This window comes from Nocardiopsis sp. JB363, from assembly GCF_900143625.1.
Classification (GTDB): Bacteria; Actinomycetota; Actinomycetes; order Streptosporangiales; family Streptosporangiaceae; genus Nocardiopsis.
Genome location: NZ_FRFF01000108.1, coordinates 1 through 40,646 on the forward strand (window position 1 = coordinate 1; position 40,646 = coordinate 40,646).

General features: G+C 66.4%; 40 protein-coding genes. 17 read left to right on the forward strand and 23 right to left on the reverse strand.

What is annotated here, in order from left to right:
- Window positions 1-91: 91 nt before the first annotated feature.
- From BQ8420_RS16615 to BQ8420_RS16625, 3 genes are all read right to left on the reverse strand, one after another.
- A complete protein-coding gene (locus tag BQ8420_RS16615; protein WP_087100042.1) occupies window positions 92-688 on the reverse strand; it encodes a hypothetical protein in 597 nt (198 codons plus the stop codon).
- Between the two features lie 19 nt (window positions 689-707).
- Entirely contained in the window at window positions 708-1,961 is a 1,254-nt protein-coding gene (locus BQ8420_RS16620) for a 4-hydroxybenzoate 3-monooxygenase (RefSeq protein ID WP_087100043.1), read from the reverse strand.
- Window positions 1,962-2,180: 219 nt separating this feature from the next.
- Window positions 2,181-2,672, reverse strand: coding sequence for a YkvA family protein (locus BQ8420_RS16625; protein WP_087100044.1), 492 nt, complete (start codon window positions 2,670-2,672; stop codon window positions 2,181-2,183).
- A 628-nt stretch (window positions 2,673-3,300) separates the two neighbouring features.
- On the opposite strand from BQ8420_RS16625, the gene BQ8420_RS16630 reads away from it, so the two are divergent.
- From BQ8420_RS16630 to BQ8420_RS16665, 8 genes are all read left to right on the forward strand, one after another.
- Entirely contained in the window at window positions 3,301-4,428 is a 1,128-nt protein-coding gene (locus tag BQ8420_RS16630) for a hypothetical protein (RefSeq protein ID WP_369825509.1), read from the forward strand.
- Window positions 4,429-4,507: 79 nt separating this feature from the next.
- Window positions 4,508-5,254, forward strand: coding sequence for a Flp pilus assembly protein CpaB (gene cpaB, locus BQ8420_RS16635; protein WP_087100045.1), 747 nt, complete (start codon window positions 4,508-4,510; stop codon window positions 5,252-5,254).
- A 6-nt stretch (window positions 5,255-5,260) separates the two neighbouring features.
- Window positions 5,261-6,655 (forward strand): AAA family ATPase, encoded by a 1,395-nt coding sequence (locus tag BQ8420_RS16640; RefSeq protein ID WP_087100046.1) that lies wholly within the window; start codon window positions 5,261-5,263, stop codon window positions 6,653-6,655.
- A gap of 130 nt (window positions 6,656-6,785) precedes the next feature.
- Complete coding sequence (locus tag BQ8420_RS16645; RefSeq protein WP_087100074.1) at window positions 6,786-7,190, forward strand: pilus assembly protein TadE; 405 nt, start codon at window positions 6,786-6,788, stop codon at window positions 7,188-7,190.
- Window positions 7,187-7,561, forward strand: coding sequence for a TadE/TadG family type IV pilus assembly protein (locus BQ8420_RS16650; RefSeq protein ID WP_087100047.1), 375 nt, complete (start codon window positions 7,187-7,189; stop codon window positions 7,559-7,561). Before BQ8420_RS16645 ends, BQ8420_RS16650 begins: the two co-directional genes overlap by 4 nt.
- Window positions 7,562-7,597: 36 nt before the next feature.
- Complete coding sequence (locus BQ8420_RS16655) at window positions 7,598-8,923, forward strand: CpaF family protein (RefSeq protein WP_087100048.1); 1,326 nt, start codon at window positions 7,598-7,600, stop codon at window positions 8,921-8,923.
- A gap of 64 nt (window positions 8,924-8,987) precedes the next feature.
- A complete protein-coding gene (locus BQ8420_RS16660) occupies window positions 8,988-9,920 on the forward strand; it encodes a type II secretion system F family protein (RefSeq protein ID WP_087100075.1) in 933 nt (310 codons plus the stop codon).
- 22 nt (window positions 9,921-9,942) lie between these two features.
- On the forward strand, window positions 9,943-10,839 hold the full coding sequence (locus tag BQ8420_RS16665; protein ID WP_087100049.1) for a type II secretion system F family protein: 897 nt from the start codon (window positions 9,943-9,945) through the stop codon (window positions 10,837-10,839).
- Between the two features lie 28 nt (window positions 10,840-10,867).
- Here BQ8420_RS16665 and BQ8420_RS16670 read toward each other — a convergent pair whose 3' ends face one another.
- Entirely contained in the window at window positions 10,868-11,809 is a 942-nt protein-coding gene (locus tag BQ8420_RS16670; RefSeq protein ID WP_087100050.1) for a nitroreductase/quinone reductase family protein, read from the reverse strand.
- Window positions 11,810-12,334: 525 nt separating this feature from the next.
- Between BQ8420_RS16670 and BQ8420_RS16675 the strand changes: the two genes are divergently transcribed.
- Window positions 12,335-13,525 (forward strand): DUF418 domain-containing protein, encoded by a 1,191-nt coding sequence (locus BQ8420_RS16675; protein ID WP_200815963.1) that lies wholly within the window; start codon window positions 12,335-12,337, stop codon window positions 13,523-13,525.
- A gap of 27 nt (window positions 13,526-13,552) precedes the next feature.
- On the opposite strand, the gene BQ8420_RS16680 is transcribed toward BQ8420_RS16675, so the two are convergent.
- The 3 genes from BQ8420_RS16680 to BQ8420_RS16690 form a co-directional block, all read right to left on the reverse strand.
- Window positions 13,553-15,853, reverse strand: a complete 2,301-nt coding sequence (locus BQ8420_RS16680) for a protein kinase (protein WP_200815960.1) — start codon at window positions 15,851-15,853, stop codon at window positions 13,553-13,555.
- 365 nt (window positions 15,854-16,218) lie between these two features.
- On the reverse strand, window positions 16,219-18,522 hold the full coding sequence (locus tag BQ8420_RS16685; protein ID WP_087100051.1) for a serine/threonine-protein kinase: 2,304 nt from the start codon (window positions 18,520-18,522) through the stop codon (window positions 16,219-16,221).
- A gap of 1,336 nt (window positions 18,523-19,858) precedes the next feature.
- Entirely contained in the window at window positions 19,859-20,134 is a 276-nt protein-coding gene (locus tag BQ8420_RS16690; protein ID WP_369825510.1) for an ArsR/SmtB family transcription factor, read from the reverse strand.
- 169 nt (window positions 20,135-20,303) lie between these two features.
- On the opposite strand from BQ8420_RS16690, the gene BQ8420_RS16695 reads away from it, so the two are divergent.
- On the forward strand, window positions 20,304-21,368 hold the full coding sequence (locus tag BQ8420_RS16695; RefSeq protein WP_087100053.1) for an LLM class flavin-dependent oxidoreductase: 1,065 nt from the start codon (window positions 20,304-20,306) through the stop codon (window positions 21,366-21,368).
- Between the two features lie 173 nt (window positions 21,369-21,541).
- Here the strand turns inward: BQ8420_RS16695 and BQ8420_RS16700 are convergent, their stop codons facing one another.
- The 8 genes from BQ8420_RS16700 to BQ8420_RS16735 form a co-directional block, all read right to left on the reverse strand.
- Complete coding sequence (locus tag BQ8420_RS16700) at window positions 21,542-22,306, reverse strand: immunity 49 family protein (protein WP_087100077.1); 765 nt, start codon at window positions 22,304-22,306, stop codon at window positions 21,542-21,544.
- 122 nt (window positions 22,307-22,428) lie between these two features.
- Window positions 22,429-26,265, reverse strand: coding sequence for a hypothetical protein (locus tag BQ8420_RS16705; protein ID WP_235006305.1), 3,837 nt, complete (start codon window positions 26,263-26,265; stop codon window positions 22,429-22,431).
- Window positions 26,266-26,388: 123 nt separating this feature from the next.
- A complete protein-coding gene (locus tag BQ8420_RS16710) occupies window positions 26,389-26,772 on the reverse strand; it encodes a DUF6507 family protein (RefSeq protein WP_087100055.1) in 384 nt (127 codons plus the stop codon).
- Window positions 26,769-26,993, reverse strand: a complete 225-nt coding sequence (locus BQ8420_RS16715; protein WP_087100056.1) for a hypothetical protein — start codon at window positions 26,991-26,993, stop codon at window positions 26,769-26,771. Before BQ8420_RS16715 ends, BQ8420_RS16710 begins: the two co-directional genes overlap by 4 nt.
- Before the next feature lie 562 nt (window positions 26,994-27,555).
- Window positions 27,556-27,798: a GntR family transcriptional regulator gene (locus BQ8420_RS16720; protein ID WP_087100057.1), complete on the reverse strand. Its 243-nt coding sequence runs from the start codon at window positions 27,796-27,798 to the stop codon at window positions 27,556-27,558.
- A complete protein-coding gene (locus tag BQ8420_RS33225) occupies window positions 27,788-28,024 on the reverse strand; it encodes a winged helix-turn-helix domain-containing protein (RefSeq protein ID WP_087100058.1) in 237 nt (78 codons plus the stop codon). The genes BQ8420_RS16720 and BQ8420_RS33225 overlap by 11 nt, the downstream gene beginning before the upstream one ends.
- 244 nt (window positions 28,025-28,268) lie before the next feature.
- Window positions 28,269-28,520, reverse strand: a complete 252-nt coding sequence (locus BQ8420_RS16730) for a GntR family transcriptional regulator (protein WP_087100059.1) — start codon at window positions 28,518-28,520, stop codon at window positions 28,269-28,271.
- Between the two features lie 312 nt (window positions 28,521-28,832).
- Window positions 28,833-29,084: a GntR family transcriptional regulator gene (locus BQ8420_RS16735; protein ID WP_087100078.1), complete on the reverse strand. Its 252-nt coding sequence runs from the start codon at window positions 29,082-29,084 to the stop codon at window positions 28,833-28,835.
- Window positions 29,085-29,248: 164 nt separating this feature from the next.
- On the opposite strand from BQ8420_RS16735, the gene BQ8420_RS16740 reads away from it, so the two are divergent.
- Complete coding sequence (locus tag BQ8420_RS16740) at window positions 29,249-29,587, forward strand: hypothetical protein (protein WP_087100060.1); 339 nt, start codon at window positions 29,249-29,251, stop codon at window positions 29,585-29,587.
- Window positions 29,584-29,940, forward strand: a complete 357-nt coding sequence (locus BQ8420_RS16745; protein WP_087100061.1) for a hypothetical protein — start codon at window positions 29,584-29,586, stop codon at window positions 29,938-29,940. Before BQ8420_RS16740 ends, BQ8420_RS16745 begins: the two co-directional genes overlap by 4 nt.
- Window positions 29,941-29,998: 58 nt before the next feature.
- Here BQ8420_RS16745 and BQ8420_RS16750 read toward each other — a convergent pair whose 3' ends face one another.
- The 8 genes from BQ8420_RS16750 to BQ8420_RS16785 form a co-directional block, all read right to left on the reverse strand.
- The gene (locus BQ8420_RS16750; RefSeq protein WP_235006310.1) at window positions 29,999-30,352 is read right to left on the reverse strand and encodes a hypothetical protein; all 354 of its coding nucleotides are present in this window, start codon (window positions 30,350-30,352) and stop codon (window positions 29,999-30,001) included.
- A 33-nt stretch (window positions 30,353-30,385) separates the two neighbouring features.
- Window positions 30,386-30,748, reverse strand: coding sequence for a hypothetical protein (locus tag BQ8420_RS16755; protein WP_143847351.1), 363 nt, complete (start codon window positions 30,746-30,748; stop codon window positions 30,386-30,388).
- A gap of 110 nt (window positions 30,749-30,858) precedes the next feature.
- On the reverse strand, window positions 30,859-31,269 hold the full coding sequence (locus BQ8420_RS16760) for a hypothetical protein (RefSeq protein WP_087100064.1): 411 nt from the start codon (window positions 31,267-31,269) through the stop codon (window positions 30,859-30,861).
- Window positions 31,262-31,705, reverse strand: coding sequence for a hypothetical protein (locus BQ8420_RS16765; protein ID WP_087100065.1), 444 nt, complete (start codon window positions 31,703-31,705; stop codon window positions 31,262-31,264). Before BQ8420_RS16765 ends, BQ8420_RS16760 begins: the two co-directional genes overlap by 8 nt.
- A 33-nt stretch (window positions 31,706-31,738) precedes the next feature.
- Window positions 31,739-32,128, reverse strand: a complete 390-nt coding sequence (locus BQ8420_RS16770; protein WP_087100066.1) for a hypothetical protein — start codon at window positions 32,126-32,128, stop codon at window positions 31,739-31,741.
- A 48-nt stretch (window positions 32,129-32,176) separates the two neighbouring features.
- Window positions 32,177-32,431, reverse strand: coding sequence for a hypothetical protein (locus tag BQ8420_RS16775; RefSeq protein WP_087100067.1), 255 nt, complete (start codon window positions 32,429-32,431; stop codon window positions 32,177-32,179).
- A gap of 4 nt (window positions 32,432-32,435) precedes the next feature.
- Window positions 32,436-34,484, reverse strand: a complete 2,049-nt coding sequence (locus tag BQ8420_RS16780) for a polymorphic toxin-type HINT domain-containing protein (protein WP_143847353.1) — start codon at window positions 34,482-34,484, stop codon at window positions 32,436-32,438.
- A gap of 320 nt (window positions 34,485-34,804) precedes the next feature.
- Window positions 34,805-35,953 (reverse strand): TIGR04222 domain-containing membrane protein, encoded by a 1,149-nt coding sequence (locus BQ8420_RS16785; RefSeq protein WP_143847355.1) that lies wholly within the window; start codon window positions 35,951-35,953, stop codon window positions 34,805-34,807.
- 659 nt (window positions 35,954-36,612) lie between these two features.
- Between BQ8420_RS16785 and BQ8420_RS16790 the strand changes: the two genes are divergently transcribed.
- The 5 genes from BQ8420_RS16790 (at window position 36,613) to BQ8420_RS16805 (ending at window position 40,209) form a co-directional block, all read left to right on the forward strand.
- A complete protein-coding gene (locus tag BQ8420_RS16790) occupies window positions 36,613-36,831 on the forward strand; it encodes a hypothetical protein (RefSeq protein WP_087100070.1) in 219 nt (72 codons plus the stop codon).
- Between the two features lie 101 nt (window positions 36,832-36,932).
- Entirely contained in the window at window positions 36,933-37,976 is a 1,044-nt protein-coding gene (locus tag BQ8420_RS16795; protein ID WP_235006312.1) for an OmpA family protein, read from the forward strand.
- Window positions 37,977-38,076: 100 nt separating this feature from the next.
- A complete protein-coding gene (locus tag BQ8420_RS31465; RefSeq protein WP_160049338.1) occupies window positions 38,077-38,511 on the forward strand; it encodes a hypothetical protein in 435 nt (144 codons plus the stop codon).
- A 68-nt stretch (window positions 38,512-38,579) separates the two neighbouring features.
- Window positions 38,580-39,227: a hypothetical protein gene (locus BQ8420_RS16800; RefSeq protein WP_235006314.1), complete on the forward strand. Its 648-nt coding sequence runs from the start codon at window positions 38,580-38,582 to the stop codon at window positions 39,225-39,227.
- Window positions 39,228-39,777: 550 nt separating this feature from the next.
- Window positions 39,778-40,209, forward strand: coding sequence for a hypothetical protein (locus tag BQ8420_RS16805; RefSeq protein WP_087100073.1), 432 nt, complete (start codon window positions 39,778-39,780; stop codon window positions 40,207-40,209).
- The last annotated feature ends 437 nt before the right edge of the window (window positions 40,210-40,646 follow it).

The following is a 40,646-nucleotide window of genomic DNA, read 5'->3' on the forward strand; positions in this document are numbered from 1 at the left end:
GATCTTGCTACCAGAAGCGAAAAAGGCGCCTTTTTCGCTTCTGGTAGCAAGATCACCGCAGTTCAGAGGCGGAAAGGTGGTGGGGGCCCGCTCACCGACGTGGGGTGTTGACGATACGAGCGCCCTCGCCGTCCTTGGGGTTGGACTGGCCCCACAGCACGAACCCCAGGCTCACCACGAGCAGCGCCACCACTCCGAGGCCGTACCCGGTGCCGATGAGCCCCTGGCCGATGATCAGCCCGGTGTAGCCGACGGTGACCAGCAGGCCCAGCACGCCGAGGAGGATTCCGATCCAGGCGCGGTCGGTGAACCGGCGCTGATGGCCGCGGACCACCTCCACCATCGCGGCGACCGCTTCCCGGGAGGCGTCGTCGGGTTCGGTCACCCGCACGCGGGAGTCGTGGCCGAGGATCACGGTGACGCGGGTTCGCCCTCGCCGCCCGGAGAGGAAGAGTGCGCGCGGCTTGGATTCCTCGGACCGCTCCCGGAGTTCGGCGAAGGCCTCGGCGACCTGCACGACCTCGCGCCCGACCTCGTTTCCGCCGTCGGTGAGGCCGATCGTCAGGTCGCCCGCGCAGGCGTCGCGGACGAGTTCGGCGAGCACCACGAGTTCGTCCCGGCGCAGGGCCGGATGCCCGAGGTCGGTGGACTCGACCCGCTCGGCCCGGGGCTGTCGTTCAAGGGACATTCCCCCATTATCCGTCGGGTCAGGGGGTGCGTTGAGCGGTGCGGGTCAGGGCTTCGGCGACGACGGAGTCGGGGTTGGTCAGGGCGATGGGCCTGCCGGTGTAGGTGTCGGCGAGGTACGCGCCGCCGATCGGGGAACCGGTGATCTGGTCGATCTCGCCGAGCTGTCGACGGTGGTCGAAGGCGTCGCCCTTGTGGTCCAGGTGCAGCATGGACGTCATCCACCAGGAGAAGTGCTGGGCCTGCCACACGCGGTCGGCGACGGTGCGGCCGTAGACGTCCAGCAGCTCCGTCGAACCCTGGTGGAAGTAGCGTTCGAGGGCCTGGCAGAGGACGGCGACGTCGGCGACGGCGAGGTTCATGCCCTTCGCCCCGGTCGGGGGGACCGTGTGCGCGGCGTCGCCGGCGAGGAACAGGCGCCCGTGGCTCATGGGGTCGATGACGTAGCTGCGCATGGGGATGACCCCGCGCTGGGTGATGGGCCCTTCCTTGAGTTCGAAGCCGTTGCCGTTGACCCGGGTGCGCAGCTCGTCCCAGATGCGTTCGTCGCTCCAGGTGGAGGCGTCCTCGCCGGGGTCGCACTGGAAGTACATGCGCTGCAGGGTGGGCGTGCGCGAGCTGATGAGCGCGAACCCGTGCTCGGAGTGGGAGTAGATCAGTTCGTCGGAGCTGGGCGGGGCTTCGGTGAGGATGCCGAACCAGCCGTGCGGGTAGGCGTGGAAGTAGTCGGTGCGCACGTCCTTCGGGATGGCGCGCCTGCACACCCCCTGGGATCCGTCACAGCCGGCGATGACGGCGCTGGAGAGCTCGACGCGGGTGCCGTCGGGTTCGGTGAAGCGCACCTTGGGGTCGTCGGTGGTGATGCCCTGGACTTCGACGTCGTGGACGCCGAACCGCAGGTCTCCCCCGGCGGCGATCCGTGCCCCGATGAGGTCCTTGAGGACCTCGTGCTGGGGGTAGAGGTAGACGGATCGTCCGGTGAGCGCGGCGAAGTCGATGCGCCGGGACTCCTTGCGGCTGCGCAGGTAGGTGCCCTCGTGGCGTTGTCCCTCGTCGAGGAGGCGATCACCCACGCCCGTGGAGGTCATGAGGTCGGCGGTCCCCTGTTCCAGGATCCCCGCCCGGATGGTCGCCTCGATGGTCTCGCGGTCGCGCACGTCGATGACGACGGAGTCGATGCCGGAGAGGGAGAGCAGGTGGGACAGCATCAGCCCGGCGGGTCCCGCACCGATGATGGCGACCTGGGTCCGTTGGCTCTGGTTCGTCGCGTTCATGGGTGGGCTCGGCTCTCCGTGGCGTAGGGGGCGTGCTCCGGAGCAGGGACGGATCCACTTGTTCGCATTCAGCACGCGTGTGCGTTATGCGTACGATACGGGCGAGGCGGCTTCTTGTCCATGGTCCCCCGATCGGGACGTTCCCCCCGCACCTGGAACGCGAAGCGCCCGGGGGTTCGACCCCCGGGCGCGTGACGAAGTGGTCAGTCGACGAAGTGATCAGCGTCGCTGCCTCCGGCCGCCGTCGACGTGGTCCTCCACGCGCGGCCCGCCCTGCGGCGGCGCCTGGGTTCCGGCGTGCTCGGACTCGGCGCCGGACCGCCCGGACGTGGCTCCCGCCTGCCCGGGACCGTCGGGGTTGGCCCGATAGAAGGCCTCCTGGGCCTCCTGCTCGCGTTCCCACACCACGAAGCGTTCGCTCTCGCCCAGGGCCATCGTGGTCAGCCACACCGCGACGGCGACGTCATCGACCAGACCCAGCACGGAGAACAGCAGTTCGGGGATGAAATCGATCGGCGAGACCACGTACACGACGAGCGCCAGCATGGTGAACAGCTTGCCGCCGCCGAGCTCGGGGTAGCGGCCGCGCAGCTTGGCCCCGATCATGCGCGGGACCGCGCGAACGCGCTGCCACACGGAGACCTTGCCGTCGGTGTTCTGGATGACCTGCCAGGCGGCCGCTCCGGCCGCGGCCCGGTTGACGTTGCGCATCGTTCGCTCTCCTCAGGGGGCAAGTGACTTCTCAAGATATGACGCGAGATCACCCTCAATCGTTCCCGAGGAGCGCCCGCGCAACCGAGAAGAGACGTAGATGACATCGCCGCACGGTGACGGATGGGGGCGGTGGGGCCACTGTGACTGCTTTTGCGCAGCTGAGAGGACTTTCGTTCGGAGTTGTCCACAGCATTGACGGGGACACTGGTGGTCCTGAACCGGAAAAGGCATCCTTGTGGAGGCGGCACACCCTTTGTCGCTCCGCCCGACAGATCGAGAACAGGAAAACCAGAAAACCGGACTAATCACCGCAAACCACTCAGCGCGGAGTAGTCGCATACGGCCAACGGCTCCCGCCCCCGTCCTGGAGAGGCCACAGCATGCCTTCGCAGCAGGTCGTCCCCACCGACCGGCGTCGCAGCCCCACGATCCGCACCGCCGCCGGTACCCGCAAGGCACCCGAAAAGCGCCTACCGGTGCGCACCCCGCCGCACGGTAACGAATACCGGCCCTCCCACCCCGAGCCACCCATTCGTTACGATGCGTCCGAGTGGCACCCGCTCACGTGGGCCGCCGCCGCACCTTTCGAATTCGTCGAACGCGCAGAACCGATGGAGCTTTCCCAGTGTCCAATGCCCAGCCCAGGTCGGCGACGACCGTAGCCCTGTTGGCGGATATCCCCAGCACGGGACACGTGGGTGAGGCCGGGGCCCACCGGTTCCCGCTCAGAGGCGACACCGTCGGCGCGCGCAGCTCCGCCTTCGTCGCCTTCGCCATCGAACAGGTCCGGTCCGGCCGCAAGGTCGTCGCCCTCTACCCCGCCTGGCAGGCAACGGACGCCGAACGGGCGGTGAACTTCGCCCGCGGTGCCCTGCGCACCGACCGGATCGCCGGTATCGGCGTCGACCTGTCCCCACTCGCCCTGTCCCTGGTGGCCGACCAGCTCGCCTACCTGGCCCCCTACCTTCCACCGGGCATGGTCGCCGCTCTCAGCGGCGAGCTGCCCAAGCACGTGCTCGCCGGCGCCTGGCTGCGCACCGTCTCCGGCCTGTCCACCCTGCCGACCAGCATGCGCCAGCACGTGGGATCCTATGCGCCGTCGGTGTCCTTCCTGGCGTTCTGCGCGCCCACCGCGCAGGTGGGTCGGCTGCGTCCCGCCGAACTCGCCTCCGGGTTGCCGTTCCGGCCCGTCCAACCCGTGCAGCTGCTGAGCTCCACCCCGGATCCCGCCATCACCAGGGTGTTCGACGACAACCTTCCGCGGGCCATCCAACCGGTGGCCACCCGCAGCCTGCCCGCGCAACCCCTGGGCAGCGCCTACTGGGGCACTGGCAAGTACGTCGAGTTCGTGGCGCTGAGCGCTCATCCACAGGCCCTGGCCTACGCGGCCGGGTCCATCCGGACCTCCGCCTGCGCCTGGTGCGGCGAGCCCATGGCCGCACGCCCCTGCCCGTTCTGCTCGGCCAACTCCGCCGGGCACCCCTCCTACACGCCTCCTCCCTCACCGGTGCGTCCCCCGACCCCGGGACCACCCCGCAACACCCCGATGAGTCCACCACCGACTCCATCGGCGGGCCCGCCACCGGGCCCGCACCCGCCACGGACCGGCGCTCCGGTGCCGGGTCCACCACCCAACGGAGAGGCCCACCAGCGCTCCCCCGAGCCCTCTCGGTCCCCGACCCCTCAGCCCTCGACCGCCCCCGCGGAGGACCCGCCGCACCGCCGATTGGACCCGAGATCCTACTCACGGTGACGCTCCCTCCCGGCCGGGTCCCCTCGTCGCTCTCGACGGCGGGGCCCACGACGACACTGGAAACGGATAGCACCCCTCTATGAACCCCCGTCAGCGACGTGGCGTCCTGCTCATGGTCGTGGCCGCGGTCGGCGCAGTGGCCGTGTTCGCGTCAGTCTTCACCTACCTCAACAACCAGCAGGAACGCCTGGGCCAGTTCGCCACGGTCCTGCGCCTGGTCGACGACGTGGAGGCCTACCAGCCGATCACCCAGGACCAGGTCGAGTCGGTCGAGGTCCCCAGCATGTACTTCGACCCGGAGGTGTTCATCGCCGACCTGTCGGAGGTGGAGACCCCCGCCGACCAGCAATTGGTCGCCTCCTCCCACCTGGAGAGCGGTGTTCTCCTCCAGCAGGGCATGGTGCAGCCACAGCCGACCCTGACCGAGGGCGAACGTGAGATCGCCATCATGGTCAACGCCGAGACCGGTGTGGCCGGCAAGGTGCGGCGCGGCTCCGTCGTGGACATCTACGGCACCTTCCAGGCACGCGACCACGGTGAGGCCTGCGCCACCCGTGTCATCACCGAGGTCGAGGTCCTCGACATCGGTGAGCTGCGCAGTCAGGAGACCGATTCGGGGGTGACCGGTGTGGTTCCGGTGACCTTCCGGTTGGACCCGGACAGCGCCCTACAGCTCGCCTACGCCGAAGAGTTCTCCACCAAGCTGCGGTTGGCCCTGGTCAGCGCGGACGGTGGCGGCTCCACCGGCGACGAACAGTTCTGTAGCGGGGACTTCGACGACCTGATCGACCAGACCGACGAGCGGCGCATGCCGCATGGGGGGTAGACAGCGGTGAACTTCCGCGTTCTGGCGGGGATGCCCACATCCGAGACCGAGATGGTGCTCGCCGCGCGCTTCGAGGAACTGGGCACGTGCGACCTGGTGGCGATCCGCAACACCGGCACGACGCTGCTCGACGGGGCCGGTGAGTTCCCCGAGCTCGACGTCGTCCTCATCCACGAGGACATGGGGCCCGCGCCGGTTCTGGAGACCGTGCGGGACCTGTCCCACCGCCATCCCCAGCTGGCGATCCTGTTGGTGTCCTCGGCCATGGATCCGAGCACCTTCACCGGGGCCATGGAGGCGGGCGCCCGCGGGGTGCTGTCCGCGGACGCCGGGTTGGGCGAGTTGGAGACCCGGATCGCCAAGGCCGCCGAGTGGTCGCGCACGCTGCGCCGGCACCTGGAGTCCGCCTCCCACGAACTACCGGCTTCGGGGGTTCGCGGCCGGATAGTGACGGTCAGCGGCGCCAAGGGCGGGGTGGGCACCACCACCTGCGCGGTGCACCTGGCGATGGCGGCCGCCAGGCGCGACCGGGTCGTGTGCCTGGTCGACCTCGACCTGCAGGCCGGTGACCTGCCCGCCTTCCTCAACCTCCAGCACCGTCGGTCCATCACCGACCTGGTGGAGAGCGCCGACGACATCAGCCCCGGCATGCTCGCCGAGACCCTGTACGTGGACCCGCGCGGCCCGCACGTGCTGCTCGCCCCCGAGCACGGTGAACGCGGCGAGGACGTCAACGCCCGCGCCACCCGTCGAATCCTCGCCGCTCTGCGCTCACGCTACGAACTGGTGATCGTGGACTGCGGGTCCACCATGAACGAGGCCACCGCGATGGCGGTGGAACTGGCCGACAGCGCCGTGGTGACGGTGACCCCGGACGTGCCGGCGATGCGCGGGGCCCAGCGGCTGATGGCGATGTGGGAGCGGCTACAGATCCGCACCCTCGACAACGTGTATTCCCTGGTCACCCGGCACAGTCGCAAGAACGAGATCCAACCGGACTTCCTCCAGCAACTGCTGGGCACCAAGGTGCTGCGCACCCCGGTCCCGGCCGCCTACCGAGCGTTGGAGCCGGGCGAGAACAACGGCGACCCCACCAAAGTGACCGACGAGGGGCTGCGCAAGGCCTTCGCTCGGCTCGCCGCGGAACTGGACCTGTTCACCCCGCCCACGGGGCCGGGCGGCAGCAGCAAGGGCGGTTTCACCCCCTCCGGCGGGGCGACCCCGGCGCCGGGCTCCCTGTTGGACGGAGGGCCCTCCACCCGGGACGTGTCCGGGTTCCTCAACGCCAGCGATCACCACGTGTTCAACGGGCACGTGGTGTCCGGGGCGAGGGGGCCGGGCAGGCCCGGTGGGTCCGGCGGTTGGGATCCGGGGTCGGCGGGGCGGGGGTTCGGTGGCTGAGCGACGAAGCGGCGCCCGCCGGCGCCGCGACGGCCGGGGAGTCCGGGGCGTCCGCGACGATCGGGGCCACCGGACCGAACAGGGTCACCAGGCTGACCGGGGCGTCCGCGACGATCGGGGCGCGATCATCGTGGAGTTCGCCGCCATGGTGCCCTTCATGATGCTGGCGCTGGCCCTGGTGTGGCAGGTGCTGCTCATCGGCCTCACCTCCATGTACGCCTCGCATGGCGCGGCCGAGGCCGCCCGGCAGGCCGCAGTCACCCCCGACGACATGGAGCGCATCGACGAGGAGGCCCGCAAGCGCGTGCTCGCGCCGTGGGACGCCCCCGACGTGCTCAGCACCTCCGTCGTCGACCGCGACGGGGAACGCTACGCCCGAGTGACCGTGGCGATGCCGGTGTTCCTGCCCGGCACGTCCGGGCCCTGGGACATCACGGGCGAGGCGAAGATCGTCACCGAGGTCGCCCCACTCGACGGTGTCGACGAGCCACCACCCGGCGCGGAGCCGTCCGACGCGGAGGGGGGCGACGCGTGAGACGCACCTTCTCCCCCACCCGGCTCCTGACCGGCGGCCGACCACGGCGGGACGCCGACCGTGGCGGCCCCATCCTGGAGTTCGCCGCGGTCCTACCGATCCTGCTGCTCACCGTGGTGGTCGCCTTCGAGGCCTTCATCGCGTTCGTGGCCATCGAACGGCTGGAGTCCGCGGCCCGCGCCGGGGCCCGGGAGGGCACCGAGGAGGCCGCCCAGCAGGCCCTGCCCGACTGGTTGGACGAGGCGACCGTCACCAGCGGCACCAATGACAGTGACGGGTTCTACGTCGAGGTCTCGCACTCGCTGCCGATCGTGTTCTCGGTGGACCTGAACGTGACACTGACCCGTCGGGTGGACATGCCGAACCTGTGAGGCGCGGCGCGTCCACCAAGGGAGGAAACGAGGAACATGGGGCTGAAGGACCGCCTGGAAGAGGACCGATCCACCGAGGATCGGGCCGACCGGAGCAGCGTGACGCACTGGCGGCGGCGACTCCTGGCCGAGATCAACCTGGAGGACCTGTCCCGGCTGACCCTGGCCCAGCGCCGGGTCCGTCTGGAGAAGGTCGTCGGGCACATCCTGTCCCGCGAGGGACCGGTGCTGTCGGACCGGGAACGTTCGATCCTCACCCGACGGGTCGTGGACGAGGCGCTCGGTCTCGGTGTGCTCGAACCCCTGCTCGCCGACGAGACCATCACCGAGATCATGGTGAACGGCCCCGACAACGTGTTCGTGGAACGCGCGGGCCGGATGGAGCGCATCGACGCGACCTTCAACAGCGAGGAACAGCTCTACCAGACCATCGACCGCATCGTGTCGCTGGTGAACCGGCGCGTGGACGAGTCCTCTCCGATGGTCGACGCCCGCCTGCCCAGCGGCGAACGCGTCAACGTCATCATCCCGCCACTGTCGCTGTCGGGCCCGGTGCTGACCATTCGGCGCTTCCCCAAGCCCTACCCCATCGAGGAACTGGTGCGCATGGGCAGCCTGGACCAGGCCACGGGGGTGCTGCTGTCGGCGATGGTGCGAGCCCGGTTCAACATCGTGGTCTCCGGCGGTACCGGCACCGGTAAGACCACCTTCCTCAACGCCCTGTCGGCGTTCGTGCCCAGCAGCGAACGCATCGTCACCATCGAGGACTCCGCCGAACTCCAGCTGATGCAGGAGCACGTGGTGCGGTTGGAGTCACGGCCCGCCAACATCGAGGGGCGCGGCGAGATCGCCATCCGCGACCTGGTGCGCAACGCGCTGCGCATGCGCCCGGACCGCATCATCGTCGGTGAGGTCCGCGGGCCCGAGACCATCGACATGCTCCAGGCCATGAACACCGGCCACGACGGCTCGCTGGTGACGGTGCACTCCAACTCGGCGGAGGACGCCATCCACCGGATCCAGACCCTGGCCACCCTGGGCGACGGCCGGGTCCCCTACAACGCGTTGCGCGACCAGATCAACAACGCGGTGGACGCGATCGTGCACCTGGGCCGGTGGCCCGACGGGTCGCGTCGGGTCGCCGAGGTGGCCGTGGTGTCCTCGCGCCGCAGTGAGGAGTTCCGCTTGGTCCCGCTATTGGAGTTCGCGTCGAGACCCACCGGGGCGGACCGCGACGTGAACGGCGAGTTCCGCCACCACCCCCTGCCACGCCACGTCGCCGGTCGGATCTACCACGTCGGCGAGAGCATCCCCTCGGTGTTCGGCGTGGTCTCCGACGACACCGGCGGAGGGCGCCGGTGACCACTGCCCCCTGCACCCCCCGATCCCCGGCGTCGAAGCCGGGACCGACCCGATGGGAGCCAGCGTGACCTGGCAGTTCGCAGCGATCCTCGGCGGGGTCGCTCTGGTTCTGGCCGTGTTGCTGTGGGCCGTCTGGGAGTTCGTGGCCAGCTCCGAACAGCGCCGCCTCATCGCGGCCCGCAGCGCCTTGGCCCAGGCCGATTACGACGCCTCCACCCCATTGGCGCGGCTGGACGTCGCCCTGCACCGCACCCAGTGGGGTGCCCGGCTCAGCCGCCGCCTGGCCCGTTCGGGCACGGAGATACGGCTGTCCACCTTCCTGGTCTCGTTGGTGTGCGGGGCGTTGCTCGCCGTGGTGGTGGTCTGGCAGATCCTCGCGCCCATGTTCGGGCTGCTGGCCGCCGTCGGGGTGGCGTTCCTGTTCTTCTCCTACCTGAGCCGGGCCGAGGCCAAGCGCCGCGAGGAGTTCACCGGTCAACTGCCCGACCTGGCCCGGGTCCTGGGCAACGCCACATCGGCCGGACTGGCGTTGCCCACCGCGGTGGCCATCGCCGCCGACGAACTCGACGGTCCCGCCGGCGAGGAGCTCGGACGCATGGCCGAGTCGATGAAGCTGGGCGCGAGCTTCGAGGAGTCCGTCGCCGAACTGCGCGAACGCATGCCCTCCCGCGAGCTCGGCGTGCTGCTGTCCACCCTGATCGTGGCGTCCAGATCGGGTGGTTCGCTGGTCAGCGCGCTGCGCAACATCTCGACCACCCTGGAGAACCGCAAGGAGACCCGGCGCGAGGTGCGCACCATCCTGTCCGAGACCACCAGCACCGTGTGGGCCTTGGGGGCCATGTCGGTGGGCGCCCTGTTCCTGCTCAACATGATCCAGCCCGGCATCATGCGCACCATGACCTCCCAACCGGCCGGGATCGGGCTGCTGTTGGTCGTGGCGACCCTGTTCGTCATCGGATTCGTGGCGGTGTCCCGGATCACCAAGTTCAAGATGTAGCCCCGGCCCCCGAAGGAACACCATGAACCTGCTCCCCCTGCTGGTGGCACTGGCCGCGGCGCTGATCGTGGTCCTCGGCTGTTACGGCCTGCACCTGAGCCTGTCCAAGACGCGCGTTCCGGTGGACGAGCCGACCGCCCGTCCCACGATCAAGAGCGACGAGACGTTCTTCCTGCACCGGATCACCGAGGCGATCGGCCGCCCCTTCACCGGGACGATCCTGGCGTCGCTCACCGACAAGCGCCGCAGGTCCGTCCACGAGCGGATCGAGGCCTCCGGCCGGGTCGACGGGCTGACCGTGGAACGGTACGTCCAGCGCAAGGCCGGCGAGGTCACGCTCTACGGCAGCCTGTCGGTACTGCTGTTCCTGTCCGACAACGCCCTGTTCGGCCTGGTGATGCTGGCGTTCGTGGGCCTCACCGACCTGAGCATGTACGTCAAGGCCCAGGAACGGGCCGACCAGGTGCAGTCACAGCTGCCGGACTTCCTGGACGTGCTCGCGGTGACGGTGAGCGCGGGCATGTCGTTCCGCGCCGCCGTGGGCCGGGTCGCCGACTCCATGCCCGGTGTGCTCGCCGGCGAGTTCGTCATCGCGCTGCGCCAGATGGAACTGGGCACCTCCCGGCGGGAGGCGTTCGACGCCCTGCGTCGCCGCAACCGCAACGAGTCCCTCAGCAAGTTCGTGACCGCCATCCAGCAGGCCGAGGAACTGGGCGCCCCGCTCAGCGACACCCTGGTCAACATCAGCCAGGACATGCGTCGCGCGGACGCCCAGTACATGCGCCGCAAGGCTCAGCAGCTCAACCCCCGCGTGACGGTGGTGACCGCCACGACGCTGTTGCCGGGGCTGCTCATCCTCATCGTCGGCTCGATGATCCTCGGCAGCGACATCGACTTCGGTCTCCTCCTCGGCGGCTGACCCGCCGGGCGGTCACTCCGTCAGGCGGTCACTCCGTCGGGGTGGGCGGGGGGAAGGGGATCTGGGACAGGACCGGGATCAGGCTCTTCTCCTCGAAGTCCAGGTGGGCGTGCAGTTCCCTGGACATCCGGTCGAGTTCGGCGCGGAAACGGTCGGGGTCGGCGGTGGCCAGGTCCTCCAACAACCGTTCCAGCTCGCCTCGGATCCGGTCCACGACCCGGTGTTCGGCGATCAACCGCTCGATGGGTTCGCGCAGGTGCGGGTAGCCCTGAGCGAGACCGGGGAAGATGCCGTCCTCGCCGCTGTGGTGGAAGTGCAGCGACTCGCAGAACGCCAGGCAGTGCTGGCGGATCTGTAGGTTCAGCCCCACCGGGGTACCGCTGCCGGCGTGTTCGGCCAGGTACGTCTCGGCCTCGTCGCGAACCCGGTCGAGTTGGCCGCGCAACCACCCGTGCACCTCGAACAGCTTTTCGGCGAGGTTGGTGACCTCGCCGGCGCCCTCCAGGTCGGCGGGTTGGAGCTCCACCACCGGCAGCCGACGCTCGGACCGCAGCTCGTAGTCACCGAACCCCGGTTCGCGGCGAACGATCTCCTCGAACAAGCGGTCCCGTTCGGCGCCCTCTGCGGGCACGGCGACCGCTTCGAAGCGCTCGGTGCCCAGCTCCACGACCACCATCGGGTGGGCGAGCAGGTTGCGGTACCAGTCGGGGTCGCGTGGCGCCCCTCCCGCCGAGCCCACGACCAGCAGCCGGTCGTCGATCCTCAGGTACCCGAGCGGGTTGACGTATTCGCGACCCGATCGAGCCCCGGTGGTGGTGAGCAGCAGCAGGTCGCCGCCCTCGAACATGCCACCGACGTGGCCGCCGTTGGCGCGGAACTCCTCCACCACCGGCACGTTGAAGGGGCTCACCCCGGGTTCGGGGCGGGCATGCGGATGAGGCTGAGCGGTCTGGTCGGTTTGGTCGGTCATGAAAGTACCTCCTGGGTGAGTGGAGGCGGCCGACCCCGAGCACACGAGGTGTCCCCTTCAAGGGCGTGTTCCGTGGATGCTGCCCGTCGAGCGGCAGGGTGAGTATTCGCGGAACACGTCCTAGGGCGCTGTCCGGCATGGTGCCGCCCGGGCGACGTGGACAGGCCTGGCGGGGCAAGGCGAGGAAGGCGCGCGGACGCGCCGAAACGAGTGGTGTTCGGGGAGGCCGCCGGTCAAGGTGCCGGGCGGCGAAGCGGCCGGGAACGGGCCGCGAGCGGTTCAGCCGCTCAGATTCCGTACGCGAAGTAATGGCTCACGATTGGCTCCCCGAAGGTTCAGGCGCCTCCATGTCGACCGACCGACCCACTGCTCTTAGTTCGGGACACGCGACGCACCACCATCATAGGCGGCTGTGCCGGTGGGGTGAACCCCACCGAAGGTCTCGTCTCAGCCCCATGGGTTCCCGGCGGGCGGATCCGTAGTTTCGGAATCCCTCCCCCGAGCCCCTCGTCCCTGGAGAGACCCATGAGTTCGACACCCGGCTCGCCCACCCGGCGGTCCCTCGCTCCCGACCTGGCCCGCGGCTTCATGCTGTTGTTCATCGCGCTGGTCAACGCGCAGTTCTTCCTCACCCACGCCGACACGGTTCGAGGCACCGGCGACCAGGTGCTCACCTTCGTCCAGTCCCTCCTGGTGAACGGCCGCGCGATCCCGCTGTTCTCGCTGCTGTTCGGCTACGGCATGGTGTGGATCGCCCGTCGGATCACCGAATCCGGGGGCGGGTGGGTGCACGCAAGGACCGTGCTGCACCGCCGCGGCCTGTGGATGCTGTTGATCGGCCTGGTGCACGGTGTGCTGCTGTTGCCGGTGGACATCGTGGGCGCCTACGGGTTGGCCTTGCTCCTGTTCCTGTTCTTCCTGCGGGTCGGTGACCGGACGCTGTTGTGGGCGGCCGGTGCGTTCGCGGTGGGCTCGGCGACCCTGAACCTCCTGCTCACCTACACTCTCGGCGGCGGTCAGGTCGAGGAGGAGGGCGCGGCCGCGCACGCCGCGGTGCCCTCACTGGTGGAGGCGGACTTCGTGGCGGCGATGGGCGCACGCTTGGCCGAGTGGGTGCTGTACACGCCCGTGACCCTGTTGTTCACGGTGATGGCGCCGCTGTTGGTGGGTGTGTGGGCCGGACGCCATCGGGTCCTGGAACACCCCGAACTCCATCGGACCCTGCTGGTGCGCACCGTGGTCGTCGGCCTGGGGATCGCGGTGGCGGGCGGCCTGCCGGACGCCCTGGTCAGCGCGTCCCTGGTGCCCAATCCCGGGCCGGTGGTCGAGCCCGCGCTGTGGGTCCTGCACGATGCCGCCGGTTGGGCGGGCGGTGCCGGGTGGGCCGCGCTCATCGCCCTGGTCGCGCTCCGGTCATCCGAGAGGGGCGTGACCGACCACCCGTTGGTGGTGGCGGTCGCCGCCGTGGGCGAGCGCTCCCTGAGCTGCTATCTGGCTCAGGCGGCGGTGTTCACCCTGGTGTTCGCGCCCTACGGACTGGGACTGGGCGCGGCGGTGAGCGCCTCGGCCGCGGCCGGTGTGGCGGTGGCGACGTGGGCGGCGACGTTGGTGTGGGCCGACCTCTCTCGCCGTCGTGGCGGTCGAGGGCCCGCCGAGACACTGCTGCGTCGACGCGTCTACGCCGGGGTCCACCTGCCCGGTCGCACGGGTGAGTAGACCGTGCGACCCGTGTGGACCCCGCGATCAGCCCTCGCCGCCGGTGGCACCCTCACTATCGGCGCCACCCTCACCGACGATGGCGCCTTCGCCGCCGACCTCACCCACACCGCCGGCGTCCCCCTCACCGGCTGCGTCACCTTCGCCACCCGCGTCGCCCTCACCGACGGCGCCGTTCTCGTCCGCGGTGTCACCTTCGGTACTCGTATCGTCCTCGTCGACCGGGCAGTCCATCATCGTGTTGGACTCCATCGAGGTGTCCGGGACCGCGAAGAAACCCGAGCCCAGCGTCTCCTCGTCCCGCCACTCCAGGGTGCCGTCGACGTCGTAGCAGTGTCCGCTCATCTCGTGCACCAGCGGCCCCGAGTGCGCGGCGGGCCGGTAGGCCACCCCGGCGCGCTCGGGTGCGCCCGGAACGTACACGGTCAACTGCTCGGAGGGGTGATCCGGGCCCAGCACCGTCAGGGCCGTCAGCGGCGCTTCCAACTCGCTTCCGGTGCCTCCCCGGTGGATCCGCTTGTCGACACCGGCGTTCTCGGCGGGGTCGAGCGGGACCAGGGCCATGAAGTCCTCGGCGTACACGTTGTGGCTGCCCACGTTGGGGTGGTAGCGCAGCTCCACCGAGAACTCGACCCCGTCGGCGGCCGGAATCACCTCGGTCATGCACACCGTCAGAACGGGGAACGCGCTGAGGCCGGGGGTGGCCAGCCCGTAGTCGACGGTGTCGTGGTCGACCGGGTAGACGAACGGCCAGATCTCGGGGTCGACGATCGCGGCGCCTTCCGGCCCCGGGGTGAGCAGGTCGAGGTAGGACTCGGCCGCGGCGGCCTGCGGATCGAACGGACGCCACTGCGCCCGGTCTTCCTGAGCACTGACCCGTTCGGTGTCGTCACAGGCCAGGGACTCGGGGGCGGCCGGTTCGGGTTCCGGTTCCTCCTCTTGGGCGGCGCTGCCCGCGGAATCCTCGCCGGGTTCCTCGGCGACGACGGTGTCGGCGGGGGAATCGCCGCCGAGCGTCTCGTACAGCAGGTAGCCGATTCCCAACGCCAGGGCCATGCCGACCGCGCCGACCACCAGCCACAGGCCCACGCGTGGCCCGCCGGCGGTCTCGTCGTCCTCCTCGATCCCCATCTCCTGGGTCTCGTTCTCGGCGTCGGGCGTACCCCGACCACCGAACAGGTAGGCGCTGGCATCGCTCCCAGGACGCATGCCGGCCGTGCCGGAGCCGGGCAGGCCCGGGACCGGTCCGGGGACCGGCGCCGCGGACTCCCGGGATCGAGCCGGCGGCATGGGCGGTACCGGTCCGGCGGCAGCGGCCTCGGTCGGGTGCACACCGCGCTCCCGCTCGGCCAGGGCCAGGGCGGCGTCGGTCCACGTCACCGGGTCGTGCGGGGGGATGTTCAGGTCGGGCCAGTGCTCGACGATGAGCGCGCGCAGCCGGTCGGGCCAGGTGTCCGCGGTGGCCCGCTCGTCGATGCCGAGCAGCAGCAGGCATTCCAGGTACGCCTCCTCCGCGGAGGGGCGCCGGGCGGGGTCGGGTGAGAACGCGCGTTCGAGCAGGGGGCGCAGGTCCTCGGGGAGGGCGCTCAGGTCCACGCGCGCTTCCCGGGCGCGGGCGGCCATCTCCCACACGATCTGTCCGGGGACCCGTCCGGGCACGTGGCCGGCGGGGTTGGGACCGAACGGCGGGATACCGGTGGCCGCGTACACGACCAACCCGGCCCACCCGTGCACGTCGGTGGCGGCGGAGGCGGCGCCCCTTTCATAGCGTTCGGGGGCCAACCAGCCCAGGCTCTGGGCGCTCTGGGTGGGGGCGCTCGGGTCGATGCGGCGGGTGATGCCGTAGTCGAGGACCTTGGGCCCACCGGCGGCGACGACCACGTTGCCGGGGCGCATGTCCCCGTGCACCAGGTCCATGGAGTGGAAGCCGGCGAGAGCCTCGGCGATTCCGGCCGCCAGGACGAGGAGCTGGTCGCCGCTGAAGGGACCGTGGGCGCGCATGCGTCGCCACAGTTCGAATCCGGGGATGAACCCGACGGCCGACCAGGGGCGTCCCTCGTAGGTGCCACTGTCCCGGACCGGGACGGTGCACACACCACCGGCCTGGCGCATGAGTGCGACCTCGTCGGCCGTGTCGGCGCCCTCGGCCCATTCGGCGTCGGCGATCTTCAGGGCCATCGCCTCGTGGTCCGGGGAGACGGCGGCGTAGAGGGTACCCAGACCGTCGGCTCCGAGCCGCCCGATCAGGCGGTGACGGCCCACCTGGAGCGGGTCGCCGTCGGTCAGGGGTGTGACGTTCGGCGGCAGGGCGGGGGTGGAGAAATCCATTGGGGGCAGCTTTCCACGCATCAGGGACGGTTGTGGTGGCCTGTGCCGGGATAGCACATTCGATCCCGTGGTCCTGCGAATCTACCCAATCGGCGGCGCACTCGTCGCCGGGGCACGGTTACCGAAAAGCCCTACGGGACGGCCCGGAAAGGGCTTTCGGTCGACCACCGGTCACCGGCCGGAGGGCCACCTCTTCGACGCAAACCCGCTGATCATCGTGAATCCCGGCGGCATCCACCCCTGCGCCGACCACCAAAAGAGATCGGCGTCACAGCATCCAAAGACTCCGTTTCGCGTCCACGTCCGTTATCAGGTTGTTGGGCTGGAGGGTGGGGTTCGCATACCGATCGGTAACCGACAGGCCCTCACTCCGGGAAGTCGGACAGGTGCCCGCGCAACACCTTGAGCTGCTCCTCGCTCCCCATCTCCCCGTCGTACCCGTCGTCGTCCTCCACGAGGACGCCGTCCACAGCCCCCTCGACCAAGGGCCGCGTGAACGCGCCGGAGCCCTCCTCCATGCGCCGCCGCAACGCGGCGACCTCCCTGTTCTGGTCTCGGCCCAGAACCGTTCCGATCACGACGAGCGCGACGCCGGCCAGCAGCATCACCATGGCGAGCACGCCCAGACTGGTCGTGTAGGTGACGCCGAAGAGCAACCCCACCGCCGCCGTACCCCCGCCCAGGAACAACAACCCCCGGGGCAGATGACGGGAGACACCGTTCTCCAAGGTGTCCAGCCTCTCCCGCGCCTGTTCCCGCTCGGTGTCCTCGGTCCGCGCATCGTCCGGTCGCCCTTCGTCCCGCCCCTCCCTCACGGCGTTCGTCCGCTGTATCCGCCGCGCCTGCCGCGCCTCGGCGCGGTCGCGGAGCCGCTTGCCCCGTTCGGCCACCGTCGACAGGTCCTCCCGTTGCGCCCGCAGCGCCACGGCCACCGGCCACGGGTCACCGGCCTCCTCTATGGCGGTCCGCACCCGCTGGAGCACCTGCTGTTCGGGCCCCTCCTGGAATCCGTGGGTCACCCACGTCACCAGCGCGTTCGGATCCGCCTCGCGCTTGTCGTGGGTGGCGAGCATGTGGACGAGGTCGCCCTTGCGCACCGACGAGATCTCCCTCGGGGTGAACGCGAGGGACTCGGCGACCCTGCCCATCCATTCCTGTCCCCTGCGCAGCCGTTCGAACAGGACCGCGGCCTGGCGGGCGACCCTCCCGTACAGGACGCACGGGGCGCCCCACGCGCACGGTTCGTGTTCGTTGCGGAAGCAGTGGTGCTTGCCGAACGCCCCCAGCAGGTCGTACCGCTCGACGAGGTGTACGAGCCGCTCGTGTTCGCGGGTCCGGTACGGCCACGCGCGCCCGTCCCGGGTACTGAACAGGGCGCCCCAGGTCATGTCGATGTCCCGGAAGAGCGCACCCAGCCGAGGGTCGAGTTCGGCGATCAGGTGGGCGGCCTGGACGTCGGCGCCCCCGTAGTCCTCCGGCAGCGCTCCCACCACCCGGTGGGCCTCGCTCTCGTTCTCGGGCAACCAGCGCAGCAACGCGTGGCGTTCACGCGGCTCGCCCAACATCTCGTGGGCCTCCACCCACCGTTCCTGCATGCCCGCGGCGAGCTCCGTGGGGTCGGCGTAGTACACACCGGCGATCTGGAAGGGCGCACGTCTACTACCGCTGACACTGCGCCAGTAGGCCTGCACGCCCTCGTCCAGCAGCAGGGTGCCGCTCCCGTGGCCGCCGTCGAGGCGTTCGTGCTCGGGCGGGACCTCCTTGCCCAGGAGGATGGCCAGGAGTTGGTAGGAAGTGGGGCGCCGCTCCGGTTCCTTGTGCAGGCAGCCGGACACGATCCGAGCCAGGTAGTCGGGCACCCCGCGCAGGTCGGGGGCGTCGTGCTTGATCCGTTCGAGGATGCGGTGGTCGTTGGGCGCGTCGAACACGTGCCCGCCGGTCGCGGCGAAGGCCATCACCGCTCCCCAGGCGTGCACGTCGATGGCGGCGGTGACCTCGGAACCGTTGGCCTGTTCGGGCGCCATGTACCGCGGGGTGCCGATGAGTCCACTGGCCAGGGCGGTCCGGTTGTCCAGCGTGCGGGCGATCCCGAAGTCGATGACTCGGACGCCCTCGCTGGTGATGATGATGTTGGTGGGGGTGAAATCGCGGTGGACGATGTTGGCTCCGTGCACGGCGCCCAGGGCCGTGGCCGTGGCCAGCGCCAGCCGGTAGAGGGGGTCGCCGTGCAGGGGGCCGTCCTCCCCGACGAGTTCGCGCAGGGTACGGCCCTCGACGTACTCGGTCACCACCCAGGGCGGGTCGTCCTCGGTTCCGGAGTCGAACACCTCGGCGATGAAGTACCGCTTGACCTGCTTGTTGTGCTCGACCTCCTTACGGAAGCGCTCCCGGTCGCGTTCGCGTTCGGCCGGGGACGAGCCCGCCGGCTCGTGCAGGACCTTGATGGCGGCGATGTGACCGTCGTGGTGGTGCCCCAGGTAGACGGTGCCGAAGCCGCCCACGCCCAGCACCTCGGTGAGCCGGTAGCCGCCGAAGGTCTCGCCGATCCGGTTCCCGGTCACGTCGACCGGCCGATCGACGCGACCGGCGAAACCGTGTCCACTGGAGTGACGGCCGGTGGGGGGTTCTTCGGGGCGGTCGGTTCCGGCGGCTTCTTCACCGATGTTCACGAGTGACCCTTCTGCAGGCTGGGGGGAGAGCGCGGCACACTACCTGAAGGTTGTGATGCCGTCCTAGGTCTCTTGGTGCTAGGAAGTGCCCGCGCGGACGCCATTCTCACCTGTTTCGGCTGTCTGGAAGCGGCCGATGCGCATTCCGGTTCGGGTCCCGTAGGTGACGATGGAACAGAGGCCGGGGCAGAGGCTGGGACAGAGGCCGGGACAGAGGCCGGCGCAGAGGTCGGTGCAGAGGTCGGAGGATGGGAGGTCCGCGCTCGTTGTCCCCCGCCGTCGCACCCGCGGACCGCAACCTCCTGCAACCTTTTGGGTTCACGTGGGTCACCTATACCTTCGGACTCCGGGTATCGGGCCCTTCGTCCTGAATCCAGTTACTCCCCCACCAGTGGCCCGCACCACCACAGAGTGGTTCCCACAGGAGCGTACGAACCAACAAAAGCCGGTCGAGATCGCCCATCCTGAACAATCCGGAAGTAACCTCACAGAGACCGTTGGCCGGGTCCGGCCAAAGCCGGTGATCAACTTCGATGATTAACCTCGAATGGCTGCGAGCGACCCGCACTCTCGGGCATACTCGTTGTCGTTGGACAGCCGACCGCAGCGGGCTTCGCCACCGAGGACCCGGCCGTCGTGGTGTCCACACGATGTACTCGACGTTCCACGTCACCGCCTGCCCACAGGCGCTCCTCAGAGGGGTCGCGTCGGCCACGGCCCGAGCTCTCCGAGGAGGGTCATAAATGGTCCGGCGAGGCGCTAGAGTACATCACGGGCCCGCTTTTCCACGTTAGTCACACGAGGCCGGGCGGGCCGAAGAGGGAGAGGAATATCGAAGGTTCGTCATTCCCGGGTAGAACTTTCCGATAGTCCTATTTCCGAAGTGCGACGGTGAGGTTTATCGGGGGAATCCACGTTCTTCACGCACGTGGATGCCTCACCATCGCCACAGGGCCTCTGGATCTACTGCCCCTCCGGCCGACAGGCACTGGGAGGGAAAGGGGACCAGAGGGTTCAGGGGCCCTTTCCGTAGGGGGTGGAGGCCCGGCGATCTCTCGCATCAGGGGGGAAGAGATTGCCGGGTCTCCGTACACTCCTCGCCCGGCCGCCCTCCACCGCAGGCCTCCAGCACCGGCCTCCGCCGCCGCGCTCACCGACCCCGCCGCGACGCGAAAACTCACGTTCGGGGCTCCGGTTCGGGAACTCGATCGCCGCCACCTTCGTTGGCCCCATCGTGAACAAGCTGAGGACGACACCGGTCGCAGCGGCATCGGCCGCACACGGCCCCCGTGTCCCCGCATCGCTGTCGTCGGGGTCGCCGGAGGCACCGGCGGGGTCAGCGGTCCCGGCAGTTGAGCACCGTCTCCAACAGTCCGGGGAAGCGACTCTCCAACTCCTGGTCGCGCAAGGACACGAAGCACCGCGTGCCCTCAGTCCGGTTCAGCAGCAGACCCGCGTTGCGCAGGATCTTCAGGTGATGGCTGAGCGTGGACTGCGCGATCGGCAGATCGATGTCCTTCCACGCCCGCTCACCCTCCCGTTCGGCGAGCATGCACACGATCCGCAACCGCGTGGGTTCGGCCAGCGCCGACAGGACCGTGACCAGCCCCACCTCGTCCAACACCGGATGTTCCGGTCCCTTGGACACACTCCGGGACGTCAAGGCCCCACCTCCACTTCCACTCGGCCGGTCGATTTGGTATGTGTTCCGCCGCGAGTGTACCGTCAATGTTCGATGATCGACGATCATCGAACATTCGAGGTCAGTGGGGATAAGTGAGATGACCGAAGCCGAGAGCACCACCGGGAACCGCCCCGGATCGCCCGCGCCCGGGGGCGGGCTCGCCCTGTCGGTCCTGGACCACGCGAGCATCGTCGAAGGCTCCGAGCCCGGCCAGGCGCTCCGCGACGCCCGCGAACTCGCCCAGAACCTGGAGAGCTGGGGCTACACCCGGTTCTGGCTGTCCGAACACCACAACATGCGCGCCATCGCCAGCGCCGCCACCTCCGTCGCCCTGGGCTTCATCGCCGAGGGCACCTCCACCATCCGGGTGGGCTCGGGCGGCATCATGCTCCCCAACCACTCGCCCCTGGTGATCGCCGAACAGTTCGGCACCCTGGCGTCCCTCTACCCCGGCCGCATCGACCTGGGCTTGGGCCGTGCGCCCGGCACCGACCCGCGCACCATGCGGGCGCTGCGCCGCGACCAGTCCGCCTCCTCCACGTTCCCGCAGGACGTCCAGGAGTTGCAGGCCTTCTTCGAGCCCGCCTCGCCCGGGCAGCCGGTGCGCGCCGTCCCCGGCGAGGGACTCCAGGTGCCGCTGTGGATCCTGGGGTCGAGTCTGTTCGGCGCACAGTTGGCCGCCCACCTGGGGCTGCCGTACGCGTTCGCGTCGCACTTCGCCCCGCAGGCGCTGTACGAGGCCCTGGCCTCCTACCGGGACAACTTCGCGCCCTCCGAGCAGTCCGTGCGGCCCTACGTCATGGCGGGGGTCAACGTGTTCATCGCGCCCACCGATGATGAAGCGCGGCGCCTGTTCACCTCCATGCAGCAGTCGTTCCTGGGCACCCTGCGCAACGCCCGCGGACTCCTGCCGCCGCCCATCGACCCGAAGTCGCTGGACACCATGTGGCGGCCCGGGGAGAAGCAGCAGCTGGATTCGATGCTGCGCTACTCGTTCGTGGGTTCGCCGGAGACCGTCAAGGCCAAGATCGACCAGTTCGTCGCCGACACCGGCGTGGACGAGTTGATGATCTCGTCGATGATCTTCGACAAGAAGGCCCGCATGTACTCCTACGAGGCACTCGCCGACCTGTACGAGGTGGGGGCGGCCAAGAAGGGCTGAGGGAGAACTGCGGGAAACAAGACCCTGGTCGGGGGAACTGGGTCAAGGGTGGCGGCGCCGGGTCAGGCAGGACTCGGACCGTCTCCCCCGGCCACCGGGGTGTGGGGCGAGGCTGCGAGGGCCTCGCCCCACGCTTATGCCCGGCCCGGGCTTCTGCGTCTTCAAAAGACCGATTATGTGGGGAACTCGCCGTACCAGGACCTCTGCACGAGATGCTTGGGCAGATACCCGGATTCGACTTCGAAGCGGAAGTCGGACTCCACCTCTGCTGCGTCATACCCGAAGCACGCAAACGCCAGAAGCGCCATGGGAACAACACCATTGATGTTGTTCGCCCGTTCCTCACTCGAAGTCCAGTACTCCCCGTGAGCCACCAGACCTTCCGCCAGCGCCTCGTTGAACTCATCACTACGCCGTTGCACCAAGTGCAGGAAAGTATTCAGTTGGGGAAAGACCAACCGGTCCAATGTAGCGGCACTCCCAAGCTCCGAGGACCCAGGGCTCGAGAGTTCCATCGCCTGTAGTAGATTCTCTCCCAAACCAGGACGATTAAGAACGAAATCCTGGATCGCCGAGATCCAGTAATAGATGTACGGATTGTACCGGGCACCATCTGACTCACCGGCTTCACGCAACAGGTCTACCGGAATTTTACACAACTCACGGTAACGCTGCTGTTCACGACAGATCACCGCCAGATAGAAACCCGTAAGCCAGTTACTCGCATTGGTGCAGTACATCGGCCCCGTACCCTTCGTACGGCGAACCTGACGATTGATCATCACCTCCACCGGTTCGTCTTCAGGAGTAGTGGTGACCTTGAAGAGCGCATCATGCATCTGCATATCTGCAACCCAAGCCTCCCAAGTTTCCAACCTTGCAGCTGATGGGTCCGAAACCGTACTGAACAAGGTATCAACATGGAAGGTTCCAACCATCGTCCCCACCCCTTCAGGCCTGTGCTCAAGAATAGATGGATATTTTTCCCGAGTTCGACTACTTATTTCATCTTGATCAGCTTCTGATCGATGAGTTAGATCATGAGCAGGAATAGAATAAATCATTTACCTTTCCCAAAAATATTGAACAGCTTCATAGAGTTCCCTTGATAATCTCCAGAGCTGCCTGGGTTACCCCGAGCCTCTGCGTAGTGGATTTTACCAGGATCTTCAAGCATTACTTCCTCAATCTTCAACGCAAGGACCCTCTCCTCTCCACCTCTCGATTTCATTTCCCTTAGGATATCATCAAAGTACTCGCGTGACCCCTGAGAAACTCGCTTCAGTTCATTCTCGCCATCCCCGACCTTAATAGTCCGTTCGCCCAGACTGGTTTCCAAGCTTCCCTTAGCTTCGACGATGATGAACCCGCCATCATCCGTGCGCCAGATTTGATCGAACTGATCATTCCCATTTTTCGGCGCATTTTCGCTAGTTGGGATCGGGTTCGGACTACCGGGCTCATCCTCCGCGAGCCCAGGCAGTCTCCTCTCAATCTTATCTACAATCGGTTTCCCCTTTTCGTCTTTCACGATTTTGCCATCTTCATCCCTACGAACTTCTTCAAGAAGAATATTTTTTCCAGTAAAGTTCTCCTTGACAGCCTGCTCAGCAGAGTTCTCCCCGAACGCCTCGGTGACAATCTTTCTCAGACGCCCGATCGGCCTACGCTCCTCTCTGGCCCGATCCAATTCTCGCGAGCTACTATCAGATTTATCCTTGTCAAACTTCTTTTTTAGTTCCTGTACCTGTCCGTCAACTCGTTTGTATACGGACAGGGTCAATTTTCGCATCTTCGCGAGGGAGTCAAGCTTCTGGAGAACAACAACTTCAACCCCATCTCTTGTCCTACCGATCGAGCCAGGGTGATATCTCGGCGGGTCGGGCTCGGGTAGATCATTTCGGGGTATCCATGGACTGCTTACATCACCACGCACAAGAATTGGGATTGATTGTCCATTGACTGAGATATCCACTCTGAATCGATCGCCGTTAACATTATAGAAGGCCCGCTCCAGAAGCGTCCCATACTCTTTACTGTTAACAAGTTTAACGAAATTCTTCACGAAGTCCTTGCCCGTGCCCAAGTCCATGGTGCGCAGCAGATCATGAGCCTTCGCCTGGGCATCATCGCGATGTTTGGGGACGGAGACAGGATCATTATCCTTGCCTCGTGAAGAATCCTTGTCCGTTTGGGAATCCGAGTCCAGGTCTTCTTTGCCACTGCGATTGGATTCCGGGGGCGGTGTGGGTTTCGGAGTCCCGCCGTCATCGTCCTTACGGGTGGTTTCCCTGGAGGAGTCCTCATCCCGATCAGTGCGCTTGGGGTCGGAGCCCTCCCTGCGCGCCTCACCGTCCCGGTCGGCGCCGTCTCTGCGGTGTTCGGGATCCGGTCCGGGCCCATCCTTGTGGTGCACAGGCCCGGTCGGATGTGCACTGCTTCTATCCGCGGTCGGTTCACCACTGCTGCGATGAGCGCCGTTACGATCCCCGAAATCACCCAAGTCACGCCTGGCAGGAGTAGCTGGGACATGTCTCTCTGAGTTCGGGGATCCGCCCTCGTTGTTACGGATGGGGCTGGGCGTGTCCTGAGGTCCACTGTTTTTGCTGGGGGCGGGGTTCTCATTGTTATGGGACGCGGCAGGGCCGTGGTCACGTGTTCGGGTGTCATCACGGCTGTCACTGGAGCCATCGTTTCTGGTATCGCGCTCGCCTGCACGATCACCATCGGAAAGGCTCCCATCGCTCCTCCCCAGGTTGAAAGTCGGGCGATGAGAGCTGCCCGAGTTCTGCGCGTGGGCACTGTCGGAGTCAGGCCGGGCCGCAGAATAGGCAGGCTGCTGGCTGTGGTCCGGGCCATTTCCGGTGTTGCCGGTTGGATCGGCCTCCCAGAAACCCGGATAATTACTCGCTCTTTCGTGCATCTCGGCATCGATGTTCTTGATACTCGGGTCGCTTTGAATCCGCGCGTTGACCTGCTCATCGCTGAGGCGAGGCCTGGGTTCCTGTGTCTCCAGGTCAGACAGGTTCCGCTCAGCGTTCTCGAACCCGGCCCTTTGCTCAGGAGTGAAGGAGTCCGCAAGTGATTGCAGGAGACTGTCCGCCTCGGCAACGTCACTCACTCTCGGGCCCTGGTTGGGATCTTCGCTGACGGCCCGGGAGTTCTCTGTCCCTTCGGTTACCTCGTCCTTGCGCGGTTCCGGATCGGTGCCGTTTACAGACTCATCCCCATCAAGATGATCAGTAAGGTTTTCGCTCCCGGTTTCGTCCTCAGAGTGGCTCGATTCCGTGTCGGGCTCACTTCTGCCGGCCGTAGCGGAGTCCTGGTCCGGGCTCTGGTCGACTTCTCCGGTCGTCTGTACCGGGCGAGCAGCACCAGAGCGACCACTACCGGCTTCCCCTGTGTCGCTCCCAACGGAAACCCGTGTATCCGCCGCCGCGGGCGTAACGGGCTCACCCGGGTCGTCCATGGCGGAATCCTGCGCCGGGCGCTGGATGGAGCGTTGATCAACCTCCGCACTCCCCTGTGGCGGGCGAGCGCTACCGGGGCGGCCACCCTCGGCTTCCCCGCCCGTCTGTGTCGAGGAAGAACCCGCCGACTCGGCCCCGCTCTGCCCCGAAGGCAACAAGCGGCTGACCATGGCCTTGAGGTCGGCCAACTGGCTCGGACCGTACCCGGTGGCGTCCAACGCCCGCCCGGCCAGGTTGATCAGCGGCGATCCCGAGCCACCGAACCGCGGAACCTGGGAGACATCGGGCAGATCGATATCCGCCCCACCACCACCGCCGCGTCCGGAGCCGCCCATCCCGTCCACGATGGACATCCCACGCCAAGCCATCAACGGCACACCCACCACCGCACCCACACCGGTGGCCGTCAACGCCGCACCACCCACCAGGCCGATGACGTTCAACGCCGCCGTCCCGATCACATACCCAGGCCGATCCCCCCACTCCTCCCACGGCACCACCGAGTGCGCCAGGTCCTTCCACGCCTCACCCACACCCTCCCCGCCGTTCCACCCCAACGAGTCGGACTCAGCGTCGTACATCCCCACCAACGAGGCCGCCGAGGTCAGGTTGTCCCAGTGGTACTCCTTGAGCGCATCCCCCCACGAAGCCTCGAACCACCCCTGGGAAGAGTGGGCGCCCACCATCGCACCCACACCCTCAACGGCGTCCACACCGAAGTCCCACACCGCGTGGCTCGCATCGACCCACCACCCGTGGTCGGTCTGGGCGCTCTCATGCCCCCACTCCACCGCCAACTCCGACAGATCCTGCTCGAACCCGTGGTAGAACACGTTCGGATCGAGCTCAGCGTCACCCTCGGGCTGTTGTTCGAACTGGGTGCGACCGGCAATCCCGTTGTTGATGGCGTTGGCGCAGGTGTTCTCGACCTCGGTGTAGTCGGTGATGATCTTTCCGCCCTGATCGATCAGGGCCTTGTTCTCCTCCACCAACGGGCTGTCACCGAACCCGAGGAGCCCACCGCCTTTGTCCCAGTCATCGCCCTCGGCAGCGATGCGCGAGCGCAGGTCGTAGGCTTCCACCCGCAGGTTGGACCAGCGGGTCTTGATGTCGGCCACATCCCCGGCGAAGTTCTCCAACGCCCTGGCCGCCCGGCCCAACTCCTCACCCACGGTGTCGCCATCGGTGGCCACCGGGTCCAGGACCGAGAACAAGGTCTCGGACTCCGGAGCGGAATAGTGAGGGCTCAACCCGGCCCAGGAGCCGGTGATGTCGTTGCCGGTGTCGGCGATCGAGGTACCCAACTCACGCAGCCCCGAGGCCATCGCCTCGACATAGCCCACCGACACCGAGGGGTCGGGGAAGGTCAACGGATTGATGATGCCTTCGGCGTCTTGCAAAGACAGTTTCTGTGTCTCGACATCCACAGGGGGTGCGGGGGTGGCCGCGCCCGCACCGGGGTCCGCGATCGGCACAACGAACTCCAAAACAAGGGGGACAAGGGGAGAAAGGGAAGGAAGGAAGGAAGGAAGAAAGGTTGGCGTAGGGGGTCAGACGGGCCGGCCCGCGCCGGGTCCGCCCACCGGGCCGGAGGGGGCGTTGGGGTCGGGCACATCGCCCGCTTGGGCCTGGGCTTCGGCGGCCATCTCTTGATCGCCCTCGATATAGGCGGTGGTGGCCTCACTCGCGCCTTCGAGCGCCGAAGCGGTCAGCGAGAGCATGTCGCCCAACATGGCGAAGTTGTGCTCGGCGAACTCACCGATCGCGATCCCGATCGGGGTGCTGTTGATGTGGGAGTTCACCGAGGTGATCCGCGTTTCCAGCTGACTCATGTGCCCCAACAGGCCAGAGCCGCCGCCCTCCTCACCCAGGTGTTCAGCCGTTTCGGAGAGCACCGCGCCGACCTGGACGGGGTCGATGGACCACTCACTCACGATCGACCTCCCGATGTGGGAGCACGAAACGCTTGAGGTCGGAACATCTCGTCCTGGTCGACCTCATCGCTCGCCCAGTCGATGGTGCGGCCGGAGGCGTTCGGCGACTCGGAGTCGGAGACCGAGATGGTGTGCCACATCCGATCCAGGCAGGAGAGGGCCCGGTGGAAGTCGGTGGTGCCTCGGGTGCGCGCTCGTTCGGCGGCCGTAGCGATACGCACCGCAGGGGGCGGTGGTCGGCCCGATTCTCGGTCTTGTTGTTCCGGGGGTGGGGGTGTGTCCCCGGTCGAGTGTGTGCCCCCCGTTTCGTCGTAGACGAACGCGAACCTCACGGGCCTGCCTTCCCAAGGTGTCGATATGCGCCTGTTGTCAGATTGGTTGCCTGAATCGTTGGTGTAGTTGTGATTCTGGTGATTTTTCCGCGTTAGCGCACTCTTGGGGAGCCGTGGTGTGGCGTGGATCGGCGCGGGTCGAAAGCTGGAGTGATCCCCTTACTCCAGGTCATGACATTTGTGGGAGGGGAAGACCCCGAAGGGAGGAAGGCATAACGTGACGAAGGCCACTTCGGGAGGGGTGCGGCGGCCAGGGCGTCACGTGAGGAGGCCGTAGAGAAGGTAGGGGAAGAAAGGGCAGCGTTGGGGAGACCGCCCTGGAGGTGTGAGGGGCGAAGATGCGAAAGGTGGGGGTTCGCTGGGGCCGGGCGAGGGCGAAGCCTATCGGTGGAGCATCTGCGCGACACCGCATCCTGGTGGTTGCTCTCGTAAGAAGGCGTGGGAGCAGAACTCAGCTATCCGGAGCCGGGGCGACGAACGTTCCACGCTGAGGCAGCGTCACCACCAAACCTTCTTGTCGAAGGACTGCGATCGCACGGCGAGCGGTCTCCCTCGCGATCCCGTAGTCAGCGACCAACATCGACTCCGATGGAAGTTGCACGCGCGGTTCGAATTCTCCCCTACGGACCCGCTCTCGAAGTCGGTCCGCCACCTGGATGTACAAGGGCGTGGGATCGAAGCGGTCAACCTTCATCCGACCGACGCCTCACGTATGAGCCCATGCCGGAGAAGGTCTTGGTCAGCCCTCGGGCACGCAGGCCTCTGAACGCCTTCTGCGCAGTGGACGTCGATACCTGGTACTCCTCCGCAACTTCGGCGATCGAGGGAACCCGCTCCCCCGGCGCGTACACGCCGGCTCGGATGCGTTCCTCTAGTTGGTCGGTGATCTGAACCCAGCGAGGGCCCTCTTCCCACTCCATGCCGGCACGCTACAGCGGTTCAGCTGGTGAAAGTCGTGCCCGGTTGAATCTGTGGACAACCGGTGTTGGGAGTTGGGCAGCACAAAGCCGGAGGAGTGTGAGGCTCCCCCGGTATCGACGCTAGCCGGATGCGGGCAGGCAGCGCCGGCACGTCTTCCGGCCTGTGGATAACCGCTCAGGGTTCAAGAGGAAGAACGCAGACCCTGGCCTCCTTCGAAGGAGGCCAGGGTCTGCGTTACGGGGTCTACTCGCCTGGTGTTCCCGGCTGTGCGGTGACGTAAGTTCCCTTGCCGCGCATAGTGACCACCAGCCCCTTGTCCGTAAGCAGGGTGATAGCAGCGCGAACGGTAGGACGCGAGACTCCGAACTCCTCGCACAGGGCGGCTTCCGAAGGGATGCGCCGTCGAGGCTCGTAAACACCTTCTGCGATCCGGGCGGCTAGAACGTCCGCGACCTGTTCACGAAGAGGTTCCGGCCCATCAAGATCAATGGTCATATGACGACGCTACGTCTCCTCCATCGTTACTTGACGTCAGACAGCGCCATGTGAAGACACCTGACAACATGTGACGAGCTCAGGCACGCTCGAAGCTCCTTCGCGCACGAGGAACCAACGATGGGGAAGATCTCGATCAGCCCCCGGTCACGCAGGCCTTGAGCGCCTTCTGCGCAGGTACCATCGCGATCTTGCACTCCTCCGCGACTCCGAGGACTGGGGGAACTCACTCCCCAGGCGCGTACACGCCGGTTCGGATGGCATCAATAGCGCAGTACCCACAAGGCTGCATCCAGTTGGCTGAATCCGCTCTCAGGGCTGCGGAGGTTCCAATGGCAGGACGAAGACACCCATCCCTCGGACCGTCTGCACACGTTCTTCGTCCTTGAGTACCTGGACCGCCTTCCGAAGGGTGTCTCGGGCAGCGCCGAACTCGTCCTCCAGCTTGACCAGGGATGGAAGCGCTCGGCCTGATGGAATCTCTCCACTCTCGATTCGCGCTCGGAGCGCGTTGGCTACCTGGATGTAGGGCGGAACAGCGGATTCGCGGTCAATGGCGGGCATAGCCATGAAGGTAGCCATGGGCCCTGGTCCCCTCATAGCTAGCCACTACCCTAGACAGGGGTAGTAGGGTTAACTTTGAAGAAGCCTTGCCCCAGTCATGAAAGTGGCCCGGCGGTGCGCTAACACCCCGGGCCCGGACAAGCGAAACCTTAGGAGCGCTTGCCATGCCATACGTTACTGCCTTGCTGTCCCTGCTCGTTCGGCTGTCGCGGCCCACGCGTGGGGCGCACACCACAGCCTTCGGATACCTGCGCGAGCTGGGTGGCGAGATGCGTCGCCGCCGGTCACGCCGGGTGCGCCGCTACGTGATCGCCCCGGCCGACCTCACGACCGCGCACCTCCCCGAACCCGAACCCCTGCCGCCCACAGCCCCGGTCCCGGCTCCCCCGATCCCCGCGCCTCGGCGACCGATCAAGGACGCTTACCCGCAGGTCGAGATCGTTCGAGGCCCCTATCGGGCTTGGGAGACGCAGCGGGCCTTCCTCCAGGGGGTGTCCGCATGACGCACGCCACCGACGCCCTGGCCGACCGACTCACCCGACTCCTCAACGAATGCGACCTCCCGGTGGACCCGGTCACCCGTCTGATCTCCGCGGACGCGGTCTTCGGACGCCTCGACATCCTTCTGCGCTCCGGCGACACCCTGCCCGCCCCGTGGGGCATCCGGCTCGGCGGCGGGGGTGTGGAGTGCATGGAAGTGACCGAGCACTACGACGCACTCTCCGAAGCGCTCCGGGAGATCGGTGGCGACGACGCCTGTTGGCGAGCGCTCCGCCGCGCGAGGGACCGCTGGGGGCTGCTGCGCAACGCCATCACCGGCGGCGCGCCGCTCCCCGAACCCTGGGAACGCGGCTAACGACACCCTGAGCGCCCGGCCGGAAGTGGCACTCCGGCCGGGCCTTCGTCGTTCCACTTCATTCCAGCCCCGTCTCAGGGGATACGGCTTCCAGCCGGGCGGCGCACTGGTTCAGGTCCTCCGCGATGTGGTCCCAGTCCGGACCGTGCAGGTAGAGGTCGGACGCCGCCATGCGCAGCAGGTGCGGATCATCCGGCCGTTGCAGGCAGGCCAACCGGTAGGCCAGGTTGCGCGCCCATACCGGCAACCCCCATCGACTCTCGAAGTCGACTCGGAGCATCTCCAGGATGTCGTCCACAGTGGCGAAGGTCAGCTTCTCCACAAACTCCATGACGGCGACCTGCCGGTCCTGGTCATCGCAGGAGCCCGAGGGGTCCACGATCGCGTCAGCCAACCTGGAGAGTTCGGACATGCGTCCCTCCATGCGCGCGATCCGTGGTCACGTCTACCAACCAACTTCCTCTGTTACTGCCCACACCGAAACCCGCTCCTCTTCGGGGAAGCTGAACACAACACTGCGGTCGACGTTCTCACCTTGCTTGACTGAGGTGCATTTTCGAGGATCGACTAGCTCCGCTTCCCCAATGAAGTGCCTCTCACGCTCCTTATTCTCCACATCACCGGCGGATATAATCCTGTAATTTCCGACCTTTCCGCTTGCGCAAAATGCACTGGCATCCTCTTCACCAGGCAGGGTGAAGGTGGCAACATACGTCGCAAGTGGGTCCACGTCGCCGACGGAGAAGACCTCGACGGACTCGGCAGAGTCCGGGATCTCCGCACCGGAGAGCTCCTCGAATTCACTCACCTCGGCTTGCGCCGTGGGCTCGGATTCGGAGGTGCCTTCTACCCCCGAGCAACCGGTCGAGAGCACGGATAAGAGCGCTGCCGGTAGCAGAACGGCACCTCGTGGTGTCCTCATCCCTCACCCGCTTCCCCGGCCAACGTCTTACAGCGCCAGTTCATCCTCTCGCCTGAGTCGAACACCAGCCGGGCCTTCCGGAACCCCAGATCGATCCCCATGCGTTGTCCGACCGAGTCGAACCGCAGATTGACGGAAAGGATCTCGTCGATTCCCGGGCCGCCGATCCCCTCCCCCTGAACGAACTCCCATGCCTCCGGTGGCCACGCCCAGGTCGGAAGCTCCGGCCACTGACCCTCGTTGATGCGGAGGGTCCAATCGGTGCCATTCCACAACAGCACCGAAGGACCGTCGTCCATGACGAGCTCGATGCCTTCACAGGCTCCGAGCACCCAGTGCCGGACCTCGTACAGGGCCCGTACGGACCGACCCATCAGGAGGGTCTCCGCAGAAGGTTGATCACCCATGCCTCCACTCCCGACGGTTGCGGACGTAGCGCCAGGAGGAGGGGAAGCACAGCGGGATCGCGGTGAGCACGGTGAACGGGATCGCCTGTAGCACCGGCGGACCGCCGAACTCGTGGAACCAGACGTTGAGCCCCACGATCACCACGCACAACCCGGCGACCGCGTACAGCACCACCGGCCCACCACGCCCCAGCAACAGCGCGCACACCAGCGCGACACCGGCGGGCAGCAGGAGCCAGAGCATGAACAGCACGTCCATGACCCCGAACAGGTGGAAGTTGTCCCAGCGGATCATCCTGGGCACGGAGTACAGACTCCAGACGACCATGAGCAACAACATGACCCGCTGGGCCCACAACTGCCAGGGCATCACCGGAGCGTCCAGCGAAGCCCGAGGGTGCGCCGATCCGGGGTACGGGGGATCGAACTGCGACATGCCGACCGCCTCCTACAGGGGGGTGGAATCCGATCAGGCTCGGACCGGAACGACGGAGAAGTAGCCCCGCGCCGCCGGGCGTAGTGCCAGCACCAGTCCGGTGATCGCGATGAGCAGGCCGATCAGACCGAACACGTCCCCGCCGAGCGTCCGTCCCAGTTGGATGACGATCAGGAAGGAGTGCAGCACGATGGTCGAGGTTCGCACCCAGCGAGCCCGGGTCGCGACCTTCACCGCGAGCACCGTCGACAGGGCCGTCAGGAGGAAGTAGGGCATCGCGTACCCCACCCCGAACATCCCGCCGCCGGCCTCACCGATGGCCCAGATCGCGTTCCCGGCGAACATCACCGCGTAGATCCACAGCAGCACCCTCTGGGCGCGTACGGAGGCGGGCGGTCTGGCGTTGTGGGGGGCGGAGGCCATCGTGTCCTTTCAGGGCTCCCGGGATTCGGGAGGCGGGGGCGAGTGGTGTCAGGGACCCATCTCGATGGGTCGGTGGCGCATGGCCAGCTCGGCCAGTCGCTCCGGGCTCAAGTCGTTCGGGTCGTCGCCGGCCTCGACGTACTTATCGGGCCAGAAGAGGAGGTCGCTGACGTACGGGCACGGGATGCCCCGTTCCAGCAGGGTGATGTTGCGTTCGAGTAGGTCCTCGTCGCCCGCACCGATCCCGACGTCGATGATCTCGCGGAAGGCGGCGACGACCTCTTCCCGTGTCAACCCGCTCATCTGGTCAGCCACCTCCGTAGTGGTAATCCGGATCGAGGATGTCGCGGTGGTAACGGGGGGTCACCACCATGATGTTGTCCAGATCGTACACACCGCCCCCTCGACCGATCGGGGTGATGTGGTGCAGCACGTAACTGCGTTGTCCGCCCACCTGTTGGTTCTGGACCGCGAAGGGCGCGTTGCCGTTGCGCATTCGGGTGACCTGGTGCGGGGCGAACTGGCCGGCCAGTTCCGGGGTGTCGGCGACCGCGTTCCAGTAGGCGCCGCGGAACTGGTCGAAGGTGTCGAAGCTGCGCCCCTCCAGCTGATCGGCGATCTGCCGGGGAGTTCGACCGGCATTGCCTTCGGTGCCGCGCAGCCAGGTCCCGGTGACCTGGGGAAGGTTCTGTCCGCCGGTGGCCGTGCCGGGTGAGTTGCGGCGTTCGGTGGCGGTGGGTCCCCGGTCGTTCCCGGCCGGAGGACAGTTGTGCACCAGGAGCGGGGTGTCTCCGGCGAGCACGTGGTAGGTGCGCAGGTCGTCGACGCTGAGGTTGTGGACGGCCTGGCCGGTGACCGTGTACGCGTCGACCGTGTCGACCCGCGTCCAGGTGCCGTTGCCGGTGCGCAACCAGGTCCCCGGTTCGAGGTCGATCGCGTCCGTCCAGCCCTGTTCCGGAACCCAGAAGGGGTGGTCGTCGGTGGCGGTCACCAGCCCGGTCTCGCCCGCGCCGTCGTCTACCGAGACCTCGACGAGGGTGCGCTGCTCCGCTTGCTCCGGGAGCCCGCCGCCCGTGGGGATCAGCGCGGTCACCTCACGTGCCCCACGCTCTCCGGACTCCGGGTCCTGGGCCAGGACCAGGTCACCGACCTCGACCTGTTCGATGGGCCGGGCACCACCGTCGGCGAGCACTACGAGGGTGCCGGGCAAGAAGCTGTTGTCGCAGTCGGGATCGCCGCGCCGACCCCCCTGGCCATCGCCATCCCCCGAGTCACCGTCCCGGTCGGACCCACCACGGTCGTTCCCGGAAGCACCGTCGGGGCCTTTCCCTCCCAACAACTTGAACGGCTTGAGGAACCCACCGACCAGCATGGTCGCGCCGTAGCCGAGGTTCTTGACGGTCCCGTCGCCTCCGCCGAGGTTGTCGTAGTTCTCATCGAAGGGTTCGAGGAAGCCGTTCCAGATGTCCTTGGCGCTGCCCCAAGGGTCGTTCCAGATGCCCTCCGCCATGGCCCCGGTGTTGGCCCAGGTCTCCTTGAAGCCGTCATGGCTGCACAGGTGCAGGTGGCAGCCGAGATCGAGGATCCCCTCCCCCATCTCCACGGCCCCTTGGCTGAGGCCTCCCCCGACCACGCACAGGTAGTGGGCGACCCAGCCGCAGTCCCAGTCGTAGTTGCCCTTGTCCTCCCAGGTGAAGGCGGGTCTGTCCTCATCGCCGTTGTCGGCGTCCGCACCTGGTTCGGAATCCTGGTCGGTGTCGTCGGCGCTCTGGCCCTGGTCGCCGGAAGAGTCCTCGTCGGGGTTGTCGGAGGGGTCGTCGGAGGAGGTGTCCTCCGGGGAGAGCGATACGTCGTCCACCGTGCTCGGGTTCGCCCGGTAGTTCTCGATACCGGTGCGCAGGGAATCAGGGTCGAGGAACCCGGGAGCGTCCGCGCCCGGGGCCGAGTCCGCCCCTGAATCGCCGTCCGGTGCGGTGGAGTCGTCAGCTTCTGCACCCCCGTCTTCGGGGGCTTCCGATTCGGGGGTCTGTGGGGTCGTGCCTTCCGGCTCCTGAGGGTCAGCACCATCCGCATCCGGACCGCCAGGGCCGGGGCCACCGGGTTCGGAACCATCAGCACCGGAGTCACCGGAATCACCGGGTTCCCGGCCTTCGCCATCCGGGTCGGCGCCCGCTCCAGGTTCGTGCTCTCCCTCGCCGCTGAGTGCCCGGTCCGCTGCGGCACCGATCCCATCACTGATGGTCCCGGGGATTCCGGAGATGAACAGCGCGGCGGCGATCGCGGCCACCAACACGATGACGGCGGCGTACTCCAGCATCGTGGCGCCACGATCGGGATCATGGAGACGACGCAACACGGAACTCTCCGCTCTCCGGGGTCACCTGGGGGTCAGGGCGCGGAGGAAGGATAGGTCCGAAATGTCGGTCGGTATCAAGGTGCGGGCCTGGCCGTATGTGGCCAGACAGGCGGTCGTCGGCCCTGAACTGTGCTGATCTTCCAATGAAGGATCATCACGTTTGGGCCACATGGCGGACCCTGGTCCTTTTCCGAACCGGGTCCCGACCTCGGGTCAGAGAAGTCCTGGTGAGCCGTTGAGGACCGGCTCAGCGGGCATCCAACGCGTCGCGGCGATGGATCGCTCCGACAGCGAACTTGGACGTGTTCCAACATCGGAGATCAGGTACCTCCACCACCATCGCCGCCTCCCCCTCCGCCACCATCACCGCCGCCGTCGGAGCCGCCGAACCCGCCCCATCCGCCTTCCCCGCCGAACCCGCCCCAGCCGCTTTTTCCTCCGGACCCACCATCGAAGGAGCCTGCGACGCAGAACGAAGCGAATTCGTACACCTCGGTCCAGGTGAGGATCTCGCCGTCACCTGACAGCTCTGTCGATGTCTCCCCTGCGGCAGAGCGCACGTCGATGGAGTTCGATGAGCCTCTTCGGGACTTCGGCATCTTCGCAGTCAGCGCCCGGCCCAGCGCACTCATTCTCGTCAGGCCGTACAGCGCACAGATCCTCAGCGCGTCACCGTGGACCATCTCCCGTTCGACGGTCCCGGACAGCTCGTACCGCTCAGTCGCCTGTCGCAGCAACGACCCGCCCGCGGTGGTGAGGGGGACGAACTCGGCGTCCTTGTCCTCCAGGGGGCCGGCGAACCGCGACTCCTGACCCTTGGCGATCAGCCCCGGCACGATCAGAGACGCGCCGAAGATCAGCCCGGCCACCACCCACAGGTTCAGTCCGGAACCGGACAACAGCAGGACCACACAGGCGGCGACCAGCAGCCAACCGATGATTCCAAAGGCCTTCGACAGGTACTTCGCGGCGCTTCGCCGCTCGATCAGCGCGGGGAGTTCGTCGGAGACGGCCACCAGCCCCCTACTCGCGAGCCCACGGCCCAGATCTCCGACGGCGTCGCTCCCGGCGACCTTCTCGATGACCTCCTCGCTCGGGACAGCCACCTTCTGCCTGCAAGCGGCGACGGCGGCGATTCGGACCGGGTCCTTCTCGGGGTGCAAACCGGGGCCGGTCAGACGGATGGATCCGCGAAGACGTCGCATCCGGGCCCTCTTGGTCAAGAGAAGGTCCATCACGGCGACCTGTCCCACTCTCTTGGCCCCGCCGGCCAGGTAGGCCAGCTCGGTCGGCGAGAGGGAATCCGCGTCGGTGTAGTCGGTGGGTGGTGGGACCTGCTCGATGTGGCGGCGGATACCGCGGTCGACCCTGATCAGGCGGATGGCCGGCCATCCGCCCAGCAGCAACCCCAGGAGCAGTGCACCGAGGGCCATCCCGAAGAGAGCGAGGGGTAACGCGTAGTCGTCCAAGGCTGAGGACCTTTCAGGCTCGCAGGAACGGTTCGGCCAGGGTGGTCATGGCGAGAGGTTCCGAAGGCGGAGCCAGGGGCAGAGGCGGGGTCGCGAGGGCTCTCCCATGGTGAGAAGACCGAAATGGCTGAGTGGTTCCCGATGCGCTGGTACTCACGGTGGAGTTGTGGCCTGAGGTGAGAAAGAGTCGCTGACCTGCTTATTCGCATGCGAGAGCCGGGATTATCGGAACCGAGTACCAGAATGTGGGTCGCGGAGATCTCCCGACCTGGGCTCTATCGCTCTGAGCTGGGTGGATACGCCCAGTCGTGACGCATTGGAGAGGTGCGTGCGATCATAGGCGTGAGAGGAGTCGAGGGTTGCACGAAGCGGCGGCCATGTGAACAGAGAACTCAAGGCCTACCTGCATTCACCTGGGATTTCGCGGAAACCCCCTGAAAACCTCGGGCGGTGCCATGACAATCGTGGTGTCAACAGATATGGCCAGATCCGGCCAGAAGCCGGCATAGTGCACCGCTTCTTATTCGATAGTGGAGTGACGAGCGTTCACAGAGCCCCCGTCACAAGCGCCGGTGAGCCCGAGCCCCAGGCTCACCGCCAGGCGACCACGTGGTCGTGGCAGTCCATATAGCCCCCACTCCCAGCAAGGAGTCACCCCCATGAACTTCACCCACAAGCTTTGGGCCAAGATCAACACCATGGTCCTCCCGAGGGACCCCGAAGCCAAGGACAAGGGCGCCGGCTTCGTCGAGTACGGGGCCATCATCGTGTTCGTCGCCCTCGTCGCCGCCCTTTTCTACAACAGCAGCATCGGCACCAACATTGTCCAAGGAATCAGCAACGCGATTTCTCAGGTTTTCCTTCCGAGTGGCGGATAGAGCGAACGCATTTTCTCTAATTTAACCGTGAGCACTCCGAAAACTAGATCACTCTCGAGACCTTGATCTTAATTACCACACATCCAGAGGAGCGGGGAAATTTGACGTTCATCAGTGCGGATTCCCCAAAAAAAGGGCGAAATTTTGCCTTGGCCTGCTCAACTTCTGCCATCACTATATTACTAGTCTCTGGCTGCGTGGTGAGTTCGGATGAAACCCCCGGGGAACCTGATGAGGCCCAATCAAATCCCTCTGAAGAAGCCAACCCCAGACCAAGCAACCAAGATGGGGAAGTCATTGCAAGCTCTACTACAACAGCAACCACACTTGGGTCTGAACTACAAGTAGATGTTTACTCCCTTGAGAGGATGAACAGCGAATTTCTTCGACTCCGACTCGGCGTAACCAACAACTCCCCTGAGGGGTTCAATATTGGCTTTGGCCTGGCCGAAGGAGATGACCAACTCTCAGCCAGCTACATTAGCCTCATTGATGCCGAGAACCAGCAACGGTATTTTAGCTTTGACCAAAGTGATGGTAGTTGTTTTTGCAGCTCTCTCGACGGACCTATCGCGAGTGGCGAGACAGAAACACTCTGGGTTGTTTACCCACAGCCTCCAGCTGACCTGGAGAATATGGCTGTCGTTACACCTTTGACTCCTCCCATGCTTGATGTTCCTATTAGCGATTCATCCGAATCGATCGAGAGCAGCAACCTTGCAGACGCACAGGTACTTGACCTAACTATGATTTCTGATCAGCTCGAAGATCAGACAGGAAGAACCGAAAGTAGTGACGAAGTTAGCATCCTTCTTTCGTCAGATGTTCTCTTCGAAACGAACAGTTCTGATCTGAGCAACGAGGCCGAGGAAATGCTGGATCAGGTAGCCCAAGAAATCGATGATGCAAGTGCGGAGACTGTGTCCATTGACGGACATGCAGACAATACAGGAAACGACTCTGTAAACGTACCACTCTCCAAGGAACGTGCAGAAAGCGTTGAGTCTGCCCTATCCGATCTCATTACACGCCAAGGCCTTTCCTTCGAAGTTGAAGGGCATGGATCAGCTGACCCGATCGCGGATAACGCCACCGAAGAAGGACGTGAACGCAACCGGCGAGTGAGCGTCACGTTCGAAAAATAGGGAAGCCATGAATTCTAGACTACGAGCAGTTGGAGCTGTTGCTCTCATTACTGCCATCTCCTTCTCAACTGCATCCGGGGTTCTCGCATCTGCTCACCCAATGACTGACGATCTCGAATCTACGGGAACAGCTGAATCCAACGAAGATATTAGCTCTGGCCTCACCGCAGAGGCTCACTCAGCAGAAAAAAATGATTCCGGTAATCTGCTTTCAGTAACTTGGAGCATCAAAAACGAGGGGAGTGGGAATGTATTTTTCACATGGCCCTCTGGAACCTCATATATGTACAAAGATGCACTTACTTATTCAGGAGTCACCATCACCTCGGACTCCGGCGATAGGCGGTTTCATCCAGTCATGGATGGTGATAATAATTGTCTCTGCTCGGGCAATGTTTCCATCGACTTCAAGGAAAATATTGGCGCGGGCGAACAGGTCGCCTACTGGTCTATGTACTCCGTCCCTGAGGACGTGGAAGCCATCACGCTGGAGATTCCCGGGTTCGAGCCGATCGAGGACATCCCGATCTCCTGATCCTCCTCTGACCGCTCCAACCCACTCCCCGACTTCCCACCCACACCTGGACTCCACTGGAGGCGGCGTTGACCACCCCCCACCGCCCCGAGCTCGGGGATTCGCGACGGACCTCTTCGACCAGGCCTTTGCCCCGGCTCAACCGTCGACTGAGCAACGCTCTGCGGTGGTTCCGTCCTGGGCACCAGGAGAGCAGTGACCGTGGTGCGGGGTTCGTGGAGATCGGTGTCGTCACCATCTTCGCCGCCGCGATCATCACGCTCATCTACCAGAGCGAGCTCAGCTCCACCTTCAACAACGGGGTGCGCCAGATGGTCTGTCTGGTCGGCGGACCCGAGTGTGGTGACGAGACCTGGGTGGATCACGACCGCCCCGAGGAACCCGAAGAATACGAGTGGGGCGGCGGCGACAACAACCACGCGGACAACCAGAACATCGCCATGCAGTCCGCCACGGCCTATGGCTGGACCGACCAGGAGTGGACCTGCCTGGACAACATGTGGGGCCAGATGTCCGGCTGGGACCCGAGCATCGTCGACCCCCAATACGGCACGCACGGCATCGTCGGATTCAACCCGGCCGTGCACGGTGCGATGCCGGATGGTTTCCAGAACAGCGCCTCGGTCCAGATCGACTGGGGGCTGAGCTACATCGAGAGCACCCACGGCACCCCCTGTCAGGCTTGGTCGTATTGGCAGAGCACCAAGTCCTACTGAGTCGACGCAACGCGCTCTGAGCTCGCTCTGGCTCCCGCTCTCAGACCTGCCTGAACCGTCCATCACCGCGTCGGGGTTTCGCGAGCCTGGCCGGGTGATTCCTGCTCCCACTCCCCCATGGCGGCCCCTCGATGTCGCGGGCTCATCCCCATGAACCATCCGCCGGCCAGCCGCCACGCACGTCCCTTCACCACTCTCCGTCCCTAAGGGGTGGGCCCTCCCTGCACTCCACTGCCCCCTTTCCTCTGGTACCGCAGCCGTTCCAATGCCGCTCACCCTCCGCGACCTGCAAATCCCCCATCGTGGCCGGATTCGGCCACGGAAAGTCACTCTCGGGCCACGACTTTTTCCCGTCTATGCGGCAGAGTGTCCATCGAAGGCAACGCAGCGTTGCTAAGAACGAAACATGAGAGGTAGGTCTTCCACCACACGTTTGCACGGTGGACACGGAAGTGGCCTACTTCCCCGCGTCCCGACGGACCCACGGGTGTTCCCCCGCATCCGCCCTCGGCCCGTCCGACAACGAGCCCCCAACTCGTCAGGAACCGTCTTGGACAGCAGACCTTCCCCCACGCCCCGCACCTCCCCGACCTCCGATGTCTCCCCCAGCACCGCCGCGCCCTCCGGCGCCCCCGTTTCGCCCGGCTCCCCGAGTGATGCCTCGCCCCTGCCCAAGCGGGTGGTTCGAGGCCCGAGGCGGAGTCGCTTCACCAACGGAACCTTCGGCCATCCCCTGCGCTCGCTGCGCCCGCTGGGCCCGCTCCACGGCCCCCGGCCGGACAGCCTGGCCCGGGTGCTTCAACGGGTGGCCCTGCTGGGCATGCTCGCCGTCCGTAACCCCCTGTCGTACGGCGATACGACCCGACATCTCACCCCCGGTGAAGTCCGGCCGCACCGACGGGCACTCACCGACTCCCCCGGCCGGCGCACCACCACCCCCGCCGAGGGTGCTCAGATCTCGGGGTCCCCGCTGAGCGGGTGACTCCGAACCAGGAGACGGCGCCGGAGTGGGGGGCGGGCCCCACCCGGTAGGTATGGTTCCGCGGCCTGGGGGTTCCCGAGCCCCGGAGGGTCGTTCGGGAACCATTCCGGTCTCGTACCGGACGAGTCGGAATCTGCCGTGCCGTCTCCACCTCGCTCCCCTGTCCTTCGTCAGCACCCCTTGCAAAGGCAGGGGAGCGGGTTCCTCAGACCACGGGTATCGCTGCGGGTACCCGTGTGATGTGGGCGGGCGCGCGACCTCGTGTCGTGTCCTCCTTGTCGTGCGTCCGCCCCTCCTCTTCACCCCGAGCCCAGACCACCGTTTTCACCACTTCGGTTTCCGCTGTCCGGAATCGCCGCAAAACGCCCACAGATGCCGGCAAATCTTCGGACAGTAGTGGACAGATTAGAACTTTTCCCCCACCCCTCCTCCTAATC

Bases quoted from the DNA above. Each gene is read 5' to 3' on its own strand.
- BQ8420_RS16615 (WP_087100042.1), bottom strand. From the start codon at position 688: ATGTCCCTTGAACGACAGCCCCGGGCCGAGCGGGTCGAGTCCACCGAC.
- BQ8420_RS16620 (WP_087100043.1), bottom strand. From the start codon at position 1,961: ATGAACGCGACGAACCAGAGCCAACGGACCCAGGTCGCCATCATCGGT.
- BQ8420_RS16625 (WP_087100044.1), bottom strand. From the start codon at position 2,672: ATGCGCAACGTCAACCGGGCCGCGGCCGGAGCGGCCGCCTGGCAGGTC.
- cpaB (WP_087100045.1), top strand. From the start codon at position 4,508: ATGAACCCCCGTCAGCGACGTGGCGTCCTGCTCATGGTCGTGGCCGCG.
- BQ8420_RS16655 (WP_087100048.1), top strand. From the start codon at position 7,598: ATGGGGCTGAAGGACCGCCTGGAAGAGGACCGATCCACCGAGGATCGG.
- BQ8420_RS16665 (WP_087100049.1), top strand. From the start codon at position 9,943: ATGAACCTGCTCCCCCTGCTGGTGGCACTGGCCGCGGCGCTGATCGTG.
- BQ8420_RS16670 (WP_087100050.1), bottom strand. From the start codon at position 11,809: ATGACCGACCAAACCGACCAGACCGCTCAGCCTCATCCGCATGCCCGC.
- BQ8420_RS16675 (WP_200815963.1), top strand. From the start codon at position 12,335: ATGAGTTCGACACCCGGCTCGCCCACCCGGCGGTCCCTCGCTCCCGAC.
- BQ8420_RS16680 (WP_200815960.1), bottom strand. From the start codon at position 15,853: ATGGATTTCTCCACCCCCGCCCTGCCGCCGAACGTCACACCCCTGACC.
- BQ8420_RS16695 (WP_087100053.1), top strand. From the start codon at position 20,304: ATGACCGAAGCCGAGAGCACCACCGGGAACCGCCCCGGATCGCCCGCG.
- BQ8420_RS16700 (WP_087100077.1), bottom strand. From the start codon at position 22,306: ATGGTTGGAACCTTCCATGTTGATACCTTGTTCAGTACGGTTTCGGAC.
- BQ8420_RS16720 (WP_087100057.1), bottom strand. From the start codon at position 27,798: ATGAAGGTTGACCGCTTCGATCCCACGCCCTTGTACATCCAGGTGGCG.
- BQ8420_RS33225 (WP_087100058.1), bottom strand. From the start codon at position 28,024: ATGGAGTGGGAAGAGGGCCCTCGCTGGGTTCAGATCACCGACCAACTA.
- BQ8420_RS16730 (WP_087100059.1), bottom strand. From the start codon at position 28,520: ATGACCATTGATCTTGATGGGCCGGAACCTCTTCGTGAACAGGTCGCG.
- BQ8420_RS16735 (WP_087100078.1), bottom strand. From the start codon at position 29,084: ATGCCCGCCATTGACCGCGAATCCGCTGTTCCGCCCTACATCCAGGTA.
- BQ8420_RS16740 (WP_087100060.1), top strand. From the start codon at position 29,249: ATGCCATACGTTACTGCCTTGCTGTCCCTGCTCGTTCGGCTGTCGCGG.
- BQ8420_RS16745 (WP_087100061.1), top strand. From the start codon at position 29,584: ATGACGCACGCCACCGACGCCCTGGCCGACCGACTCACCCGACTCCTC.
- BQ8420_RS16750 (WP_235006310.1), bottom strand. From the start codon at position 30,352: ATGTCCGAACTCTCCAGGTTGGCTGACGCGATCGTGGACCCCTCGGGC.
- BQ8420_RS16760 (WP_087100064.1), bottom strand. From the start codon at position 31,269: ATGGGTGATCAACCTTCTGCGGAGACCCTCCTGATGGGTCGGTCCGTA.
- BQ8420_RS16765 (WP_087100065.1), bottom strand. From the start codon at position 31,705: ATGTCGCAGTTCGATCCCCCGTACCCCGGATCGGCGCACCCTCGGGCT.
- BQ8420_RS16770 (WP_087100066.1), bottom strand. From the start codon at position 32,128: ATGGCCTCCGCCCCCCACAACGCCAGACCGCCCGCCTCCGTACGCGCC.
- BQ8420_RS16775 (WP_087100067.1), bottom strand. From the start codon at position 32,431: ATGAGCGGGTTGACACGGGAAGAGGTCGTCGCCGCCTTCCGCGAGATC.
- BQ8420_RS16790 (WP_087100070.1), top strand. From the start codon at position 36,613: ATGAACTTCACCCACAAGCTTTGGGCCAAGATCAACACCATGGTCCTC.
- BQ8420_RS31465 (WP_160049338.1), top strand. From the start codon at position 38,077: ATGACTGACGATCTCGAATCTACGGGAACAGCTGAATCCAACGAAGAT.